Source organism: Streptomyces sp. NPDC006551, from assembly GCF_040611675.1.
Classification (GTDB): domain Bacteria; phylum Actinomycetota; class Actinomycetes; order Streptomycetales; family Streptomycetaceae; genus Streptomyces.
The window spans coordinates 453,610-508,162 of record NZ_JBEXOT010000001.1; the positions used below are offsets into that span (position 1 = coordinate 453,610).

63 protein-coding genes and 2 pseudogenes (1 of these 65 cut by a window edge) are annotated in these 54,553 nt (G+C 68.4%); 25 read left to right on the forward strand and 40 right to left on the reverse strand.

All coding sequences use genetic code 11. The annotated features are described in order from the left end of the window. The 28 genes from rpsK to rpsJ all read right to left on the reverse strand — a co-directional run. Positions 1-59: the 5' portion of a 30S ribosomal protein S11 gene (rpsK, locus tag ABZY12_RS01965; RefSeq protein ID WP_003956432.1), read on the reverse strand. It extends 346 nt beyond the left edge of the window; the window shows 59 of its 405 coding nt (coding positions 1-59); the start codon lies at positions 57-59; the stop codon falls past the left edge of the window. A gap of 66 nt (positions 60-125) precedes the next feature. After that, entirely contained in the window at positions 126-506 is a 381-nt protein-coding gene (gene rpsM / locus ABZY12_RS01970; protein WP_356886083.1) for a 30S ribosomal protein S13, read from the reverse strand. A gap of 189 nt (positions 507-695) precedes the next feature. Beyond that, a complete protein-coding gene (rpmJ, locus tag ABZY12_RS01975) occupies positions 696-809 on the reverse strand; it encodes a 50S ribosomal protein L36 (RefSeq protein ID WP_003956441.1) in 114 nt (37 codons plus the stop codon). A gap of 66 nt (positions 810-875) precedes the next feature. Then, complete coding sequence (gene infA / locus ABZY12_RS01980; RefSeq protein WP_003956442.1) at positions 876-1,097, reverse strand: translation initiation factor IF-1; 222 nt, start codon at positions 1,095-1,097, stop codon at positions 876-878. Between the two features lie 172 nt (positions 1,098-1,269). Continuing rightward, positions 1,270-2,106, reverse strand: a complete 837-nt coding sequence (map, locus tag ABZY12_RS01985) for a type I methionyl aminopeptidase (protein WP_356886085.1) — start codon at positions 2,104-2,106, stop codon at positions 1,270-1,272. 99 nt (positions 2,107-2,205) lie between these two features. After that, complete coding sequence (locus tag ABZY12_RS01990; RefSeq protein WP_356886087.1) at positions 2,206-2,856, reverse strand: adenylate kinase; 651 nt, start codon at positions 2,854-2,856, stop codon at positions 2,206-2,208. Beyond that, a complete protein-coding gene (gene secY, locus ABZY12_RS01995; protein WP_356886089.1) occupies positions 2,856-4,175 on the reverse strand; it encodes a preprotein translocase subunit SecY in 1,320 nt (439 codons plus the stop codon). The genes ABZY12_RS01990 and secY overlap by 1 nt, the downstream gene beginning before the upstream one ends. A 213-nt stretch (positions 4,176-4,388) precedes the next feature. Further along, positions 4,389-4,844 carry a 50S ribosomal protein L15 gene (gene rplO, locus ABZY12_RS02000; RefSeq protein ID WP_137993928.1) on the reverse strand — a complete coding sequence of 152 codons (456 nt, stop codon included), beginning with the start codon at positions 4,842-4,844 and terminating at the stop codon, positions 4,389-4,391. Position 4,845: 1 nt separating this feature from the next. After that, a complete protein-coding gene (gene rpmD / locus ABZY12_RS02005; RefSeq protein WP_005313525.1) occupies positions 4,846-5,028 on the reverse strand; it encodes a 50S ribosomal protein L30 in 183 nt (60 codons plus the stop codon). Beyond that, positions 5,028-5,630 carry a 30S ribosomal protein S5 gene (gene rpsE / locus ABZY12_RS02010; RefSeq protein WP_015035588.1) on the reverse strand — a complete coding sequence of 201 codons (603 nt, stop codon included), beginning with the start codon at positions 5,628-5,630 and terminating at the stop codon, positions 5,028-5,030. Before rpsE ends, rpmD begins: the two co-directional genes overlap by 1 nt. Before the next feature lie 45 nt (positions 5,631-5,675). Continuing rightward, entirely contained in the window at positions 5,676-6,059 is a 384-nt protein-coding gene (rplR, locus tag ABZY12_RS02015) for a 50S ribosomal protein L18 (protein WP_351793016.1), read from the reverse strand. A gap of 3 nt (positions 6,060-6,062) precedes the next feature. Beyond that, a complete protein-coding gene (rplF, locus tag ABZY12_RS02020; protein WP_356886092.1) occupies positions 6,063-6,602 on the reverse strand; it encodes a 50S ribosomal protein L6 in 540 nt (179 codons plus the stop codon). A 21-nt stretch (positions 6,603-6,623) separates the two neighbouring features. Then, positions 6,624-7,022: a 30S ribosomal protein S8 gene (rpsH, locus tag ABZY12_RS02025; protein ID WP_030209003.1), complete on the reverse strand. Its 399-nt coding sequence runs from the start codon at positions 7,020-7,022 to the stop codon at positions 6,624-6,626. Positions 7,023-7,231: 209 nt separating this feature from the next. Continuing rightward, a complete protein-coding gene (locus ABZY12_RS02030) occupies positions 7,232-7,417 on the reverse strand; it encodes a type Z 30S ribosomal protein S14 (RefSeq protein ID WP_003948630.1) in 186 nt (61 codons plus the stop codon). A gap of 5 nt (positions 7,418-7,422) precedes the next feature. Then, positions 7,423-7,980: a 50S ribosomal protein L5 gene (gene rplE / locus ABZY12_RS02035; protein ID WP_260229393.1), complete on the reverse strand. Its 558-nt coding sequence runs from the start codon at positions 7,978-7,980 to the stop codon at positions 7,423-7,425. Continuing rightward, complete coding sequence (gene rplX, locus ABZY12_RS02040; RefSeq protein ID WP_015035583.1) at positions 7,980-8,291, reverse strand: 50S ribosomal protein L24; 312 nt, start codon at positions 8,289-8,291, stop codon at positions 7,980-7,982. Before rplX ends, rplE begins: the two co-directional genes overlap by 1 nt. A gap of 2 nt (positions 8,292-8,293) precedes the next feature. Further along, positions 8,294-8,662, reverse strand: coding sequence for a 50S ribosomal protein L14 (gene rplN / locus ABZY12_RS02045; RefSeq protein WP_003956455.1), 369 nt, complete (start codon positions 8,660-8,662; stop codon positions 8,294-8,296). Between the two features lie 99 nt (positions 8,663-8,761). After that, positions 8,762-9,046 carry a 30S ribosomal protein S17 gene (rpsQ, locus tag ABZY12_RS02050; protein ID WP_158989424.1) on the reverse strand — a complete coding sequence of 95 codons (285 nt, stop codon included), beginning with the start codon at positions 9,044-9,046 and terminating at the stop codon, positions 8,762-8,764. Continuing rightward, complete coding sequence (gene rpmC, locus ABZY12_RS02055) at positions 9,046-9,270, reverse strand: 50S ribosomal protein L29 (protein WP_017239580.1); 225 nt, start codon at positions 9,268-9,270, stop codon at positions 9,046-9,048. The genes rpsQ and rpmC overlap by 1 nt, the downstream gene beginning before the upstream one ends. Beyond that, entirely contained in the window at positions 9,270-9,689 is a 420-nt protein-coding gene (gene rplP / locus ABZY12_RS02060) for a 50S ribosomal protein L16 (protein WP_015035580.1), read from the reverse strand. The genes rpmC and rplP overlap by 1 nt, the downstream gene beginning before the upstream one ends. 5 nt (positions 9,690-9,694) lie before the next feature. Beyond that, entirely contained in the window at positions 9,695-10,528 is an 834-nt protein-coding gene (gene rpsC, locus ABZY12_RS02065; protein WP_356886096.1) for a 30S ribosomal protein S3, read from the reverse strand. Continuing rightward, positions 10,528-10,875 (reverse strand): 50S ribosomal protein L22, encoded by a 348-nt coding sequence (rplV, locus tag ABZY12_RS02070; protein ID WP_030208989.1) that lies wholly within the window; start codon positions 10,873-10,875, stop codon positions 10,528-10,530. The genes rpsC and rplV overlap by 1 nt, the downstream gene beginning before the upstream one ends. A gap of 42 nt (positions 10,876-10,917) precedes the next feature. After that, positions 10,918-11,199 (reverse strand): 30S ribosomal protein S19, encoded by a 282-nt coding sequence (rpsS, locus tag ABZY12_RS02075; RefSeq protein ID WP_015035577.1) that lies wholly within the window; start codon positions 11,197-11,199, stop codon positions 10,918-10,920. A 12-nt stretch (positions 11,200-11,211) separates the two neighbouring features. After that, positions 11,212-12,048, reverse strand: a complete 837-nt coding sequence (gene rplB / locus ABZY12_RS02080; RefSeq protein ID WP_356886098.1) for a 50S ribosomal protein L2 — start codon at positions 12,046-12,048, stop codon at positions 11,212-11,214. A 39-nt stretch (positions 12,049-12,087) separates the two neighbouring features. Next, complete coding sequence (rplW, locus tag ABZY12_RS02085) at positions 12,088-12,411, reverse strand: 50S ribosomal protein L23 (RefSeq protein ID WP_327374685.1); 324 nt, start codon at positions 12,409-12,411, stop codon at positions 12,088-12,090. Further along, positions 12,411-13,070 (reverse strand): 50S ribosomal protein L4, encoded by a 660-nt coding sequence (rplD, locus tag ABZY12_RS02090; protein ID WP_356886101.1) that lies wholly within the window; start codon positions 13,068-13,070, stop codon positions 12,411-12,413. The genes rplW and rplD overlap by 1 nt, the downstream gene beginning before the upstream one ends. Before the next feature lie 7 nt (positions 13,071-13,077). After that, positions 13,078-13,722 carry a 50S ribosomal protein L3 gene (rplC, locus tag ABZY12_RS02095; protein WP_041664123.1) on the reverse strand — a complete coding sequence of 215 codons (645 nt, stop codon included), beginning with the start codon at positions 13,720-13,722 and terminating at the stop codon, positions 13,078-13,080. Between the two features lie 13 nt (positions 13,723-13,735). Beyond that, positions 13,736-14,044, reverse strand: a complete 309-nt coding sequence (rpsJ, locus tag ABZY12_RS02100) for a 30S ribosomal protein S10 (RefSeq protein WP_003948644.1) — start codon at positions 14,042-14,044, stop codon at positions 13,736-13,738. Between the two features lie 635 nt (positions 14,045-14,679). Here rpsJ and ABZY12_RS02105 point away from each other — a divergent pair. The 4 genes and pseudogenes from ABZY12_RS02105 to ABZY12_RS02120 form a co-directional block, all read left to right on the forward strand. Further along, positions 14,680-15,597, forward strand: a pseudogene (locus ABZY12_RS02105) (ADP-ribosylglycohydrolase family protein); the annotation flags it as partial. 5 nt (positions 15,598-15,602) lie between these two features. Continuing rightward, positions 15,603-15,740, forward strand: coding sequence for a hypothetical protein (locus tag ABZY12_RS02110; RefSeq protein ID WP_356886103.1), 138 nt, complete (start codon positions 15,603-15,605; stop codon positions 15,738-15,740). A gap of 275 nt (positions 15,741-16,015) precedes the next feature. After that, positions 16,016-16,891, forward strand: a pseudogene (locus ABZY12_RS02115) (RNA repair domain-containing protein); the annotation flags it as partial. 165 nt (positions 16,892-17,056) lie between these two features. After that, positions 17,057-19,027, forward strand: coding sequence for a PIG-L family deacetylase (locus ABZY12_RS02120; RefSeq protein WP_356886288.1), 1,971 nt, complete (start codon positions 17,057-17,059; stop codon positions 19,025-19,027). A gap of 55 nt (positions 19,028-19,082) precedes the next feature. On the opposite strand, the gene ABZY12_RS02125 is transcribed toward ABZY12_RS02120, so the two are convergent. From ABZY12_RS02125 to ABZY12_RS02150, 6 genes are all read right to left on the reverse strand, one after another. After that, positions 19,083-21,680, reverse strand: a complete 2,598-nt coding sequence (locus ABZY12_RS02125; protein ID WP_356886105.1) for an N-acetylmuramoyl-L-alanine amidase — start codon at positions 21,678-21,680, stop codon at positions 19,083-19,085. Positions 21,681-21,897: 217 nt separating this feature from the next. Further along, complete coding sequence (tuf, locus tag ABZY12_RS02130) at positions 21,898-23,091, reverse strand: elongation factor Tu (protein WP_137993946.1); 1,194 nt, start codon at positions 23,089-23,091, stop codon at positions 21,898-21,900. A 148-nt stretch (positions 23,092-23,239) separates the two neighbouring features. Next, entirely contained in the window at positions 23,240-25,369 is a 2,130-nt protein-coding gene (fusA, locus tag ABZY12_RS02135) for an elongation factor G (protein ID WP_356886108.1), read from the reverse strand. Between the two features lie 39 nt (positions 25,370-25,408). After that, complete coding sequence (gene rpsG / locus ABZY12_RS02140; RefSeq protein ID WP_003966970.1) at positions 25,409-25,879, reverse strand: 30S ribosomal protein S7; 471 nt, start codon at positions 25,877-25,879, stop codon at positions 25,409-25,411. 2 nt (positions 25,880-25,881) lie between these two features. Continuing rightward, positions 25,882-26,253 carry a 30S ribosomal protein S12 gene (gene rpsL, locus ABZY12_RS02145; protein WP_003948652.1) on the reverse strand — a complete coding sequence of 124 codons (372 nt, stop codon included), beginning with the start codon at positions 26,251-26,253 and terminating at the stop codon, positions 25,882-25,884. A 367-nt stretch (positions 26,254-26,620) separates the two neighbouring features. After that, the gene (locus ABZY12_RS02150) at positions 26,621-27,070 is read right to left on the reverse strand and encodes a helix-turn-helix transcriptional regulator (protein WP_356886110.1); all 450 of its coding nucleotides are present in this window, start codon (positions 27,068-27,070) and stop codon (positions 26,621-26,623) included. Between the two features lie 240 nt (positions 27,071-27,310). Between ABZY12_RS02150 and ABZY12_RS02155 the strand changes: the two genes are divergently transcribed. From ABZY12_RS02155 to ABZY12_RS02185, 7 genes are all read left to right on the forward strand, one after another. Continuing rightward, a complete protein-coding gene (locus tag ABZY12_RS02155) occupies positions 27,311-27,949 on the forward strand; it encodes a WhiB family transcriptional regulator (protein WP_356886112.1) in 639 nt (212 codons plus the stop codon). After that, complete coding sequence (locus ABZY12_RS02160) at positions 27,942-28,661, forward strand: hypothetical protein (protein WP_356886114.1); 720 nt, start codon at positions 27,942-27,944, stop codon at positions 28,659-28,661. The genes ABZY12_RS02155 and ABZY12_RS02160 overlap by 8 nt, the downstream gene beginning before the upstream one ends. Beyond that, positions 28,655-28,858: a hypothetical protein gene (locus ABZY12_RS02165; RefSeq protein WP_356886116.1), complete on the forward strand. Its 204-nt coding sequence runs from the start codon at positions 28,655-28,657 to the stop codon at positions 28,856-28,858. Before ABZY12_RS02160 ends, ABZY12_RS02165 begins: the two co-directional genes overlap by 7 nt. Before the next feature lie 318 nt (positions 28,859-29,176). Further along, the gene (locus ABZY12_RS02170) at positions 29,177-29,584 is read left to right on the forward strand and encodes a hypothetical protein (RefSeq protein WP_356886118.1); all 408 of its coding nucleotides are present in this window, start codon (positions 29,177-29,179) and stop codon (positions 29,582-29,584) included. 128 nt (positions 29,585-29,712) lie between these two features. Beyond that, positions 29,713-30,312 carry a phage tail protein gene (locus tag ABZY12_RS02175; protein WP_356886120.1) on the forward strand — a complete coding sequence of 200 codons (600 nt, stop codon included), beginning with the start codon at positions 29,713-29,715 and terminating at the stop codon, positions 30,310-30,312. A gap of 88 nt (positions 30,313-30,400) precedes the next feature. Then, positions 30,401-30,691 (forward strand): hypothetical protein, encoded by a 291-nt coding sequence (locus ABZY12_RS02180; RefSeq protein WP_356886122.1) that lies wholly within the window; start codon positions 30,401-30,403, stop codon positions 30,689-30,691. Between the two features lie 113 nt (positions 30,692-30,804). Further along, positions 30,805-31,107 (forward strand): hypothetical protein, encoded by a 303-nt coding sequence (locus ABZY12_RS02185; protein WP_356886124.1) that lies wholly within the window; start codon positions 30,805-30,807, stop codon positions 31,105-31,107. A gap of 36 nt (positions 31,108-31,143) precedes the next feature. Here the strand turns inward: ABZY12_RS02185 and ABZY12_RS02190 are convergent, their stop codons facing one another. Further along, positions 31,144-32,004 (reverse strand): hypothetical protein, encoded by an 861-nt coding sequence (locus ABZY12_RS02190; protein ID WP_356886126.1) that lies wholly within the window; start codon positions 32,002-32,004, stop codon positions 31,144-31,146. Positions 32,005-32,303: 299 nt separating this feature from the next. On the opposite strand from ABZY12_RS02190, the gene ABZY12_RS02195 reads away from it, so the two are divergent. From ABZY12_RS02195 to ABZY12_RS02260, 14 genes are all read left to right on the forward strand, one after another. Beyond that, on the forward strand, positions 32,304-32,513 hold the full coding sequence (locus tag ABZY12_RS02195; protein ID WP_356886128.1) for a hypothetical protein: 210 nt from the start codon (positions 32,304-32,306) through the stop codon (positions 32,511-32,513). A 158-nt stretch (positions 32,514-32,671) separates the two neighbouring features. After that, a complete protein-coding gene (locus ABZY12_RS02200; RefSeq protein ID WP_356886130.1) occupies positions 32,672-33,553 on the forward strand; it encodes a hypothetical protein in 882 nt (293 codons plus the stop codon). Positions 33,554-33,580: 27 nt separating this feature from the next. Continuing rightward, entirely contained in the window at positions 33,581-34,783 is a 1,203-nt protein-coding gene (locus ABZY12_RS02205) for a phage tail protein (RefSeq protein WP_356886132.1), read from the forward strand. Next, positions 34,780-36,033 (forward strand): tape-measure protein, encoded by a 1,254-nt coding sequence (locus ABZY12_RS02210; RefSeq protein ID WP_356886134.1) that lies wholly within the window; start codon positions 34,780-34,782, stop codon positions 36,031-36,033. Before ABZY12_RS02205 ends, ABZY12_RS02210 begins: the two co-directional genes overlap by 4 nt. 56 nt (positions 36,034-36,089) lie before the next feature. Further along, complete coding sequence (locus ABZY12_RS02215; protein WP_356886136.1) at positions 36,090-37,013, forward strand: phage tail protein; 924 nt, start codon at positions 36,090-36,092, stop codon at positions 37,011-37,013. A gap of 38 nt (positions 37,014-37,051) precedes the next feature. Further along, entirely contained in the window at positions 37,052-38,251 is a 1,200-nt protein-coding gene (locus tag ABZY12_RS02220) for a hypothetical protein (RefSeq protein ID WP_356886138.1), read from the forward strand. A 32-nt stretch (positions 38,252-38,283) separates the two neighbouring features. Further along, positions 38,284-39,498 carry a hypothetical protein gene (locus ABZY12_RS02225; protein ID WP_356886140.1) on the forward strand — a complete coding sequence of 405 codons (1,215 nt, stop codon included), beginning with the start codon at positions 38,284-38,286 and terminating at the stop codon, positions 39,496-39,498. Positions 39,499-39,540: 42 nt separating this feature from the next. Next, complete coding sequence (locus tag ABZY12_RS02230; RefSeq protein ID WP_356886142.1) at positions 39,541-40,677, forward strand: hypothetical protein; 1,137 nt, start codon at positions 39,541-39,543, stop codon at positions 40,675-40,677. 13 nt (positions 40,678-40,690) lie between these two features. Beyond that, positions 40,691-41,827, forward strand: a complete 1,137-nt coding sequence (locus ABZY12_RS02235; protein WP_356886144.1) for a hypothetical protein — start codon at positions 40,691-40,693, stop codon at positions 41,825-41,827. Then, positions 41,827-42,399 (forward strand): hypothetical protein, encoded by a 573-nt coding sequence (locus ABZY12_RS02240; protein WP_356886146.1) that lies wholly within the window; start codon positions 41,827-41,829, stop codon positions 42,397-42,399. Before ABZY12_RS02235 ends, ABZY12_RS02240 begins: the two co-directional genes overlap by 1 nt. Before the next feature lie 31 nt (positions 42,400-42,430). Next, complete coding sequence (locus tag ABZY12_RS02245) at positions 42,431-42,826, forward strand: ATP-binding protein (RefSeq protein ID WP_356886148.1); 396 nt, start codon at positions 42,431-42,433, stop codon at positions 42,824-42,826. Positions 42,827-42,911: 85 nt separating this feature from the next. Further along, entirely contained in the window at positions 42,912-43,823 is a 912-nt protein-coding gene (locus ABZY12_RS02250; protein ID WP_356886150.1) for a peptidoglycan-binding protein, read from the forward strand. Positions 43,824-43,879: 56 nt separating this feature from the next. After that, entirely contained in the window at positions 43,880-44,113 is a 234-nt protein-coding gene (locus ABZY12_RS02255) for a hypothetical protein (protein WP_356886152.1), read from the forward strand. Next, entirely contained in the window at positions 44,100-44,363 is a 264-nt protein-coding gene (locus ABZY12_RS02260) for a hypothetical protein (RefSeq protein WP_356886154.1), read from the forward strand. The genes ABZY12_RS02255 and ABZY12_RS02260 overlap by 14 nt, the downstream gene beginning before the upstream one ends. Before the next feature lie 66 nt (positions 44,364-44,429). Here ABZY12_RS02260 and ABZY12_RS02265 read toward each other — a convergent pair whose 3' ends face one another. The 5 genes from ABZY12_RS02265 to rplA form a co-directional block, all read right to left on the reverse strand. Next, complete coding sequence (locus ABZY12_RS02265; RefSeq protein ID WP_356886156.1) at positions 44,430-48,329, reverse strand: DNA-directed RNA polymerase subunit beta'; 3,900 nt, start codon at positions 48,327-48,329, stop codon at positions 44,430-44,432. Between the two features lie 108 nt (positions 48,330-48,437). After that, a complete protein-coding gene (rpoB, locus tag ABZY12_RS02270; RefSeq protein ID WP_356886158.1) occupies positions 48,438-51,920 on the reverse strand; it encodes a DNA-directed RNA polymerase subunit beta in 3,483 nt (1,160 codons plus the stop codon). A gap of 543 nt (positions 51,921-52,463) precedes the next feature. Then, on the reverse strand, positions 52,464-52,847 hold the full coding sequence (gene rplL, locus ABZY12_RS02275) for a 50S ribosomal protein L7/L12 (RefSeq protein WP_356886160.1): 384 nt from the start codon (positions 52,845-52,847) through the stop codon (positions 52,464-52,466). A gap of 111 nt (positions 52,848-52,958) precedes the next feature. Next, positions 52,959-53,489 (reverse strand): 50S ribosomal protein L10, encoded by a 531-nt coding sequence (gene rplJ / locus ABZY12_RS02280; RefSeq protein WP_356886162.1) that lies wholly within the window; start codon positions 53,487-53,489, stop codon positions 52,959-52,961. Between the two features lie 335 nt (positions 53,490-53,824). Then, positions 53,825-54,553, reverse strand: coding sequence for a 50S ribosomal protein L1 (gene rplA, locus ABZY12_RS02285; RefSeq protein ID WP_331912610.1), 729 nt, complete (start codon positions 54,551-54,553; stop codon positions 53,825-53,827).

Below are 54,553 nucleotides of genomic sequence, written 5' to 3' on the forward strand. Positions count from 1 at the left end.
TTCTTCTTTTCCTTGCGGCGCACCTTCTTGGCAGCGCCCTGACGACCCTTGGGGGGCATCTATATCTCCTACGGGAGGTGGTCGGTCCTACAGCGAAGACCGTGTGGTCAAGCGTCCGCTGAGGACTACTTCTTGCCCGGCTTCTTCTTGCCGGCGATGGCGCGACGCGGGCCCTTGCGGGTACGGGCGTTCGTGCTGGTGCGCTGGCCGTGGACCGGAAGGCCACGACGGTGACGCAGACCCTGGTAGCAGCCGATCTCGACCTTGCGGCGGATGTCGGCCTGGATCTCGCGGCGGAGGTCACCCTCGGTCCGGAGGTTGGCGTCCACGTACTCGCGGATCTTGACCAGGTCCTCTTCGGCCAGGTCACGAACGCGGGTGTTCGGGTTCACGCCGGTGGAGTCGAGGATCTCCTTGGACCGGGTGCGCCCGATACCGAAGACGTAGGTGAGTGCGATCTCCACACGCTTTTCGCGCGGGATGTCAACACCGGAAACGCGTGCCATTCAATGGCTCCTGTGTGTTCGGGGGTCTTCCGCAAAGCCGCTCCCGCCACGCCGTATGAGGTACGGAACGGGTCCCCGGCCCCCGCCGGAGGTGCCGTCAGCCGTGGAACACGGCCCGACGGGCTCTGCGTATGTACGTTTGCTTGCGTCGCGCGAAGAACTGCGGAGGTGCAGGTCGGTCGGCGTGCGTCAGCCCTGGCGCTGCTTGTGGCGCAGGTTGTCGCAGATGACCATGACCCGGCCGTGACGGCGGATCACCTTGCACTTGTCGCAGATCTTCTTGACGCTCGGCTTGACCTTCATGGGATGTGAGGTTCTCCGGGTCAGTGCCACCACCCGCGCACGGAAGATGCGGGGTGCGGGCAAGATCTACTTGTACCGGTAGACGATCCGGCCACGCGTCAGGTCGTACGGAGAGAGCTCCACGACGACCCGGTCGTCCGGAAGGATTCGGATGTAGTGCATCCGCATCTTGCCGGAGATGTGCGCGAGGACCTTGTGACCGTTCTGGAGCTCCACCTTGAACATGGCGTTCGGGAGGGACTCGATCACGGTGCCCTCGATTTCGATGGCACCTTGCTTCTTGGCCACGCTTCGCCTTTCGAATCGGCTACCTTGATCGACTCTCGCCCCCGTATGCGGACACACGGGTACACGAGAGCCGACGCATCAGTCTACGTCAGGCCCTTGGAAAAGACGAATCCAGGAAGTGTGCCCACCCGGGAAGATCCCTACGCAAGGAGCCACGCGGCGGTTCGGGCCGCTACGCCAGCGGATCGGGCGCCGCGGTGACGCCCAGCTCCGCCAGCTTCGCCTTACCGCCGTCAGGGGCCGTCAGGACCAGCGGTCCGTCCTCCGTGAGGGCCACGGAGTGCTCCCAGTGCGAGGACCAGGTGCCGTCGGTCGTGATGACCGTCCAGTCGTCCGCCAGGACCTCCGTGCGCGGCGTGCCCAGCGACACCATCGGCTCGATCGCCAGACAGAAGCCCGGGACCAGCTTCGGACCCTTGCCGCGCTTGCGGGAGACGTAGTTCAGCAGGTGCGGGTCCATGTGCATCTCGGTGCCGATGCCGTGGCCGCCGTAGTCCTCGACGATGCCGTACTTGCCGCCGCCCGGCTTCGGCTGACGGCGGATGTACGTCTCGATCGCGCGGGAGATGTCCACCAGCCGGTTGCCGTTCTTCATCGCGGCGATGCCGGCCCACATCGACTCCTCGGTCACCCGCGAGAGCTCGATCAGCTCCGGGGCGTGCCCCGTGCCCACGAACGCCGTGTACGCCGCGTCCCCGTGCCAGCCGTCGATGATCGCGCCGCAGTCGATCGAGATGATGTCCCCGTCCTTGAGGACCGTCTTCTCGTCCGGGATGCCGTGGACGACGACCTCGTTCACCGAGGTGCAGATCGTCGCGGGGAAGCCGCCGTACCCCAGGAAGTTCGACTTCGCCCCGTGGTCCGCGATCACCTTCCGCGCGACCTCGTCCAGGTCCTTCGTCGTGGCGCCCGGCACGGCCGCCTCACGGGTCGCCGCATGGATGGCGGCGACGACCAGGCCCGCCTCGCGCATCTTCGCGATCTGCTCGGGGGTCTTGATCTGCACCATCGTGGCCGGGGCCTTTCCATCGAGTACGGGAGACAGAACAACGATACGGCCGCGGCGCCCCTGAGGGGCACCGCGGCCGTATCGCACGAACCGTGGGGGTCAGCTCTTCTTCAGCGCCGCCATCGCGCGTCCGGTGACCTCGTCCACCTTGCCGAGCGCCGAGATCGTCACGACCAGGTTCTGCGCCCGGTAGTAGTCGATGATCGGCTCGGTCTGGGTGTGGTAGACCTCCAGGCGCCGGCGGACGGTCTCCTCGGAGTCGTCGTCGCGCTGGTAGAGCTCGCCGCCGCACACGTCACACACGCCCTCGGCCTTCGGCGGGGTGTACGTCACGTGGAAGACGTGCGCGCTGTCGTTGCGGCAGATGCGGCGGCCCGCGATCCGCTTCACGACCTCGTCCTCGGGGACCTCCAGGTCCAGGACCGCGTCCAGCTGCATGTCCTCGGCCTTGAGGACCACGTCCAGCGCCTCGGCCTGGGCCACGTTGCGCGGGAAGCCGTCGAGCAGGAAGCCGTTCGCGGCGTCCGACTGCTCCATGCGGTCCTTGGCCATGCCGATGGTCACCTCGTCGGGTACCAGGTCACCGGCGTCCATGAACGCCTTGGCCTTCAGACCCAGCTCCGTGCCCTGACTGATGTTGGCGCGGAACAGGTCACCCGTGGAGATGTGCGGGATGTCCAGGTTCTTGGCAAGGAACGCGGCCTGCGTACCCTTGCCGGCCCCGGGCGGTCCGACGAGGACGATTCGCATCAGCGGAGGAACCCTTCGTAATTGCGCTGCTGGAGCTGGCTCTCGATCTGCTTCACGGTCTCCAGCCCCACACCCACGATGATGAGGATGCTCGTCCCGCCGAAGGGGAAGTTGGCATTGGCACCGCCGAAGCCTGCCAACGCCATCGTCGGCACAAGAGCGATCAGACCCAGATACAGCGAGCCCGGCCAAGTGATCCGGTTGAGCACGAAGCTCAGATACTCGGCAGTAGGTCGACCAGCCCGGATACCCGGGATGAAGCCACCATACTTCTTCATGTTGTCCGCGACTTCCTCGGGGTTGAACGAGATCGCCACGTAGAAGAAGGCGAAGAACACGATCAGGAGGAAGTACGTAGCGATGTAGTAGGGGTGGTCACCCTTGACGAAGTGGGCTTCGATCCAGGTCTTCCAGCCCGCGGTGGAGCTGGAGAACTGAGCGATCAAGGCCGGGATGTAGAGCAGCGACGAGGCGAAGATGACGGGAATCACACCCGCCTGGTTCACCTTGAGCGGGATATAAGTGGACGTTCCGCCGTAGGACCTGCGGCCGATCATCCGCTTCGCGTACTGCACCGGGATCCGGCGCTGGGCCTGCTCGACGAAGACGACGAGGGCCACCATCACGAATCCGATCAGGATGACGGTGCCGAACTCGATCCAGCCCTTGGCGAGCTTGCCGCTCTCCTTGATGGCCCACAGGGCGCCCGGGAAGCCGGCGGCGATCGAGATGAACATCAGGATCGACATGCCGTTGCCGATGCCGCGGTCGGTGATGAGCTCACCGAGCCACATGACGACGGCGGTACCGGCGGTCATCGTGATGACCATGGTCACGGTCACGAAGATGGACTGGTCGGGAACGACCTGGTTGGCCACCGTGCAGCCGCTGAAGAGCGCACCCGTGCGGGCGGTCGCCACGAGTCCGGTGCCCTGGAGGATGGCGAGCGCGATCGTCAGGTAGCGCGTGTACTGAGTGATCTTCGCCGTGCCGGACTGCCCCTCCTTCTTCAGGGCTTCCAGACGCGGGATCACGACGGTCAGCAGCTGCAGGATGATGCTCGCCGTGATGTACGGCATGATGCCGAGCGCGAAGATGGTGATCTGCAGCAGCGCCCCGCCGCTGAACATGTTCACCAGGCCGAACAGGGAGTTGTTCCCCTGGCTCGCCTGGTCGACACACTGCTGGACGGCCTCGTAGCTGACGCCGGGCACGGGGATGTGTGCCCCGAGCCGGTACAGCACGATGATGCCGAGCGTGAAGAGCAGCTTCTTGCGCAGGTCGGGCGTCTTGAACGCCCGGGCGAACGCGGTGAGCACGGTGCCTCCTGCGACCCCCGCGCCATGCGCATGAGGTGACGGTCTTGAGGTTCGACGAATAGGTAACGGTCACGAAAACCGTGCGGGCATACCGCACGGAGCCTAGACAGTGCACGCCACCTTACCGGCGAGTGTGCCCCCCTAGGAACGACCAACCGGGGATGCCCCTTTTGAGAGGCATCCCCGGTCGGATGTTCAAGCCATCGAGTCGTCTCAGACGAGCTCGGTGACGGTGCCGCCGGCAGCGGCGATCTTCTCCTTGGCGGAGCCGGAGACGGCGTCGACCGTCACCTGCAGCGCCACGGAGACCTCGCCGGTGCCGAGCACCTTGACGAGCTGGTTCTTACGAACCGCACCCTTGGCGACCAGATCGGCCACCGTGACCTCGCCACCCTGCGGGTAGAGCGCGGCCAGCTTGTCCAGGTTCACGACCTGGTACTCGGTGCGGAACGGGTTCTTGAAGCCCTTGAGCTTCGGGAGACGCATGTGGAGGGGCATCTGCCCACCCTCGAAGCGCTCCGGAACCTGGTAACGGGCCTTGGTGCCCTTCGTACCACGACCGGCCGTCTTACCCTTCGACGCCTCACCACGACCCACACGGGTCTTGGCGGTCTTGGCGCCCGGGGCGGGACGGAGGTTGTGGACCTTCAGCGGGTTGTTCTCCGCCATGTCAGTCGACCTCCTCGACCGTCACGAGGTGGCGGACGGTGTGCACCATTCCGCGGAACTCGGGGCGGTCCTCCTTGACGACCACGTCGTTCAGGCGCTTGAGCCCGAGCGAACGCAGCGTGTCGCGGTGGTTCTGCTTGCTGCCGATGTACGACTTCGTCTGCGTGATCTTGAGGCGAGCCATTACGCACCCGCTCCCGCACGCGCACGGAGCAGAGCCGCGGGGGCGACGTCCTCGAGGGGCAGACCACGGCGAGCCGCGATCTCCTCGGGACGCTGCAGGCCCTTCAGGGCCTCCACGGTCGCGTGCACGATGTTGATCGCGTTGTCGGAGCCGAGCGACTTCGACAGGATGTCGTGAACGCCGGCGCACTCGAGCACGGCACGCACCGGGCCACCGGCGATAACACCGGTACCGGGGGAAGCCGGCTTGAGCAGGACGACGCCCGCGGCCTTCTCGCCCTGGATCGGGTGAGGGATGGTGCCCTGGATGCGCGGAACCTTGAAGAAGTTCTTCTTGGCTTCCTCGACACCCTTGGCGATGGCCGCGGGAACTTCCTTGGCCTTGCCGTAACCGACACCTACGGTGCCGTCACCGTCGCCCACCACGACCAGCGCGGTGAAGCTGAAGCGACGACCACCCTTGACAACCTTGGCGACGCGGTTGATCGCGACAACGCGCTCAACGTACGCGGTCTTCTCGGCGGCAGCGCCACCGTCGCGGCCCTTCCGGTCCCGCCGCTCGCCGCCACCGGCACCGCTTCCGCGGCGCTGGGGTCCAGCCATTGGATTACCTCTCTCTGTTACGTCCGTTAGTCCCGGAACCGGGGCTTAGAACTTCAGCCCGGCTTCGCGGGCGGCGTCAGCCAGAGCGGCAATGCGCCCGGCGTACCTGTTGCCACCACGGTCGAACACGACAGTCTCGACACCCGCGGCCTTGGCGCGCTCGGCGACGAGAGCGCCGACCTGCTTGGCCTGCGCCGACTTGTCACCCTCGCCACCGCGGATCGACGCGTCCAGGTTCGACGCGGACGCAAGGGTGTGACCCTTGAGGTCGTCGATGACCTGAGCGGTGATACCGCGGTTGGAACGCGTCACGACGAGGCGCGGACGCTCCGCCGTACCCGACACGTTCTTGCGGATGCGAATGTGACGGCGGGCCTTGGCCGCACGCTTGTAAGCGTCGCCCTTGGCGATCTTCACACCGTATGCCATGGCTTACTTACCAGCCTTTCCGACCTTGCGGCGGATGACCTCGCCGGCGTACTTGACGCCCTTGGCCTTGTACGGGTCGGGCTTCCGCAGCTTGCGGATGTTCGCCGCGACCTCGCCGACCTTCTGCTTGTCGATGCCCTCGACCGAGAACTTGGTCGGCGACTCGACCTTGAACGAGATGCCCTCGGGCGCCTCGATCAGGATCGGGTGGCTGTAGCCGAGCTGGAACTCCAGGTTGGAGCCCTTCGCGGCCACGCGGTAACCGACACCGCTGATCTCGAGCGCCTTCACGTAACCCTGGGTCACACCGGTGATCATGTTGGCCACCAGCGTGCGGGACAGGCCGTGAAGGGCCTTGTTCTGACGCTCGTCGTTCGGACGGGTGACGTTGAGAACGCCGTCCTCGCCCTTAACGATCTCGATCGGCGCGGCGACGGTGTGGCTCAGGGTGCCCTTGGAACCCTTCACCGTGACCGTGCGGCCATCGATGGTGACGTCCACGCCGGCGGGAACCTGGATAGGCAGCTTGCCAATACGCGACATTAGCTATTCCTCCGTTCCCGACTACCAGACGTAGGCGAGGACTTCCCCACCTACGCCCTTCTTGCCTGCCTGCTGGCCGGTCAGGAGACCGTGGGACGTGGAGATGATCGCCACGCCCAGGCCGCCGAGGACCTTCGGCAGGTTGGTGGACTTCGCGTAAACCCGGAGGCCCGGCTTCGAGATCCGCTTGATGCCCGCGATGGAGCGCTCACGGTTCGGACCGAACTTGAGCTCGAGGACGAGGTTCTTGCCGACCTCGGCGTCCTCGACCTTCCAGCCCGTGATGAAGCCCTCCTGCTGGAGGATTTCCGCGATGTGAGACTTGATCTTGCTGTGCGGCATCGTCACGGTGTCGTGGTATGCCGAGTTCGCGTTACGCAGACGAGTCAGCATGTCCGCGATCGGATCAGTCATGGTCATGAATTGGCCTTCGGCCTCTCTCGCCGGGGTTTCCAGTGCGCCATCCCTCTCCCCACACAGGGGCGGGACGGGTGCGGCGCGGGGACCTACGGCGTAGTAAGTCGTACGGGCGGCGGACGCCCAACCCTCCCAGCCTAAGCCATGGAGGGGTGGGCCTCCGCCAACCCTCTGCTTACCGAGAGACTCCGGTTATCCCTGAATTACGGGGATTACCAGGAGCTCTTGGTCACGCCCGGCAGCTCGCCACGGTGAGCCATCTCACGAAGGCACACGCGGCACAGGCCGAACTTGCGGTACACGGAGTGGGGACGACCACAGCGCTGGCAGCGCGTGTAGCCGCGCACGCCGAACTTGGGCTTGCGGGCAGCCTTCGCGATGAGAGCCTTCTTCGCCATCTCGCTTACGCCTCCTTGAACGGGAAGCCGAGGTGACGGAGAAGGGCACGGCCCTCAGCGTCGTTGGTCGCCGTGGTCACCACGGTGATGTCCATACCCCGGACACGGTCGATCTTGTCCTGGTCGATCTCGTGGAACATGACCTGCTCCGTGAGACCGAAGGTGTAGTTGCCACGCCCGTCGAACTGCTTGGGGGACAGACCACGGAAGTCGCGGATGCGCGGAAGCGCGAGCGACAGGGTGCGGTCCAGGAACTCCCACATGCGGTCGCCACGGAGGGTGACGTGCGCACCGATCGGCTGGCCCTCGCGCAGCTTGAACTGCGCGATGGACTTGCGAGCCTTGGTGACGGCCGGCTTCTGACCGGTGATCGTGGTGAGGTCGCGGATGGCGCCCTCGATCAGCTTGGAGTCGCGGGCGGCGTCGCCCACACCCATGTTGACCACGACCTTGACGAGACCGGGGATCTGCATGACGTTCTCGTACGAGAACTCCTCACGCAGCTTGCCCGCGATCTCCTCGCGGTACTTCGTCTTGAGACGCGGAGTGGTGGTGGTAGCCATCAGATGTCCTCACCCGTCCGCTTGGCAACGCGGATCTTGTTGCCCTCGTCGTCGAAGCGGTAACCGACGCGCGTGACGACCTTCTTGCCGTCCTTCTCAACGACCAGCTGGACGTTGGAGACGTGGACCGGCGCCTCGGTCGTGACGATGCCACCGGCCTGCGACGGGCCGGCCTTGGTGTGCTTCTTGACCCGGTTGACACCCTCGACCAGGACGCGGTTCTCGCGGGGGAAGGCCGTGATGACCTTGCCCTGCTTGCCCTTGTCCTTACCGGTGATGACCTGGACCAGGTCGCCCTTCTTGATCTTCATGCTTACAGCACCTCCGGCGCGAGCGAGATGATCTTCATGAACTTCTTCTCGCGCAGCTCACGGCCCACGGGGCCGAAGATACGGGTGCCGCGAGGGTCGCCGTCGTTCTTGAGAATGACAGCGGCGTTCTCGTCGAAGCGGATGTACGAGCCGTCCTGGCGGCGGCGCTCCTTGACGGTGCGAACGATGACCGCCTTGACGACGTCACCCTTCTTCACGTTGCCACCGGGGATCGCGTCCTTGACGGTGGCGACGATGACGTCACCGATGCCCGCGTAGCGGCGACCGGAGCCACCGAGAACACGGATGCAAAGGATCTCCTTGGCACCAGTGTTGTCGGCGACACGCAGTCGCGACTCCTGCTGGATCACGTCTATCTCCTGATTGTCTGCCGGTTCCCGGCAGGGGTTGATCGCTCAACCCCTGCCGAGCCTGGCGGAACGAACTCGAAGGGTTACCCCTTCAAGTGATTACTTGGCCTTCTCGAGGATCTCGACGACGCGCCAGTGCTTCGAGGCCGACAGCTTCCGGGTCTCCATCAGGAGGACGCGGTCGCCGACGCCGGCAGCGTTCTGCTCGTCGTGAGCCTTGAGCTTGTTCGTACGGCGGATGACCTTGCCGTACAGCGCGTGCTTGACGCGGTCCTCGACGGCGACGACGACGGTCTTGTCCATCTTGTCGCTGACGACCAGGCCCTCACGGACCTTGCGGGCGTTGCGCTCGGTCTTCTGCTCAGTCACATTGTTCTCGCTCATCAGGCGTTCTCCACCGTCTCGATGCCCAGCTCGCGCTCACGCATCAGGGTGTAGATCCGGGCGATGTCCTTACGGACGGACTTGAGCCGACCGTGGTTCTCGAGCTGGCCCGTCGCCGCCTGGAAGCGGAGGTTGAACAGCTCTTCCTTGGCCTCGCGAAGCTTGTTGAGAAGCTCCTCGTTGCCCAGCTCGCGCAGCTCGGACGCCTTGGTACCGGCCGACATCACAGCTCACCTGCCTCGCGCTTGACGATCTTGCACTTCATCGGCAGCTTGTGGGCGGCACGAGTCAGGGCCTCACGCGCGATCTTCTCGTTCGGGTAGGACAGCTCGAACATCACCCGACCGGGCTTGACGTTCGCGATCCACCACTCCGGCGAACCCTTACCGGAACCCATGCGGGTCTCGGCAGGCTTCTTGGTCAGCGGGCGGTCCGGGTAGATGTTGATCCAGACCTTGCCGCCACGCTTGATGTGGCGGGTCATCGCGATACGGGCCGCCTCGATCTGGCGGTTGGTCACGTACGCCGGAGTGAGGGCCTGAATGCCGTACTCGCCGAACGCAACCTGCGTACCACCCTTGGACATACCGCTGCGCTTCGGGTGGTGCTGCTTGCGGTGCTTGACCCTACGGGGGATCAGCATTTCGGTCAGGCCTCCGTTCCGGTGCTCTCAGCCGGAGCAGCGGCGGCAGCCTCGGCCTTGGGGGCCTCGGCGGCAGGAGCCGACTGCTGCGGCTTGCGACCGCGACCGCCACGCTCGCCACCGCGGCCACCACGGCCGGCGGGGCGCTCAGCGCCACCGCGGGCCGGACGGTTGCCGGCGCGGGCAGCGGCGTTCTCGGCGCGGACCTCGGCGATGTTCTTGACGTCGCCCTTGTAGATCCAGACCTTCACGCCGATGCGGCCGAAGGTCGTCTTGGCCTCGAAGAAGCCGTAGTCGACGTTCGCGCGGAGCGTGTGCAGGGGCACGCGGCCCTCGCGGTAGAACTCCGAGCGGGACATCTCGGCGCCGCCGAGGCGACCGCCGCACTGGATCTTGATGCCCTTGGCGCCGGCCTTCATCGTGCCCTGCATGCTCTTACGCATGGCGCGACGGAAGGAGACGCGGGAGGAGAGCTGCTCGGCAACGGCCTGCGCAACCAGCTGAGCGTCCATCTCGGGGTTCTTGACCTCGAGGATGTTCAGCTGGACCTGCTTGCCCGTGAGCTTCTCGAGGTCGCCGCGGATGCGGTCGGCCTCGGCGCCACGGCGGCCGATGACGATGCCCGGACGAGCGGTGTGGATGTCCACCCGCACGCGGTCACGGGTGCGCTCGATCTCAACCTTCGAGATACCGGCGCGCTCCATGCCGGACGTCATCATCCGGCGGATGGCGACGTCTTCCTTGACGTAGTCCTTGTACAGCTTGTCGGCGTACCAGCGGGACTTGAAGTCCGTGGTGATGCCGAGCCGGAACCCATGCGGGTTAACCTTCTGGCCCATTACCGGGTTCCTTCCTTGCTGCTGACGACCACAGTGATGTGGCTGGTCCGCTTACGGATCCGGTAGGCACGGCCCTGAGCACGCGGACGGAACCGCTTCAGGGTCGGGCCCTCATCCACGTACGCCTCGCTGATGTACAGCGAAGAGGCGTCACTGTGGTCGTAGTTGTGCGCGGCGTTGGCAATGGCGCTGTCAAGCACCTTGCCGACCGGCACGCTCGCGGCCTGCGGGGCGAAACGCAGGACCGCCTGAGCCTCCGTGGCGTCCATGCCACGGATAAGGTCCACCACGCGGCGGGCCTTCATGGGCGTGACGCGGATGTACCGCGCCTGGGCCCTGGCTTCCATGGTTGTCCTTCCAGTGTCTGTCATGGTCATTCCACCCCGCTACTAGCGGCGCTTCGACTTCCGGTCGTCCTTCACGTGACCCCGGAAGGTGCGCGTCGGCGAGAACTCGCCGAGCTTGTGGCCGACCATCGACTCGGTGACAAACACCGGAATGTGGGTCTTGCCGTTGTGCACCGCGATCGTGTGGCCGAGCATGGCCGGGATGATCATCGAGCGACGGGACCAGGTCTTGATGACGTTCTTGGTACCGGCTTCGTTCTGAGCGTCCACCTTCTTCACGAGGTGGCCGTCAACGAAGGGTCCCTTCTTGAGACTGCGCGGCATCTAAACCCGCTCCTAGCGCTTCTTGTTCGTCTTGCGGCGGCGGACGATGTACTTGCTCGAAGCCTTCTTCGGCGAGCGAGTACGACCCTCCTTCTGACCCCACGGGGAGACCGGGTGGCGACCACCGGAGGTCTTGCCCTCACCACCACCGTGCGGGTGGTCAACCGGGTTCATCGCCACACCGCGAACGGTCGGGCGAACGCCCAGCCAGCGCTTGCGGCCGGCCTTGCCCCAGTTGATGTTCGACTGCTCGGCGTTGCCGACCTCACCGATGGTGGCGCGGCAGCGGGCGTCGACGAGACGGATCTCACCGGACGGCATACGAAGGTGGGCCATCGTGCCCTCCTTCGCCAGCAGCTGCACGGAGGCACCCGCGGAACGGGCGAACTTGGCGCCACCGCCGGGACGGAGCTCGATCGCGTGGATCGTGGTACCGACCGGGATGTTGCGGAGGGCCAGGTTGTTGCCGGGCTTGATGTCGGCGCCGGGGCCGTTCTCGACCCGGTCGCCCTGCGAAAGGCCACGCGGGGCGATGATGTAGCGCTTCTCGCCGTCCGCGTAGTGGAGCAGCGCGATGCGCGCGGTGCGGTTCGGGTCGTACTCGATGTGAGCGACCTTGGCCGGCACGCCGTCCTTGTCGTGACGACGGAAGTCGATCACGCGGTAGGCACGCTTGTGGCCACCGCCCTGGTGACGGACGGTCACACGACCGGTGTTGTTACGGCCGCCCTTGCTGTGCAGGGGGCGGACCAGCGACTTCTCCGGCGTGGACCGCGTGATCTCGACGAAGTCGGCTACGGAGGAGCCACGGCGGCCCGGCGTAGTCGGCTTGTACTTGCGGATTCCCATTTCTCAGTCCTCGTCCGATTCCGGACGACTCGACCGCCGTCAGGCGGTCGGGCCGCCGAAGATGTCGATACGGTCGCCCTCAGCAAGGGTCACGATGGCGCGCTTGGTGTTGGCGCGCTTGCCGAAACCGGTGCGGGTGCGCTTGCGCTTGCCCTGGCGGTTGATCGTGTTGACCCCGGTGACCTTGACCGAGAAGACCGCCTCGACGGCCTGCTTGATCTGGGTCTTGTTGGAGCCGGGCGCGACGATGAACGTGTACTTGTTCTCGTCCAGCAGGGCGTAGCTCTTCTCGGAGACAACCGGCTTGACGAGAACGTCGCGCGGGTCCGTGAAGGTCTTGCTGGTGATCGTGGCCTCGGACATCAGGCCTCGCTCCCTTCGGTCTCAGCAGCCGACGACTTCGCAGCGCCAGACACGAAGGACTCGAGAGCGGCCTGGGTGAAGACCACGTCGTCGGATCGCATCACGTCGTACGTGTTCAGCTGGCCCGGCTCCAGGATGTGCACCTGGGGCAGGTTGCGGGCGGAGAGCCACGCAGTCTCGTCCGAGCGCTCGGCGACCAGGAGCAGGTTCTTGCGCTCCGAGATCTTGCCGAACAGCGTCTTGGCGGCCTTGGTGGAGATGTCACCCTCGACCACGCCGGTGACGACGTGGATACGGGAGTGGTTCGCCCGGTCGGAGAGGGCACCGCGCAGGGCGGCGGCCTTCATCTTCTTCGGGGTGCGCTGGGAGTAGTCACGCGGCACGGGGCCGTGGACGACGCCACCGCCGGCGAACTGCGGCGCACGGGTCGAACCCTGACGCGCGCGGCCGGTGCCCTTCTGGCGGTAAGGCTTGCGGCCACCGCCACGGACTTCGCCACGGCTCTTGGTCTTGTGCGTGCCCTGGCGGGCAGCGGCCAGCTGCGCGACGACGACCTGGTGGATCAGCGGGATGCTGATCTTGGCGCCGAAGATCTCCGTGGGGAGCTCGACGGTCCCGGCCTTGTCGCCTGCCGGCGAAAGGATGTCAATGGTGCTCATCGGTTCCTCAAACCCCCTTGGCCGCGGTGCGGACCAGGACGAGGCCACCGTTCGGGCCGGGGACGGCGCCCTTGATGAGCAGCAGACCCTTCTCGGCGTCAACGGCGTGGACGGTCAGGTTCTGGGTGGTGACCCGCTCGTTGCCCATGCGACCCGCCATGCGCATGCCCTTGAAGACACGGCCGGGGGTGGCACAACCACCGATGGAACCAGGCTTGCGGTGCACGCGGTGGGCACCGTGCGAAGCCTTGCCACCACGGAAGTTATGACGCTTCATGACACCGGCGAAGCCCTTGCCCTTGCTCTTGCCGGTGACGTCGACCTTCACGCCGGCCTCGAAGACCTCGGCGGTGATCTCCTGGCCGAGCGTGTACTCGGAGGCGTCAGCGGTGCGGAGCTCCACCAGGTGGCGGCGCGGGGTGACGTCGGCCTTGGCGAAGTGACCCTTGAGGGGCTTGTTCACCTTGCGAGGGTCGATCTCGCCGAAGGCGATCTGGACCGACTCGTAGCCGTCGATGTCGTTCGTACGCACCTGGGTCACGACATTCGGACCGGCCTTGACGACGGTCACCGGGACGACCCGGTTGTTCTCGTCCCAGACCTGCGTCATGCCGAGCTTCTCGCCCAGGATGCCCTTGATGTTCTTAGCCATCTCGCGCGTCACCTCAGAGCTTGATCTCGATGTCGACGCCGGCCGGCAGGTCGAGGCGCATGAGCGAGTCAACCGTCTTCGGCGTGGGGTCGAGGATGTCGATGAGGCGCTTGTGCGTGCGCATCTCGAAGTGCTCGCGCGAGTCCTTGTACTTGTGCGGCGACTTGATGACGCAGTACACGTTCTTCTCAGTGGGCAGCGGCACCGGGCCCGCGACCGACGCACCAGTGCGCGTCACCGTCTCGACGATCTTCTTCGCCGAGGAGTCGATGACCTCGTGGTCGTAGGCCTTGAGCCGGATGCGGATCTTCTGTCCCGCCATGGCTACTCAGTAGTCCTTTGTCTTGGTTAACGCTCTGGACTCGGGGGTTCTCGTAACTCTGCCTCCGACCCACGCGGTCGGGCGTGTCGCACTCCCTCTACGCAGAAATCCCTAAGGATCTCCCAACCAAGGGGGTGCGGTCCCAGAACCGCGAGCCGGGGGCAGAACACCCACCGAGTGCCTGGTCGGCACCCCGCTGACGCTTCCCGGAAGATTCCCGTACGTCCGCTCCTGAGAAGGAGCGACGAGTACTGTGGGACTCGCTTCCGGTCCTCCCGACGGGAGGCGCGCAGCATCGGCACTCAACCGAGCAACCCCGACAGTCTGCCATACGGGACGCGGTGGTGGCCAATCGGGCCGAAGAGAGTACCCCGGACGTGACGGAGATCAAACCTGGGGTGCGACACGCCCCCACCCCGCCGCCGGACAGCCGGGCATGGACCTCCCCGGCCGCTCCACCGGCCTCCCACGCGGCGCACGCACCGTCCTCGTGCGCGCCCGCACGACATGCCGGGAGCAAAGGGGACAGTTCCGCTTCATCAAGCGGACGGCCCCTCCGCACACCTCGGACCACGGTCCCGTGACTCAGACGGGGGGGACCTCCGGAATACGCTGCGCAAAGCAGCGAACCCGTCCGCGGCGACGCCGTGCGGGTCACCGATGACACCCCGATGACGCTGGCCGTCGGGGAAGCCCTGGCGGACATCACCACGAGTCCCCGGGAGACAGAAGGGGCCTGGGGAGCAGCACAGTCCGTCACCCCTGCCCAGGTCGAGCCTGCCCTGCGCCGGCACCTCGTCGCCTGGCTGCGCTCCCCGGACAACAACCGCGCACCTGGTCAGACCTGCCTGAACGCCTGCGCCGCCCTGGAACGTGGCCTCCCCTGGCAGGACGCCACGGTCATGTGCTCCAAGGGCTGTGGCGCGAACATGCGCGTGGCCCCGGTCGCCCTCGTACCCGGCCTGACAGCCGAGCAGCGCTCGGGCGTCGCACAGCTCCAGGCAGCCATGACGCACGGCCACCCGACCGCGCTCGCCGCGAGTGATCTGACAGCCCATGCCGTCTGGCTCATCCTCCACGGCGCCATGGACGATCTCCTTCCCCAACTGCGCGCGTACGCCCAGGAGTCGCGGCGCAACTATCACTCCGACTGGCTCGGAGACCTGTGGCGCAAGGCAGGGTCTCCGGACCCCGCGTCGTACATCGCGTTCGGGTGGGACGAATGCCTGCGCGCCCTGGACAAGGTGACCGAGGCCCTGCGCGAGCCGACCGTGGACAGGGACCCCAGCGAGGCCGTCGGACCCGGCTGGGTCGCCGAGGAAGCCCTGGCAGCGGCCCTGTACTGCTTCCTCCTCGTCAACGGCGATGCCCGCGGATCGATCATGCGAGGAGCGCACTCGTCAGGGGATTCCGACTCCATCGCCGCCCTCGCCGGCGCGTTCGCCGGGGCCGAACACGGCACCCGCTACTGGCTGCACGAGTGGACCGAGGTACTGGAATACCGCGACCGCATCCGCACCCTGAGCCAAGCCTGGGACTGCGTACCGAGGTGAAACGCATGGAGACCGAGGCGCACCCGGCCCAGGCCGGGGCGCCGCACCCCACCCACCAGGCGACCGCCTGGCTCCGCGCGGTCTACGGCGGGCTCGTCGAGCTCGCCGTGCCGCGCCCGGTGTACGAGACCGACACGGCCTGACTTGCTGTCCTGCCGGGCCCTCCCGCAGCCGGGTGGGTACGCCGTGAGGCCGACGGTCAGGAGGCGACCGGAAACCTCGTCTACGCCCACAACAACAACGGTCAGGTCGTCCTCCTGGACGGCGTCACCGCCTCCCTGGCCGAGCTGGACACCTCGCACCTCCGCGAGCTGACCCTCCTCCGGGCACTGCCGACGAGACCCTGACGGCGAACCCCTGACCACGACCCCGTCCGGTCCTGGGGACTGGGGCGCCGTGCTTCGGGCAGTCGCACGGCGTGCACACGAGTGACGAGATCTACCACCGGGTGCTGTGGGATCCCCGCCTCGATCCGGAGCGCTTCGTGATGGGGATCGCCGAGCGCGGGGCGGCGCCGAAGCGGATGGCGTTGCCCGACTTCGTACCGGGTGGGGAGATCCCCTGGCACCGGGTGGTGTTCTTCGAGGTCGACGGTGAGGTCGTCTGGGACCGGGCGACAGGGGTGGACCGGCTCGGTGAGGCGGTGGCCGCGGGGCGGGAGTGGGTGCACCGGCTCGGTGAGGCGGTGGCCGACGAGCGGGAGGGGGCGGGCGTCGGACGGGAGGGGGTGGCCGACCCCACGGAGATCCTGGCCGTCGCGCCGACGAACCGTACGGCCGTGGCCTGGATCCCGCCGTCCGAGCTGTGGCCCCCGATCCAGCACATCCGCCGCGAGCACGACCGCCAGATCCACCGCTGGCCGCCGCACGTCAACGTGCTCTTCGGGTTCGTCCCGGAGCCCGAGTTCCGGAGGGCGGCCCCGCTGGTGGCCGTGGCCGCGGCCGGGTCGCCGCCGTTCAGGGCCCGGCTGGAGGGCGTGCACTGGTTCGGCCATCGCGAGGACGCCACGGTCTGGCTCGATCCCGCGGCGGCCGGAGAGGAGCCCTGGGTCCGGCTGCGGGACGCCCTGGAGAGCCGCTTCCCCCTCTGCGGAGGCCACCGGGGCGGAGGCTTCACCCCGCACCTCTCCCTCGGCCGCACGCGGGACCCGCACCGCCTCGCGTCGAAGGCCGACGCGCTGCTCGGGGCGGTGACGGCGCGGGTCACCGAGCTGGTCCTGCTCTCGCGCCGGGGCGACGGGCCGATGCGCGTGCGGGCGAGGGTGCGGCTCGGGACGGGCGAGGTGCGGTGGTCCGCACCCGACCCTGAATGAATCCGTCGGACGTGCGACTTCCCGCACAACCTCCGGTACCGGAAATCCGTCTACCAAGGCGCTCAGGGACCGGTACGCAGCGCGGGAGAACCACCAGCAGTGGACGACAGATCCGTTTCCGTGACCTTCCGGCCCCGGCGGCGCGGCATGCTCGCGGCCGCCGTCGCGGTGGCCGCCCTCGCCGGGTGTTCCGTCCCAGCGCCCCGCCGCACCGGCCCGACCGCCGATCCCGCGCCGGGCAAGGCGATCGCCGATTCGGCGCGCGCGCAGCTCGTGCAGTTCGCCGCGCATCCGGACGACGACCTGTACTTCATGAACCCGGACACCCAGCGCATGCTCGACGCCGGTGTCCCCCTCGCCTCCGTGTACGTCACCGCGGGCGAGCACACCGGCAGGAACTGGATCAAGGGGATGCCGGAGACGGCGCCGGACAAGGCCGCCTACTCCGCCGCCCGTCACCAGGGCCTGCGGCAGGCGTACGCCGAGGCCGTCGGGCTCGACCGGTTCACGCCCTGGCAGAAGGACGTCATCACCCTGCGCGGTGGACGACGGGCCGAGATCAACACGCTCACCCACGGCGGCCGCCGGGTCGAGCTGATCTTCCTCAACCTGCCCATGCACAGCTCCCGGCGGTACATGGCCCTGCCCGCGCTGTGGCACGACCGGGCCCTCGAACTGCGGACCCACGTCTCCGCCGGCTCCCCCGTCGGCCGCTCGGACACCTACGACCACGACCAGCTGATCGACGTCCTCGTCGGCCTCCTGGAGCGGTACCGGCCGACGGTCGTCCAGACCCTCGACCCGGACCCGGACATCCAGCTCAGCGACGAGGCGACCCGCAAGCGGGACAGCGAGCAGCCCGGCTACTCCGACCACGGCGACCACACCGCCGTCGCCTGCTTCTCCTGGGCCGCGCTGATCCGCTGGGTCGCGGAGTCCACGCGGGACGGCGCGGCCGTACCGGCGTTCACGGCGAACGCCTTCCGCGGCTACTACAACCGCCACTGGCCCAAGAACCTCCCCCCGCAGGTCCTCCAGGAGAAGGCCGCGCACCTCGTCCCGTACGGCGGCGATCCCTCCTGGCAGTGCGGCGACCCCTCAGGATGCGGCGACTACGGCGTCGGCGGCGACCGCCCCCTCACCAACAAGAAGGGCTGGGTGCGGTCCACGCACTACCGCTGGCCCGGCGCCGGCCCCGCCGTCGTCGCGGAGCCCGACGGGCGGCTCGTCGCCCATGGAGTGCTCGGGCTGCGCGCGGTCCGCTGGCGGGAGACGGAGAAGGGCTCCGGCCTCTGGGGCGATCCGGAGGACCTCGGCGGCGGCCCGCTCGTGCCGGAGCTGGGCTCAGCGGTGCTCCCCGACGGCCGTGTGCTGCTCCTCGGGGTGCGCTTCGCCTCGCTCGGCGGTCACGGCGGCCCGAACAGGCGCGAGGTCGTGCTCCTGGAGCAGCGCTCCCCCGGCGGCCCCTTCCTCGCCTGGCGCGGCCTGGGCAATCCGGAGCGCGGCGACGACCGGGGGCGCCGCATCGGTGTGCCGGTGGCCGTGACCGCTCCCGACGGCCGGGTCCATCTCTTCGTACGCGACGCCGACAAGGGTGTGGCGACGCGGGTACGGGACACCGCCGGCTCCTGGAGCCCCTGGCAGTCCCTCGAAGGAGAGGTGGAGGTGCAGGACGGGCTGACCGCCCTCGTCGACGGCGCCGGGCGCGTCCACCTCCTGGCGGCGGGCCGGAAGTCCGTCCAGCACTGGATCGACGGCGCGCTCACCGACCCGCTGCCCCTCGCCGGAGATCCCGTCGCCGCCGTCCCCGGCAGCGGCGGCGTCGACGTGTACTACCGCGAACCGGCCGCCGCCGCCCTGCTGAGGGCCGGGCAGGACGTCTCCTTCGACGGGTACGGCGCCGTCGCAGCGCGGCTCGTCGACGGCGAGACGGTGTTCCTGGGCCGGGACCTGCGCGGGCGCTTCCAGCTGCGCCGCGGCGGGCGCACGCACACCCGTACGCAGGGGGTCGCCGCCGTCGGGAACGCCGCGCTCCACGGCGCGGCCGCTGTCGGTCTCGGCGCCGACGGCCGTCCGTGGCTGTGGCGGCCGACGGAAAGGGCCCGCCTCCCTCGATGAGGGAGACGGGCCCGGACCCGGCGCCGAGGCGCTCAGGTCACCGCTGTCACTCGCTTCACTTGGTGAAGTAGCCGGTGATGTCGGCGAGCAGATCCACCGAACCCGACCTGTTGTAGAAGCTGACCTTGCCGTTCACGACCGGGACGACGACCAGGTTCGGGATCGTCTGGCCCGCCACGAAGTTCAGGTTCGACGCGCTCGTACGGGTCGTGCCGTCCGGGTAGACGGACACGAAGCTCGACGCCGTCGGGTTCGTGGCCGTCACGTTCAGGACCACGGCGGTCACGCCCGTGGCCGGAACACCCTGGACGCCCGCGACCGACAGCGTCACGACACTGTCGCCGCCGACCGGGGCCTTGGCGACACCGAGGCCGGAGCGGGTGTCCATCAGCCGCTTCGGACCGAGGTTGATGTGGGACGCGCCCTCGCCACCGGAGGTGAAGTAGCCGGTGATGTCGGCGATGAGGTCGACCGTGCCCGCGTGGTTGTAGAAGCTGACCTTGCCGTCGACGACCGGGACGATCACGAGGTTCGGGATCGTCTGGCCGGCGGTGAAGTTCAGGTTCGACGCGCTCGTACGGGTCGTGCCGTTCGGGTAGACCGACACGAAGCTCGACGCCGTCGGGGCGGTCGCGGTCACGTTCAGGACCACGGCGGTCACGCCGGTCTCCGGGACGCCCTGGACTCCGCTCACCGGCAGGGTCACGACGCCGGCCGGGCCGACCTTGGCCTTGGGCACGCCCAGGCCGGAGCGCGTGTCCATGAGGCGCAACGGACCGTGGTTGACGTGGGTGGAGCCGGCGGTGTCGGTCGTGTAGTAGCCGGTGATGTCGGCGATGAGGTCGACCGTGCCCGCGTGGTTGTAGAAGCTGACCTTGCCGTTCACGACGGGGACGGTGACCAGGTTCGGAATCGTCTTGCCGGCGGTGAAGTTCAGGTTCGACGCGCTCGTACGGGTCGTGCCGTTCGGGTAGACCGACACGAAGCTCGTCGCGGTCGGGGCGGTCGCGGTCACGTTCAGGACGACGGCGCCGACACCCGTGGCCGGGATGCCGTTGGCGCCGGTGACCTGAAGGGTCACCACACCGGTCGGACCGAGCTTGGCCTTGGGCACGCCCAGACCCGCGCGCGTGTCCATCAGTCGCTTGGGCGTGACGGGCGTGAAGGTCTTCGGTCCGGGCACGGTCACCTTGACCGCGGGGGTCGTGGTGGTCCTGCCGGACGTGTGCGTGGCGCGGACGGCGACCTGGTGGTCGCCGTAGCCGGAGAGCGTCGTGGACGCGGACCGGATGTGACCCCAGCCCCACGTGGCCACCTGGCCGTCGACCAGCAGCTCGAACTTGTGGAGGAGGTTGTTCGGCGTGCTGGTGGACCAGTTGACCGTCAGCGGTCCGGGCGTCTCGTAGCCGGTGCCGGCCTGGGTCGCGCCGCCGCCCATCGAGTCGATCTTCAGGTTGGCGGCGGTGCCGGTGGCGTAGCTGCGGATGGTGGGCAGCTGCGGGTAGAGCATGTTGCCCGGGCACTGGGTGTTGAAGCCGTTGCGGTGCCCGGAGATCGCGTCGAACGTGTACGTCTGGCCCTGCGTGAACGAGGTGCCGAAGTAGTTCTTCTGCGTGGCGCCCGCCGTCAGCGTGGCCTTGCCGCCCGGGTCGACGCCGTACTGGCCGAGCTTGTACGCGGCCACGCGCGAGGCCGACGCCAGCGCGGCGCTCGACGCGGCCTGCTCGGTGTAGTCACCGATGATCGACACGCTGGTCGACTCGGAGTTCCAGCCGTAGGTGTGCGCGCCCTGCACCGGCTGGTCGATGCCGCCCTGCCGGCCTTCGAAGATCTTGCCGCACTTGTCGACGAGGAAGTTGTAGCCGAGGTCGCGCCAGCCGTTCGACTTCACGTGGTAGACGTGAATGGCCCGGACGACGGCCGCGGACTGCGCGCAGTCGTAGTCGGCGTCCGTGGTGTGGTGCACGAAGATGGCCTTGATCTTGCCGCCGGGCAGATAGACCGGCCCCTCGTTGTTCAGGCTCTCGTCCGCGCCCCACGCGGCGCGGCTGACGACCGTCGGCTGGGGCGCCGTCGAAGCGGGGCCCGGCGTCGTCGGAGGCACGTCGGTCGAGAACGCGACCGGTTCGGCGGCGAGGTCGCCGCTCTCCTGCGTGGAGCCCGGGTCGACCAGGTCCAGGCGGAGGCCGGCCGGGAGCGTGCCGTTGGCCGCCCCGTCGCTCACCCGCACCTCGGCGCCGTCGGAGGCGCCCACCCAGATGGGTTCGGTGGAGCCACGGGCTCCCGCGCGCTTGCCGTCGAGCAGCGCGGGGTACGGCTCCAGGTCCAGCCACTCGGTCCACTCGCCGGTCTCGGCGCTGCGGGTCCGGGCCTGGATCGTGCCCTTGATCTTCGCCTCGGGGTCCGCCCAGGACACGCCCAGGAGGCCGAACCGCTCGGTGTCGCGCTGCGAAAGAACGGCCTCGCCGTGGCCCTTGTCGGTCAGCGCGAGCTTGTGCACCTCGCTCTTGACCGGGCCGTCCTGCTTCCCGGCGTCGCTGTACGCCGCTGCCCCGTTGTTCTCCTCGGTCCCGAATACCGCCCCGTTCGCGGCCGCCTGGAAACCCAGTACCGCGAGGACACCTACGGCCGTCCCTATAGCCGTGCGACGCACGCGCGCCGCCGCCGTACGTCGTGCTCGACGTCCCGATCTCAAGTTGTCTCCACCCCTTGATGGACATGACACAGCCAACCGGCCGAATGCTACTGGCCGCCGCGGACATGCCCGTCACTGGGGTACGGGAATGACGAAGACCCCCGTCCCGCCGAGAACGGCGGGACGGGGGCCTCGTTTGACGCTCCGTCAGGAGCGGCTCAGGTCAAACCAACAATTACTTGTTGATCTTGGTGACCTGGCCGGCGCCCACGGTCCGGCCACCCTCACGGATGGCGAACTTCAGGCCCTCCTCCATGGCGACGGGCTGGATCAGCTCGACGGTCATGGAGGTGTTGTCGCCCGGCATGACCATCTCGGTGCCCTCGGGGAGGGTCACGACGCCGGTCACGTCCGTGGTACGGAAGTAGAACTGCGGGCGGTAGTTGTTGAAGAACGGGGTGTGACGGCCACCCTCGTCCTTCGACAGGATGTAGGCCTGGGCCTCGAACTCGGTGTGCGGCGTGACCGAACCGGGCTTGATGATGACCTGGCCGCGCTCGACGTCCTCGCGCTTGATGCCACGGAGGAGCAGACCGACGTTCTCACCGGCCTGGCCCTCGTCGAGCAGCTTGCGGAACATCTCGATGCCGGTGACCGTGGTGGTGGTCTTCTCCTGCTTGATACCGACGATGTCGACGGTCTCGTTGACCTTGAGGACACCACGCTCGATACGGCCGGTGACGACGGTGCCACGACCGGTGATCGTGAAGACGTCCTCGATCGGCATCAGGAACGGCTTGTCGACGTCACGCTCGGGCTGCGGGATCGCCTCGTCGACGGCGGCCATCAGGTTCAGGACCGACTGGCCCCACTCCTTGTCGCCCTCGAGCGCCTTGAGCGCCGAGACCTTGACGACCGGCAGGTCGTCGCCCGGGAACTCGTACTCGGAGAGGAGCTCACGCACCTCGAGCTCGACGAGCTCCAGGATCTCCTCGTCGTCCACCATGTCGGCCTTGTTCAGGGCGACGACGATGTACGGAACGCCGACCTGGCGGGCCAGGAGCACGTGCTCCTTGGTCTGCGGCATCGGGCCGTCGGTGGCGGCGACCACGAGGATGGCGCCGTCCATCTGCGCCGCACCCGTGATCATGTTCTTGATGTAGTCCGCGTGACCGGGGCAGTCGACGTGGGCGTAGTGACGCGACTCGGTCTGGTACTCGACGTGCGCGATGGAGATGGTGATACCGCGCTGGCGCTCCTCAGGAGCCTTGTCGATCTGGTCGAAGGCCGAGGCCTCGTTCAGGTCCGGGTACGCGTCGTGCAGCACCTTGGTAATGGCGGCCGTGAGGGTCGTCTTACCGTGGTCGATGTGACCGATGGTGCCGATGTTGACGTGCGGCTTAGTCCGCTCGAACTTCGCCTTCGCCACGGGGGTCCTCCTGGAGTGGTTCTGAACGCCTTGCTTCATCGGCGCCAGGTGATCTTTGCTGGGATGCCAGGCGCCGGGGCCCGATTCCTCGGGTTACGGGGATGAGCCCCGGCGACTGGGTCAAGCCTAAAGCGTGAACTTGGGAGAGTTACTCGCCCTTGGCCTTCGCGATGATCTCCTCGGCGACGTTCCGCGGAACCTCGGCGTAGGAGTCGAACTGCATCGAGTAGCTTGCGCGACCCGAGGTCTTGCTGCGGAGGTCTCCGACGTAGCCGAACATCTCCGAAAGCGGCACGAGGCCCTTCACGACGCGAGCGCCGCTGCGCTCCTCCATGGCCTGGATCTGACCACGGCGGGAGTTGATGTCACCGATGACCTCACCCATGTAGTCCTCGGGCGTGACGACCTCAACGGCCATCATCGGCTCAAGGATGACGGGGGAAGCCTTGCGCGCGGCCTCCTTGAAGGCCTGCGAACCGGCGATCTTGAAGGCGAGCTCGGAGGAGTCGACCTCGTGGTAGGCACCGTCGAGAAGGATGACGCGGACGCCAGTCATCTCGTAGCCGGCCAGGATGCCGAACTGCATGGCCTCCTGCGCACCGGCGTCGACCGAAGGGATGTACTCCTTCGGGATGCGGCCACCGGTGACCTTGTTCACGAACTCGTACGAGGCGTCGCCGCCCTCGATGGGCTCGATCGCGATCTGCACCTTGGCGAACTGACCGGTACCACCGGTCTGCTTCTTGTGGGTGAAGTCCACGCGCTCGACGGCCTTGCGGATCGTCTCGCGGTACGCGACCTGCGGCTTGCCGACGTTCGCCTCGACCTTGAACTCGCGACGCATACGGTCGACGAGGATGTCGAGGTGAAGCTCGCCCATACCACCGATGATGGTCTGGCCGGTCTCCTCGTCCGAGTGGACCTGGAAGGAGGGGTCCTCCTCCGCGAGACGCTGGATGGCGACACCCAGCTTCTCCTGGTCACCCTTGGACTTGGGCTCGATGGCGACCTGAATGACCGGCGCCGGGAAGTCCATGGACTCCAGGATGACCGGGTTCTTCTCGTCGCACAGCGTCTCACCGGTGGTGGTCTGCTTGAGGCCCATGACGGCGACGATGTCGCCGGCGCCCACCGAGTCGATCTCCTCACGCTTGTTCGCGTGCATGCGGTAGATCTTGCCGATGCGCTCCTTCTTGCCCTTGACGGAGTTCAGCACCGAGGTGCCGGCCTCCAGGCGACCGGAGTAGATCCGGACGAAGGTGAGCTTGCCGAGGTGCGGGTCGCTCGCGATCTTGAAGGCGAGCGCCGAAAGGGGCTCCTCCTCCGACGGCTTGCGCTTGACGACAACCTCGGCGTCCTTGACGTCGTGGCCCTCGATGGCCTCGACGTCCAGGGGGGAGGGGAGGTAGCGCACGACCGCGTCGAGCAGGGGCTGAACACCCTTGTTCTTGAACGCGGTGCCACAGAAGACGGGGGTGATCGTCTTCTCGCCGCCACCCTTGCCGGAGGCGATGGTGATACGACGGATCGCGGCGTACAGCTGCTCCTCGGTGGGCTCCTGGCCCTCGAGGAAGAGCTCCATGATCTCTTCGTCGTTCTCCGCGACGGTCTCGACCAGCTTGCCGCGCCACTCTTCAGCGGCCTCGGTGTGCGAGGCGGGGATGTCGACGACGTCGTACATCTCGCCCTTGGTCGCTTCCGCGGACCAGACCAGGGCCTTCATGCGGACGAGGTCCACGACACCCTGGAAGTCCATCTCGGCACCGATGGGGAGCTGCATGACGATCGGGACGGCGCCGAGGCGGTCCACGATCATGTCGACGCAGCGGTGGAACTCGGCGCCCGTACGGTCGAGCTTGTTGACGAAGCAGATACGCGGAACGCCGTAGCGGTCCGCCTGACGCCAGACAGTCTCGGACTGGGGCTCAACACCGGCGACGCCGTCGAACACCGTCACCGCACCGTCGAGCACGCGCAGCGAACGCTCCACCTCGACGGTGAAGTCGACGTGGCCCGGGGTGTCGATGATGTTGATGGTGTGGTCGACGTCCTCGAGCGGCCAGTGGCAGGTCGTCGCGGCGGACGTGATCGTGATGCCGCGCTCCTGCTCCTGCTCCATCCAGTCCATCGTGGCAGCGCCGTCGTGGACTTCACCGATCTTGTACGAGACACCGGTGTAGAACAGGATTCGCTCGGTGGTGGTCGTCTTGCCCGCGTCGATGTGGGCCATGATGCCGATGTTGCGCACCTTGGCCAGGTCAAGCGAAGTGGTAGCCATATCGGCTCAGTCTTCTCTCGGTCTCGATGTGGGTTGCGACTACCAGCGGTAGTGCGCGAAGGCCTTGTTGGACTCGGCCATCTTGTGCGTGTCCTCACGCTTCTTGACCGAAGCACCGAGGCCGTTGGAGGCGTCGAGAAGCTCGTTCATGAGGCGCTCGGTCATGGTCTTCTCGCGACGGGCGCGGGAGTAACCCACGAGCCAGCGGAGCGCGAGGGTGGAGGCGCGACCGGGCTTGACCTCGATCGGCACCTGGTAGGTGGCGCCACCGACACGGCGGGACTTGACCTCGAGGGACGGCTTCACGTTCTCGAGGGCACGCTTCAGCGTGATGACCGGGTCGTTGCCGGTCTTCTCGCGGAGGCCTTCCATGGCGCCGTAGACGATGCGCTCGGCGGTGGAGCGCTTGCCGTCCAGCAGGATCTTGTTGATCAGCGAGGTGACAAGAGGAGAGCTGTAGACCGGGTCGATGATGACCGGGCGCTTCGGGGCGGGGCCCTTACGAGGCATTCTTACTTCTCCTTCTTGGCGCCGTAGCGGCTGCGAGCCTGCTTACGGTTCTTGACGCCCTGCGTGTCGAGGGAACCGCGGATGATCTTGTAACGAACACCCGGCAGGTCCTTCACACGGCCACCGCGCACGAGCACGATGGAGTGCTCCTGCAGGTTGTGACCCTCACCCGGGATGTAGGCCGTGACCTCGATGCCGGAGGTCAGACGCACACGCGCGACCTTACGGAGGGCCGAGTTCGGCTTCTTCGGGGTGGTCGTGAACACACGCGTGCAGACGCCGCGGCGCTGAGGGGAACCCTCGAGTGCGGGCGTCTTGTTCTTCTCGACCTTGTCCTGCCGGCCCTTCCGGACCAGCTGCTGGATCGTAGGCACTACTTCTCCGGTTTCTGTGTGCCGTCGTAAAACTAACCTGGAACACTGCGCCGACCCACGCGGTCGGGTGTGTCGAATACTGCGGACCTCCGCCGAGGGCGAAAAAGCGCAGATTGCGGTGGCCGTACTCGAACTCGCGGTGCGGTTGAGGACACGCACACGAGCCCAGGCACACCCCAGGCACAAGGTCTGAGCGTACCTATCGCATGGACTCCGGTCAAAACAAATGCCCGCGCGCACCGGGGCCCGGCCGAAGCCCGGGCCGACCTCGGAGAACGCGGGCGTCCGACACACAGGGGAGCCGGGGCGTCATCACCCCGGCTCCCCCTGGCACTTCCCGGCGGCGGCCCGCTCGGCGGGCCACCGCTCACTCCCTCGCGGCACGCCCGGGATCGGTCTGTTCGTCGCCGTCCGCGTCCGCGCCGTCGGTCTCGAGGAACTCGTTCACCACCTTGGTGAAGACGCCGAGCCGCTCGTCGGGGACCCCGAGCCAGCGCGCGAAGTCCTCCATCGACGGCTGCCAGTCGTTCGGCGGGAGAAGATCCTCCGCCAGCGGCAGCTCCTCCGGGGTCACGCGCCCCGACCGGATGAGCATGTCGCGGACGGACACCCCGAGCAGCGGGGCGATCCTGCGCATGGTCTCCAGGTCGGGCATGCTCTGCCGCTGCAGCAGTCGGGTCACGGCCGCGCGATGCACGCCGGCCTCGTCCGCGATCCGGGACTTCCCGCCGCCGCGCGGGCTGTCGATGTCGTACCCGCGTTCGCGCATCAGCCGCTCGACCCAGCCCGCGAATTCGTCCAGCCCATGAGTGGTCATGTAACGCTCCTCACTCCACTCCTCCAGGCGGCCAACTCTAGCGTGCTTGCGCGCAAGGAATTACGTAGTTTCGGCAGCGCAACCGTGTCAAACCGGTGAAGGTGCTTCACGAAGGTTGTTGCGCGCTCGCACGCAACATGCGACTCTAGCTCGCCGCCGCACTCGTCGGCCTCCTGAGTCCCATGGGCCCCATCAGCCCCATGGGACGCCCTGGGTGGCCCCGGACCGTGGAGAACCACCTTGCTCCTCACCGACTCCTCCCCCTGGCAGGCCGCCGCCGCGTGCGCCGGCCTGCCCCCGTCCGTCGTCTTCGCCCGCCGCGCCCAGCACGCGGCCCCGGCGCTGCGCGCCTGCGCCGTCTGCCCCGTCCGCCGCGAGTGCGAGGCGGCGGTGGCGCCCGCCGAGAGCTATTTCGACGGCGTCTGCGCGGGCCGGCTGTGGCGCAACGGCCGCCCGGCGGACGCCGCGCGCGTGACCAGGGCGGTCGCCGCGACGCCGACGGCGACGCGGACCGTGCCGCGCGCCGTCGCGTCGGGCGGGGCACGGGTTGCCGCGGCTGCCGTCACACAGGGCGCCGCCTCCGGCATGACGCGGGCCGCCGCGCCGACCGTGCCCCGGATCGCCACGCCGACCGCCGCGCAGGCCGTGCCCCGGATCGCCACGCCGACCGCCGCGCCGACCGTGCCCCGGATCGCCCCTCCGATCGTCGCGCAGGCCGTGCCCCGCATCGCCACGCCGACCGCCGCGCAGGCCGCCTCGTCGGGCGTCACCCCGGACGCCGTGCCTGCCGTGCCTCCTGTGCCTGCCGTGCCCGCCGTGCCCGCCGTGCCCGCCGTGACGCCGATCGTCGCTTCGGCCGGGAGCGGTCGCCGTGGCTGACCGCACCGTCGAGCTCGTCCTCCGCGACATCACGCTGTGGACCGCCTCCCTCGCACGACAGCTCCCCGAGCTCACCGAGGAACTGGCGCCCGGTCGCCGCGGCCCGGCCGGGTCCGCGCCCACCGCGCCCCACTCCGGCCGCGACGAGCTGATCCGCGAGGAGCGCCGCGAGGCGCTGCTCCTCCAGCAGCGGCACGGTCTCGCCGTCCCCGGTCACGGTGCCGCGCCGATCCGCCTGCACGTGTCCGACGCCATCCGCGACATCACCGACGGCGTGGTGGAGCTGGAGGAGGCGGTACGCGCCCGGCTCGGCCTGCCCCGCCCCGGCCGGGCCCCGGTCGTCGAACGGCTGCGGCGGACGTTCGCGCTCCTCGACGACGTCGCGGCCCACCCCGACCTGGCCCGTCACATGCGCGACGAGCTGCGCCGGATGGCCCGCCGGTGCGCCCGCACGCTCGGCGACGCGGAGACGGTCGTACGGGTGTCGGGGCGCTGCCCCTGGTGCGACTCGGTGTCGCTGCGGGCCTTCCCGGACCGGCGGGCGGTGCTGTGCGTGAACCCGGCGTGCACCTGTACCGACGAGGAGTGCGGCTGCCAGGACGACCCTTCGTACCGCCACCTGTGGCCGCAGGAGCGGTGGGACGAGCTGGCGGACGCTTCGGGCGCCCTGACCGAGGAGATCGCCGCGGCGATGGAGGAGAGCCCGTGCTGACGTCCCTGCCGCCGCCCGTCCTGATCCCGGGCCCGCTCGCCGCCGAGGAGGCGGGGGTCGCTCCGGCCACGATTCGCAAGTGGGTCCAGCTGGGCCATCTGAAGGCCGTCGGCAAGGCGGGGAGGGCGCAGCTCTTCCGCCTGGAGGACGTCTTCGCCGCCGAACGCCTGGCCCGCCGCCGCCCGCGTACCGCCTGACCTTCCCGCTCGACCCTCAGCGCCCCGCGTCCGATCCGGACGCGGGGCGCTTCGTCATGTTGCGAGGAAGGGGTGGAGGGGAGCGGATCGGTCCCGTGTCGAACGGCCGGGCGGACCACTCCGCGCATCCGCCCCCCGAACTAGTTGCGTGCGCGCACGCTCTCTGTCACAGTTGGTGCAGCGGCGGAGCTGTGCCCGAACAACGGGACACGGCTTCGCCGTTCGTCGTCCGGGTGCGCTCCGCGCCCCCTCCCCCCTTCCCCGCGTCGAGCGCCCCGGACGGCACCCTGTCCCGCACCCCCTCCGAGGAGAACCGTCATGACCACTCCCCCGAGTGCTTTCCCAGACGTCGAGAAGCTGGTCGTCGACGTCCTCAAGGCCGACCCGGCCCTGGCCGGCGCCATCGTCGCCGTCAATCCGCCGAGCGGCTTCGACGGCACCCAGAGCGCGGTCCTCGTGAACCGGCGCGGCGGTGCCTGGATCGGCGATCTGCACGTCGACATGCCGCTGATCGAGTTCGAGGTGTACGGGCCGAGCAAGACCGCCGCCCACACCCTCGCCAACGCGGCCCGGCGCGCACTGCTCGCCACCATCGGCAAGCAGATCGGCAGCAACCTCGTCCAGGACGCGGAGGAGCAGGACGGGCCGCGCTGGCTGCCCGACTACCTCTACCGGGGCGCCAACCGCTACCTGTGCGTGATCCGCCTCTCCCTGACCGTCTTCTGAGCCCACTTCGGAGTCTCTGACGGACGCTCACCCCACAGACCAGGCCTCGCCGTTCGGCGGGGCCTTTGCCGTACCCGGGCCCGACGCCCGGGGCGGCGCCCTCACCCCATCACAAGGAGAAACCCACCATGGCAGGAAACAACTCCGCCGAGATCCGCGTCGCCGGCGTAGGCAAGCTCTACGTCGCCAAGGCCGACACCAACGTCCCGGCCTTCGGTGCCGACGCCACCACCGACTGGAAGGACTGGACCGACCTCGGCTACACCACCGGTGACGGCGTCACCTTCTCCAAGAAGGACAAGCTGGAGGCCATCGACTCGTGGCAGTCGGTCTCCCCGGTCCACTACATCTACTCGGCCCGTGACCTCTCGCTGAAGTTCTCCATGCTGCAGTTCAACGAGGACACGCTGCCGTTCTTCATGGGCGGCGGCAAGGTCGAGGCCGATCCGGCCACGTCGACGGAGATCTTCAAGTACGAGATCGCCGAGCGTCCGTACGCGGACGTGCGCGCCCTCGGCCTGGAGTTCACCGACGCCAAGGCCGGTGGCACCGCGGTCACGTACCGCTTCGTCATCCCGCGCGGCCAGGTCACCGCCTCCGACGACATCAAGCTGGCCCGTAAGGCGGCGTCCACGCTGGGCATCACCTTCTCCGCCATGTCGAACGGCGCCGGCAAGCCGCTGGCCACCTTCCTCATGAAGGACAACCAGTACGGCACGGGTGCCTGATCCACCCCCGCCCGGGGCGGGACGGCCGACGCCGTCCCGCCCCGGCCCCTCTCCTCTTCTCTCACTCGAACAAGGAGTACGCATCACCATGGCCCGTTTCGACGTCAACGCCGCCCGCGCCCAGCGACAGGAGGCCCACGGCCGCAAGTGGTCCTTCGAGCTGGACGGCGAGACCTACACCCTTCCGACCGAGCTCAGCCGCGCCACCGCCAAGGGGCTGCGCAAGCTCGACGACAACGACGTGGACGGCCTGCTCGCACTCCTGATGGGTGAGGAGCAGTTCGCCCGCTTCGAGCAGCACGAGATCACCATGCAGGACATCGCCGCCATCCTGGAGGCCTACGGCAAGGAGACCGGGCTCGGCCTGGGGGAAGACTGAGCCTCGTCGAGTTCGTCGATGAACACGCCGAGGCCCTTGAGGCGGACTTCCTCCGCTACTACGGCACCGATCTCCTCGACTGGCACCGCGGCGAGCTCTCCAGCCGGCGGGTCATGCTGCTGATCAAACATCTGCCGCGGGACAGCGCGGTCCAGCGCGAGCTCCACGGCGAGGCCGCCGAGTGGTCGGTCAACGACCATCTGCTGGCGGCCGCGGTGGACCATCTGGCCGTCGCCAACTGGATGTTCGCCTGTGTCAACACGGGCGAGGACGACGACCCGCCGGAAGCGCCGAAACCCGTGCCGCGGCCGGGTGGCGCCGACGAGGAGGGGGAGGAGGAGCGGGGCGAGGACTCCGGGGAGGAGGCCGTCGACGAGACGGTTTCCCCCCATGCGCTCGCCCGGTTCTTCGGCTGATGCCACTTCCCCCATGGCCCCCGGAGCCCGTTCCCGTCAGGGAGCGGGCTCCGGGGGCGGTTCCTGTGCTCCCCGTTCGACCATCTCCTCCTCCAGAGCCCTGGCCCGCTCCGACAGGCGTCGCCCCCCGCGCCCGCGCGTCTCCCGTTCGCCGGGTTCGGGGGTACGGCGCTCGGAAGCGGGCCCGGCCTGTCCGGGAACCCCGGCGAGCGGGGGCACGACGGGGCGTCCGCCCTTGCCGCGTACCACCTTCCGTACCGGCTGGGCGCTCCTGCGGTTCCGCAACTCCTGGGCGGTCAGGAGGACGTCCGGTTCGAGTTCGGACTCCTCGGCGCGCGGGCGGGGCGGCTCCTCGTCGCCCCCCGGCGCGGTGGCGTGTTCGAGCCCGGGGTCGCGCTCGGCGTCGGCATCGATGTCCGAGTCCGGCTCGCTCGTCTCCTCCGGCGACGGAGGCTGTGCGGGGCGCCGTTCGAACAGTTCGCGTTCCCGTCGGAGGCGCTCCTCGGCCTGGATCACGGCGGCGGGGGGTTCGAGAAGCCGGGCGAAGGGGAGCGGGATGACCCGGGCACCGTCCTCGCCCTCGCCGGCGCGGCGCTGCGGACGGCGGACTCCACGCGCGTCACGCTGGCCCTGCGCGTAGGCGTCGGCGACGCGCCTCTCGTACTCGCGGCGTATCCGGGGGAGTTCCTCCGACATGGCCTCGGCCCAGCCCCCGGTGAAGGCGGCCGTCTCACGCCGGTCGAGCTCGGCACGGGCGATCACGACGAGGTCCTCGGGTGCGTACCCGTGGACGTGGACCAGTTCGGAGATCCATGCGAACAGATGGGGCAGGTCGGGGTTCGTCTCGAACCAGTCGACAACCCGTCCGCGGCGGCCACCGCCCCGCTCGCTGTCCATACGTTCGTATGCCTTCCGCCCCCTGGGGTCCCCTCGCGCCGCTCGCGCCCCTGGCGCCCCGGGGTGGTCCGGCCCTCGAAGCGCGTATCCAGCGTACCCGGTCGTTCTCCGCGAAAGTTGCGTCATCAACCGGCCATGTTTCGCCGCAAGCAGACATGCCGTCAGGAGTTTCTCGCTCGACAAACACCGAACAGGTGTTCCACACTCTTTTCGCACAGCAGTTCGAACGTGTGGTGCCCCCGCTTCACTCCGCGGCGCCGCCACGCACGCAAGGGCAAGCAACCGGAAGGCAGGCGTCCATGACCCAGCAGGCCGAGGCATCGCGACCGCAGATCCCTCTCCAGGACCGCCTCCGCCAGCTCCTCGACGGACCCGTCGCCCTCGACAGGAGAGCGCTGCTCGGGACGCTGTACGCCGAGGTCACCCGCTGCGAGTCCCTCGCGTACGCGGCGGGCTGGAACGACGCCCTCGACTCGGTGCGGCGCGCACCTCGCCGGGACGGCGCCTAGGGCGTGTCTTCGGATCAGGCCGGATCAGCGAGCCCGGCAAGATCCGAAAGACACGCCCTAGCCGCCCGACCGCCCTCCACGCACGAGCCCCTGCCGAAGTTCCTCGCGGCAGGGGCTTTTCGGCGCTTGGCCACTACTGGCCGGAAGCGGAGCAATCCATGGCAGAAGAACCAACGCACCTGGAGATATTCACGCAGGTCGCGGACATCAAGATGAGGCTCGCCCAGGAAACGATCCGGAGCATCTCCGCCGAGAACCTCATCAGAGGTGACATTTTCGGTGTCAGCCAGCAGCTCGTCGCCATGCAGAAGGACATCAAGGACATCCACGAGGAGGTGACGAAGGCGGTCTCGACCGAGTTCCTCGAGGGCATGGGGCTCGACGGTTTCGCCGCCGCGCTCGAGAAGTTCTGGGAGGGGAAGAACATCGTTCCCTATCTCGCGTCGGCACTCCTGGGCCTTTTCGTGCCCGCGATGATGTTCTACCTGAACAACAAGTTCAACAACCTCTCCCGGACGGTCCGGGAGGCGGTGAGCAGGGACGGCACGTTCCGGGCCTACGACGAGAACGGCGACCTCACACGCCAGACCCGCCAACAGATCGAGGGGCGGGAGCGGCGGGTCGCCAACGGCGGCACCAGCGTCGCCGACCTCGACAGGAACACGGACTTCGATCCGCTGCGCCTGCAGCTCGAGCGGCTGAACCCGGCGCTGGAGAAGTTCAACGAACACGCCGGCCCGTTCACGAGGGCCTTCGGCCGGCTGCCGAAGGTCGCCGCCATGACCACGGCGGCCGAGGCCATCGACAAGGTGGGCAAGGCCGTGTCGGAGACCGACGTCCAGGAGCTCAGGTCCACCGCCGGGGCGATCAAGAGGCTCGTCAACGCCACGCAGAACTTCAACCCGCGGAAGATCCCCAAGGCCAACAGCCTGTCGTCCGCGGCCGACGCCGCCAAGAGGCTCGCCGACAACACCAACGACGCGGGGCGGGCGTTCGACTTCCTCAAGGAGAAGGCCCTGGCCGCCGCCGCGGCCATCTGACCCACCCCTCACGAAAGGAGGTAACCCATGTCTCTCACCAGCTCCACCAAGAAGGCGTCCGACGCCCTGCGCGCCATGAGGACCCAGGCGTCCGGCGCCGGCACCTCGGTCAAGAAGGTCGGCGACGCCGGCAACTCGGCCAACAGCCAGCTCAAGAACCTCAAGACCAACGCGCAGGGCTCCAGCACCCAGCTCAAGAACCTCAAGACCGCCTCGGACCAGGCCGAGCGGTCCATGAAGAAGGCCGGTCAGACCGCCGAGTCCGCCGGCAAGAAGCTGGGCAAGTACGAGTCCGGCGCCGGCAAGGCCGCCAAGGGCCAGGACAAGCTCAACAAGTCCATGAAGGGCAACATCCTCGCCCGTCTGATCGAGCTGTTCATGCCGCTCATCGAGAAGATCGTCGAGATGGCCGCCCGCTCGAAGACGATGCAGACGATCATGAAGAAGGCGTTCAACGCCATCAAGACCGTCATCAGCTCGGTCATGAAGGCCATCGGCCCGATCATGAAGAAGGCCGGCCAGCTGATCAAGACGGTCTGGAACGGCATCAAGAAGGCCATCTCCACCGTCGTCAAGGCCGTCGCGACCGTCATCAAGACCTACGTGAAGATCTGGAAGACGGTCATCACCACGGTCATGAAGGCGATCAAGACGGTCATCAGCGCCGTCTGGAAGGGCATCAAGGCCGTCATCACCCCGGTGGTGAACTGGATCAAGTCCGCGATCCCGAGCGCCTTCCGGGCCGTCAAGGACAAGATGTCGAGCATCTGGAACGGCCTCAAGGACATCGCGTCCCGGGCGTTCAACGGCATCAAGAACGGCGTCAAGGGCCCGATCAACTCCGTCATCGGCCTCATCAACCGGATGATCGGCAGCCTGAACCGGGTCAAGGTCAGCGTGCCCGGCTGGGTGCCGCTCGTCGGCGGCAAGACCTTCGGCGTCAACATCCCGACCATCCCCATGCTCGCCACCGGTGGTGTCGTCATGCCCCGCGCCGGCGGTGTCCCGGCGATCATCGCCGAGGCCGGCGAGGCCGAGGCCGTCCTCCCGCTCTCCAAGCTGGACCGGCTGCTCGCCCTCACCGCCCGCCGCGCCCGTATGTCGGCGCACAACGGCCTGAGCGGCGCCGCCGGCGCCGGGCTGCACATCGAGCACTACCACGCGGCCCGTAACAGCGACCCGCAGTCCACGGCGAACGCGCTGATGTACCTGGCGAAGGCACGCGGATGAGTGCCGTCGCAGCCATGCCGAACCCGTTCAAGGGCGCCGCTCCGGTGATGACCTCCCTGCGGCAGGGTCTCGGTCAGGCGGGCGACTCGCTGAACCGGCTCAAGCAGGGTGCCCAGCAGGCGGTGAGCGGCGTCGACAAGTTCGCCGCCGGCATCCGTAGCGCCGGCACCTCCGTACGCACCCTCGGCAGCGACGCGTCCGGCGCGTCGACGTCCATCGGCCGGATACGGCGGTCCACGGCGCCCGCCGGCGTACGGCGGATCGGCACCGCCGCCGGCAGGGCGCGGACCGCCGCCGGCCGGATCGGCACCGGCATCGGCGGCCTGGTCGCGATCCTCGCGCCCCTGCTGCCCGTCACCGATGTCATCACCAAGCTGATGGACACCTACGGCACGATCATGACCGTCGCCTCCGTCGCCATGACCGGCATCAACCTCGCCATGCGCGCCAACCCGATCGGCTTCCTCGTCGGCATCCTCGTGCCAGTCGCCGCGTACCTCATCGAGCTCGCGGTGAACTCGGAGACCGGCCAGAAGATCATCAGGCAGGTCTTCCAGCAGGCCCTGAAGGGCTTCCAGGCGGTCTGGAAGTTCATCCAGCCGATCATGAAGGTGCTCGGTCAGGCCGTCGGGACCTACTTCAAGGCGTATCTGACCCTGTTCAAGACCGCCCTGAAGCTCGTCGGCTCCGCGATCAGCGGCATCTCCAAGGTCCGCGGCGCCGTCACCTCCGCCTCCAACTCGCTGCGCGGCATCGCCTCGCGCACCATCGGCGGGATCAAGAACGCCGTCAAGCCGGTCCTGTCCTTCGTCAAGGACAAGATCCCCGGGTTCTTCCGCACCGCCAAGGACGCGGTGAGCAAGGCCCTGCGCGGTATCGGCGACCTCGTCAAGGGCGCTCTGAGCGCCGTCGTCGGCGTCGTCAAGGGGCCGGTCAACGGCCTGATCGCCTTCGCCAACTGGATCATCGACGGCCTCGACAAGCTCAGCGTCTCCATCCCCCTCACGGACAAGAAGTTCGGCGTCGACATCGACAAGATCCCGATGCTCGCCGAGGGCGGTGTCGTCTTCCCGGGCGCCGCCGACGCGCCGCGCATCGACCCGCTCACCGTGCTGGAGAACCGTCGCGTGCCGACCCTCACCGAGGCTCCCCGACCGCCGCACCGCGTACGGGAGTTCCACGAGCGGCCAGGCGCCGGCCCCCGGTCCACCGCCGAGGACCTGCTCTTCCTCGCGGCCGCGCACCGCTGACATCGCACCGCCGACCGCCCACCCCACCCGCCCCTCAGAAGTGAGGTGACGGCCCCATGGCCGAGACCACAACCACATACGCCGGAAGCGACTTCACCGCCGACCTCGCGCCCGGCTCGCTCATCACCCAGGACGGGCAGATGCAGTGGGCCGGGCTTCTCATCGGCACCGGTACGCCGTTCGCCGTCGACCGCTCCGGACTCCAGGGCTGGGAGGACCTGCCGGAGTACGACTCCTCCGACGCCGACCGGCCGACCTCGCACGGTGCCTGGCCGGGCTCGCGCTACGCCAAGCCGCGCAAGATCAGCGGCACGATCGTGCTGATGCCGGAGTGGAACCACGCCACCGAGGCCATCCGCGCCCTGCGGCAGTCGCTCGCCCTGCTCGACCGGGAGCGCTGGCTCACCGTCCGGCTGCACGGCGAACTGCTCGCCGTACGCGCCCGGATCGCCCAGCGGGTGATCCCCGCCGACCAGGGCTTCGCCACCCAGGGCAGCTCGAAGATGTCCATCCAGTGGCTGGCCTCCGACCCGCGCCGCTACGCCGTCAACGAGCAGACCGCCACCACCACCGCACCGCAACCCGAGAGCGGGCTCACCTGGCCGCTGGTCTGGCCGCTCGACTGGGGCCGGGCCCAGTCCACCGGCGACGCCGTCGCCGAGAACACCGGCTCCGCCCCGACCCACCCGGTGATCAGCTTCCGCGGCCCGTGCTCCATGCCGACCGTCACCGAGCGGAACAGCCGGCGCCGGCTGCGGTACGCGATCGACCTGGCCGTCGGCGACGAGCTGACCGTGGACACCGCCAACGGCACGGTGACGCTCAACAACACCGCCTCCCGCCGGCACACCGCGATGGCCGACTCCAGCCCGGAGGAGCTGTTCCTGCTCGAACCGGGCCGCACGGAGCTGTCCTTCCGGCCCGACGCGTCCACCCCGGAGGCCCTGATGACGGTCCGCTGGCGCAGCGCCGAGTGGTGACCGAAGCCCGCTGTTCCGTGCTCCAAGAGAGGTGAACCATGACCGTACGGGCCGCCTGGCTCCAGCCCACTGGCCAGACCCGCGAGGACACCCGTCTCACCCTGGCCGCCCTGCTCACTCCCAGCGGTCAGACCCCGGAGGAGACCCCGCTGCGCTCCCGGCCGGGCGTCGTGCCGGGCGGCTTCGTCCTGACCGGAAACGCCCCGATGCAGTGCACGATCGGCACCGGCCGCGCCGTCATCCAGGGGAAGGACACCCGCCAGGGCGCCTACCTGGTCAGCGCCGTCTCGCCGCAGATGATCACCGTCGAGGACGGTGACCCGCAGTACGACCGGATCGATCTCGTCGAACTGGCCGTCCTGGACGACGGCTACGACAGGACCGGCACCACCGACGCCGTCATACGCCTGGTCAAGGGCGCGCCGGCGGCCAACCCGGTCGTCCCGGCAAGCGGCCCCGGCAGCACCATGCCGCTCTACACGGTCCGCGTCCCGAAGACCGCCTCGGCCGGCACCGGCGGCATCGCCTGGACCGGTGGCGCGGTCACCACCCAGCACTGGCCGGTGGTGGCGCTCGGCGGCATCATGCCCACGAGCGGCTTCAAGGGCGCGTACGTCGGCCAGTACCGCGACGCGGGCGGCATGCTCCAGCGCTGGGACGGCACGACCTGGGTCTCGTACCCGAAGGCGATCGGCGGCATCGCCCCCGGCTCCTCGGTGTCGACCGGCGGCTACACCGGCCAGTACCGGGACAACGCCGGGATCCTGCAGCGCTGGGACGGCTCCAACTGGCAGTACGCCGAGGGCGCGACGAAGATCCTGCTCGCCGTCACGCAGTGGACGACCGCCCAGTCCCAGAGCGTCCAGCCCAACACCTGGACGACGCTCAACCTGCCGACCGTCGAGGGCGACGACGCCAAGGGCTGGAACGGGACCAACACCTACACCGTCCCGCGCGCCGGCTGGTGGCGGATCTCCGCGCACGTCACCTGGGCCAATGACGCCCAGACCGGCATGCGGGGCGCCCGCGTCCTGACCGGCGGCGCCGGGCAGTCCCGGATGACCTGGCTCACCCCCGCCGGCAACGGTGCCGTCTCCGTCGGCGGCCAGGGCCTGATTCATCTCACCGCCGGCACCACCGTCCAACTCGCCGGCTTCCACAACCACACCGCGGCGATCAAGACCCTCGGCGGCTCCGGCTACGCCTGCGCCCTCACCGCCGAGTGGCTCAAGTCCTGACCTCTCCCGTTCCTCCCCGATTGGAGAAACCCATGAACCTGCGCAGCAGCTGGGTCGCCGAGACCGGCCAGACCCGAGAGGACACGCGCCTCAACCAGATCGGCGCGACCACCATGGTCAACCCCGTCCAGGTCCGCTCCGGCATCCTGCCGGGCTCCTACGACGGCAAGTACCGGCTGTCCGGCTTCTGGATGACGAACGCGTCCGCCATGGCGGCGATCGTCTCCGAGGGCCGGGCCGTCATCCAGGGCGACGTCTCCCAGGGCGTCTACCCGGTGGCCCTGCCCGCCTCCGAGCAGGTCACCTTCGCAGCGGGCGACGCCCAGTACGGCCGGATCGACCTGGTCGTCCTGCGGGTCTACGACAACCTCTACGACGGCAGCAACCGCAACGAGGCGAAGGTCGAGATCATCCAGGGCGTGCCCGACCCGGCCCCCAAGGCCCCGGCCGCCCCGCCGCGCAGCCTCCCGCTGTACGAGGTGACGGTCCCGGCCGGCGTCAGCGCGGGCAACGGCGGCATCCCGTGGGAGACCTCCCTGAAGGACCTGCGCACCCCGGTCGTCTCCGTCGGCGGCATCCTCCCGGTCGAGGGCCCGGTCCTGCCGGGCGCCCACCCGGGCCAGTACCAGGACACCGCGGACGGGCAGTTCCAGCGCTGGGACGGCGGCAAGTGGGTGGCGTACCCGGCGGCGGTCGGCGGCATCATCCCGGCCTCGGTCTCCACCCAGGCCAGCTACACCGGCCAGTACCGGGCCACCGCGGGCGGCCAGCTCCAGCGCTGGAGCGGCTCGGCGTGGGCGCCGGCCTTCCCGGGGCCGTACTTCAACGACTCGCTGGACGCGGGCTACACCACCTCGACGACCTATGTGACCACGCTGGTCGAGCGGGAGAAGAACCCGCTGACGGTGAGCTTCGTCGCCCCGGAGACCCGTCAGGCCATCCTCACCTTCGGCTCGCGGATGGAGCTGGCCCTGGCCACCGGTACCACGGGGATCGCCAGCTCGGCCTTCATGGGCGTGCGCGTCACCCAGGGCAGCACGGTCCACCGCGAGGTGGAGGACGAACTGGCCGCGATCGCCTCCAAGTCCGCCGATCCGACGGACGCCTTCTCCGCCTCGACCACCCAGCGTCTGCACAGCCTGACGCCGGGCCTGACCTACACGGTCACCGCGTGCTACCGGACCTCCAACACCAACGTGCGGGCCTGGTTCGACAACACCTTCATCCAGGTCACCCCGCAGTACTGAGCCGCACGCCGTCCCGCCGCCGCCCTCTCGCAAGGAGACCCCATGCCCGTACGCACCGGCTGGCTGATGCCCACCGGGCAGACCCGCCAGAACACCCGTATCACCAACATCGGCGCCACCACCCCCGTCAACCCGCTCGGCTCCCGCTCCGGCATCCTGCCCGGCACGTACGACGGCAAGTTCCGGGTCGGCGGCCTGTGGATGAGCGGCACCGGCCCCATGACGGCCACCGTCTACCAAGGCAAGGCCGTCGTCCAGGGAGGCACCACGGACGGCGCCTACCCGGTCGCCCTCGACCAGGACCTCACCCTCACCTTCGCCGACGGCGACCCGCTCAACCCGCGCCTCGACCTCGTCGTGCTGCGCGTGTACGACAACGACGCCGACAACCCGGGGAAGTACGAGGCGGCCATCGAGATCGTCCGGGGCGAGCCGAGCGCCAACCCGGTCGCGCCGACCGCGCCCCCGCGCTCGCTCCCGCTGTTCTCGGTCCGGGTGAAGGCCGGGGCCTCCGCGGGGACGGGCGGCGTCGGCTGGGCCGACGGCATCCTCACCGACCTGCGCACCACGGTCGTGAGCACGGGCGGCATCCTGCCCACGTACAACAACGCGGGTGTCGCCGGGGCGTACCCGGGCCAGTACCAGGACAACGACGACTCCCACCTCCTCCAGCGCTGGGACGGCACCGCGTGGGTCGCCTACCCGAAGGAGATCGGCGGCATCGCGCCCACCGGGGCGCTGTCGACCGGCAGTTACGCCGGACAGTTCCGTGAGAACAACGGCGTCCTCCAGCGCTGGAACGGCACGGCATGGGTCACCTACCAGCCACCGGTCGAGATCCAGACCGCCACGTCCGGGGCGACGGCGCTCACCGGCTGGAGCGTGGTGTCGTTCTCGGCCCGCCGCACCCGCGGCATCGCCACCCTCACGGTCACCGTCACCCGCACCGGCGCGGACGTCATCGCCGCCAACGACGGCCAGATCCCCGACGAGCCCCTGTGCACCCTGCCCGTCGGCTGGCGTCCCGCGTTCGGACTCGAATCCCTGGCCTCGGACGGCTACGCCAACGGCGCCGCCGACATCAACGCGGGCGGGGTCGTCACCCTGCGGACCTGGTCCCCCAACGGCCAGCTGAAGGCCGGTCGGAACATCCGCGTCTCCGCCACCTACGTCCTGTAAGGAGGCCGCCGTCATGGCGATCGACACGCCCTACCGGGCGATCTTCTGCGACCTGATCAGCGATCAGACCCTCGACATCCTCCCCCTGCGGGACGTCTCCTTCGACGACTTCATCGGCAAGGCGGGCTCCCTCTCCGGCACCATCCCCATCCCGAACAAGGAGATCGCCGACCGCGTCAAACAGGTCCGGGAAGGCCGCACCGCGGTCTATCTGGAGCGCGGCGGCGACCTGTGGTGGGGCGGCATCGTGTGGACCACCACCCTGCAGTCCAGTGGTCGCGGGGTGCTGACCCTCGGCATCCAGGCCGCGACCTTCGACTCGTACACGAGCCGCCGCCGCATCCGGACCGACATCTCCTTCAACACCCCGACCGACCAGATGGACATCGCGCGCCGGCTCTGGGAGGAACTCGACCTCCAGGAGGACCCCAGCGTCCCGCCGGCGGATGGCGCGGAGCCGCGCCGCCTCGGGATCAGCTTCGGCACGGAGAAGTCCGAGGTCCAGCGGACCGCCTCCTGGCGCAAGGGCGACGAGACCGTCTACCAGGAGGCGCTCGACCAGCTCGCCGCCCTGGAGAACGGCTTCGAGTACCAGATCCTGGTCTACCGGGACCCGACCGACGGCAAGCGGGTCCGGCAGCTCCGGCTCGGCTGGCCCAAGATCGTCAACGGTGCGACCGACCTGGTATTCGACCGGCCCGGCACCATCCTGTCGTACTCCTTCCCGTACGACGCGACCCGCGGCGGCACCACCGCCGTGGCCCGCGGCGCCTCCACCAACGCCAACGCCGCCGCCGAGTCCCGGCCGATCTCCTCCAGCCAGCAGATCGCGAGCGACCTGCTCGCGGACGGCTGGCCGCTGATCGACCTGTCCTCGGACCACAACGAGGTCACCGACACGCTCACGCTCGACTCGCTGGCCAAGAGGTCGCTCGACGAGGCCCGCGGCGCGGTCGTGATCCCCGCGATCAGCATCCACCTCGACGGGATCGTCCCGCCGGCGCTCCTCGGCCGCGTGGCCCGCATCCGGATCACCGACGAGTGGTACTCCAAGGGCCTCGACGCCCGCTACCGCGTCATCGGTGCCAAGGTCACTCCCCCGGAGCGCGGCCGTCCCGACACCGCCGAGCTCTACCTTGAGGAGGCCTGATGCCCAAGCTGCCCGAGGACATCATCGACCGGCTCAACCAGATGGAACGCCGGATCAAGGCCCTGTCCACGGCCGTGAACACCCGCCCCGCGGTCAACGAGGTCCGCCCCGCCCCGCAGTCCGGCAGCGTCACCGTCAACCGCCCGCTGTTCCGGATCTTCGACGGCTACAACCACGAGATCTTCGCGGACGACATCCTGACCGGCGGCCTCGCGCGGCCCTGGCTTCAGCTGATGCCGCCGCTGCCGAGCGACGTGGCCAAGTGGCCCTCGACCACCAGTGCCTCCTTCACCACCATCGCCCGCTGCTCCAACCCCATCTGGCAGCCCAAGATGCGCCTGGCCGTCACCACGGCGGTGTCCTCGGGCGCCACCGGCCAGGTGCGGGTCCTCGTCGACAACGTCCAGTTCGGGCCCACGGTCACCGCGGGCAGCACGTACGACCACCTCGGGCTGCTGCCCGGCGACATGAAGACGCGGTTCGGCCAGACGATGAACATCGAGATCCAGGCGCTGGCGAGCGGCGGCACGGTCTACGCCCAGACCGTGCTCATCCACGGCGCCCAGACCTGACCGGCACCCCGACGAGCACGAGGAGCACCCCATGAACACCGACCCCACCCAGCCCTGGGGCGCGGCCATCGACTACGCGGGCCGCGCCACCGTCACCGAGAGCGGCCACACTCTCTCCATCCGCGTCTACGACAACACCCTCGGCTACGCCCTGGAGCGCGACCCGGTCACGGGCCAGTACCCGTCGGTGTACGTCACCGCCGATTTCGCCGAGAAGGGCGAGGGCGACTCCGTCCTGCGCGGCTCCGGCCAGGTCGTCGTCCACTCGCGGAACGGCGAGCCGGCCGCACCCGATCCGACCGCCGTCGAGCGGGCCGTCGAGGCCGCGCTCGCCGACTTCGAGACCCGCCGGGTCGCCTATGCCGCGCTCTGCGCCGCCTGGGCCCCGGCTCCCGCCCCGGAGCCGGCACCCGAGCCCGCCGCATAGCGGCGAACCCCGCGCCCCCACCCCGCCCGTACGCCCGCCCCGTGCCGATCCGGCCGGGGCTTCTCGCTTGCCCGGAGGACACCAGATGGCCACTCCCCTGTCCGCGGACCGGCTCGTCGCCGCGCTCCGCGCCGAAGGCGTCAAGGTCGTCGAGCACGACGGCTGGCGCACCCACCACCGCAACCGGGCCGGCGCCTGGGGCCCCGTGAGCGGTGTGATGATCCACCACACCGTCTCCAGCGGCACCGCCTCGTCCGTCGAGCTCTGCTACAACGGCTACGCCGGCCTGCAGGGCCCTCTCTGCCACGGCGTCATCGCCAAGGACGGCACGGTCCACCTGGTCGGCAACGGCCGCGCCAACCACGCCGGAGGCGGTGACCCCTCGGTCCTCCAAGCCGTGATCACCGAGACCTACGGCGACCGGCCGCCCGCCCCGCGCGAGCACCAGGGAAGCGCGGGCGCCGTCGACGGCAACTCCCGCTTCTACGGCTTCGAGTGCGTCAACCTCGGCAACGGCTCCGACCCCTGGCCGGCCGCCCAGCTCGACGCCATCGAGCGGGCCTCCGCGGCACTGTGCCGGGCGCACGGCTGGGGCGCCAAGTCCGTGATCGGGCACCTGGAGTGGTCGGACTGGAAGAGCGACCCGCGCGGCTTCGGCATGCCCGGCATGCGCGAGCGGGTCCAGAAGCGGCTCGCCTCGCCGCCCGCCACGCAGCCCCCGGCCGCCCAGAAGCCGGCCGCCCCGCGCCACCAGCCGTTCCCCGGCACCTCGTTCTTCAAGACCGACCCCAGCTCGCCGATCATCACCGCGATGGGCCGCCGCCTGATGGCCGAGGGCTGCGGCCGCTACCAGGTCGGGCCCGGCCCGCGCTGGTCCGAGGCCGACCGCCGGTCGTACGCCGCGTGGCAGCGCAAGCTCGGCTTCCGCGGCGCCGACGCCGACGGCTGGCCGGGCGCCGCCTCCTGGAACGCGCTCAAGGTCCCGTACACGAAGTAGCGCCCGCGTACCCGTACGCGACCCCTTATCCGTACCCGAGACAAGGAGTTCCACCGATGTCCGATGCCGCCAAGCGCACGGCCCGTACCGTCCTCCAGTCCGCCGTCGGCATCGCCGTCGTGCTCCCCGCGATCGTCGACGCCTCCGGCCTGCCCGAGACCCTCCCCTGGGTCGCCGGCGCCCTGGCCGTCGCGGGCGCCCTGGCCCGGATCATGGCCGTTCCGGGCGTCCAGAACCTGCTGCCGACCTGGCTGCGCAGTTCCGCGGGAGGCGCCGATGACCGAGTCTGACCAGCACGATCCGGTCACCGTGGCCGTCGAGCTGGAACGGCTCCGCGGCACCCTGGAGGCCGGCTTCGCCCGCGTCGACGGCTCGCTGGCGCTGCTCGTCCAGCGCAGCGACCAGACCGACAAGCAGCTCGCCGACATGGAGACCCGGCTCGACGCCCTGGAGCGCGCCCGCTGGCCGCTGGCCAGCATCGCCGCCCTGACGGCGAGCGCGGGACTGATGCTCGCCGTCTGGGAGCTGGCGGGACGGTGAAACGCCGCAGGGCGGCCACCCCGTACGAAACGGGGTGACCGCCCTGCGGTCCTTCAAGCGACTCGCTTACTGGTTGTACGGACCGTAGTCGTAGTCCTCCAGCGGAACGGCCTGGCCGGAGCCGGTGCCGAACGGCGAGTAGTCGATGTCGTCGTAGCCGACGGCCGAGTACATCGCGGCCTTGGCCTCCTCGGTCGGCTCGACCCGGATGTTGCGGTAGCGGGACAGACCCGTACCGGCCGGGATGAGCTTACCGATGATGACGTTCTCCTTGAGGCCGATCAGGGAGTCCGACTTGGCGTTGATCGCCGCGTCGGTCAGAACCCGGGTCGTCTCCTGGAAGGACGCCGCCGACAGCCACGACTCGGTGGCGAGCGAGGCCTTGGTGATACCCATCAGCTGCGGACGGCCGGAGGCGGGGTGACCGCCCTCGGTGACCACACGACGGTTCTCGGTCTCGAACTTCGACCGTTCGACGAGCTCGCCCGGCAGCAGCTCCGCGTCGCCGGACTCGATGATCGTCACGCGGCGCAGCATCTGCCGGATGATGATCTCGATGTGCTTGTCGTGGATCGACACGCCCTGCGAGTTGTAGACCTTCTGGACTTCGCCGACCAGGTGGACCTGGACCGCGCGCTGACCGAGGATCCGCAGCACGTCGTGCGGGTTGGTGGCACCCACGGTGAGCTTCTGGCCCACCTCGACGTGGTCGCCCTCGCCCACCAGCAGACGGGCACGCTTCGAGATCGGGTACGCCGTCTCGTCGCTGCCGTCGTCCGGGGTGACGACGATCTTCTTGGTCTTCTCGGTCTCCTCGATACGGACGCGGCCGGCCGCCTCCGAGATCGGGGCGACACCCTTGGGCTGCCGCGCCTCGAAGAGCTCGACGACACGGGGCAGACCCTGGGTGATGTCGTCACCGGCCACACCACCGGTGTGGAAGGTACGCATCGTCAGCTGGGTACCGGGCTCACCGATGGACTGGGCGGCGATGATGCCGACGGCCTCACCGATGTCGACCAGCTTGCCGGTGGCCAGCGAACGGCCGTAGCAGAAGGCACAGGTGCCGACCGCGGACTCACAGGTCAGGACCGAACGGGTCTTGACCTCCTCGACGCCCGCGTTGACCAGGGCGTCGATGAGCACGTCACCCAGGTCGACGTTGGCCGGCGCGATGACCTTGCCGTCCACGACGACGTCCTCGGCGAGCATCCGCGCGTACACGGAGGTCTCGACGTCGTCCGTCTTCCGCAGGATGCCGTCGGCACCCTTCTCGGCGATCCGCAGCTTCAGACCGCGCTCGGTGCCACAGTCCTCCTCGCGGATGATCACGTCCTGCGAGACGTCCACCAGACGACGGGTCAGGTAACCCGAGTCGGCGGTACGCAGGGCGGTGTCGGCCAGACCCTTACGGGCACCGTGCGTCGAGATGAAGTACTCGAGGACGGAGAGACCCTCACGGAAGGACGCCTTGATGGGACGCGGGATCGTCTCGTTCTTGGCGTTCGACACCAGACCACGCATACCGGCGATCTGCCGCATCTGCATCATGTTTCCTCGGGCACCCGAGTCAACCATCATGAAGATGGGGTTCGTCTTGGGGAAGTTCTCGTTCATGGCCTCGGCGACCTCGTTGGTCGCCTTGGTCCAGATCGCGATGAGCTCCTGAGTGCGCTCTTCCTTGGTGATGAGACCGCGCTCGTACTGCTTCTGGACCTTCTCGTCCTGCGCCTCGTAGCCCTTGACGATCTCCTTCTTCGCCTCGGGAACGACGACGTCGGAGATGGCCACGGTGACACCGGAACGGGTCGCCCAGTAGAAGCCCGCCGCCTTCAGGTTGTCGAGCGTCGCCGCCACGATGACCTTGGGGTAGCGCTCGGCGAGGTCGTTGACGATCTCGGAGAGCTGCTTCTTGCCGACGGAGTAGTCGACGAACGGGTAGTCCTCGGGCAGCAGCTCGTTGAAGAGCGCGCGGCCCAGCGACGTCCGCAGACGGAACGAGTCACCCTGCTGCCACTGCGGCTCGCCCTCCTCGGCGACCGGGGGAACCCAGCCGCGCGGGGGAACGGTGCCGATCGGGAAGCGGATGTCGATCTGCGACTGCAGCGCCAGCTCGCCGGCGTCGAACGCCATGATCGCCTCGGCCGTGGAGCCGAACGCGCGGCCCTCGCCCTTGGTGTCACGGAGCTCACCGTCGGTGGTCAGGAAGAACAGACCGAGGACCATGTCCTGGGTCGGCATCGTGACCGGACGGCCGTCGGCCGGCTTGAGGATGTTGTTCGAGGACAGCATCAGGATGCGGGCCTCGGCCTGCGCCTCCGCGGAGAGCGGCAGGTGCACGGCCATCTGGTCACCGTCGAAGTCCGCGTTGAACGCGGTGCAGACGAGCGGGTGGATCTGGATGGCCTTGCCCTCGACCAGCTGCGGCTCGAAGGCCTGGATGCCGAGGCGGTGCAGCGTGGGCGCACGGTTCAGCAGAACCGGGTGCTCGGCGATGACCTCTTCGAGGACGTCGTACACGACCGTGCGGCCGCGCTCGACCATCCGCTTGGCGCTCTTGATGTTCTGCGCGTGGTTCAGGTCGACCAGGCGCTTCATCACGAACGGCTTGAAGAGCTCCAGCGCCATGGCCTTGGGCAGACCGCACTGGTGCAGCTTCAGCTGCGGACCGACGACGATGACGGAACGCGCGGAGTAGTCCACACGCTTACCGAGCAGGTTCTGACGGAATCGACCCTGCTTACCCTTCAGCATGTCGCTGAGGGACTTCAGCGGACGGTTGCCGGGGCCCGTGACCGGGCGACCACGACGGCCGTTGTCGAAGAGGGCGTCGACCGCCTCCTGGAGCATCCGCTTCTCGTTGTTCACGATGATCTCGGGGGCACCGAGGTCGAGCAGACGCTTCAGACGGTTGTTGCGGTTGATCACACGGCGGTACAGGTCGTTCAGGTCGGAGGTCGCGAAGCGGCCACCGTCCAGCTGCACCATCGGACGCAGGTCCGGCGGGATCACCGGCACGCAGTCGAGAACCATGCCCTTGGGGCTGTTCGCGGTCTGCAGGAACGCGGAGACGACCTTGAGGCGCTTGAGCGCACGGGTCTTCTTCTGGCCCTTGCCGGTACGGATGATCTCGCGGAGGCGCTCGGCCTCCTCCTCCAGGTCGAAGGACTCCAGGCGCTTCTGCAGCGCCGCGGCACCCATCGAACCGTCGAAGTACGTGCCGAAGCGGTCACGCAGCTCGCGGTAGAGGAGCTCGTCGCCCTCCAGGTCCTGGACCTTGAGGTTCTTGAAGCGGTTCCAGACCTCGTCGAGACGGTCGATCTCGCGCTGCGCACGGTCGCGCAGCTGCTTCATCTCACGCTCGGCGCCCTCGCGCACCTTGCGGCGCACATCGGCCTTGGCACCCTCGGCCTCGAGCTCGGCCAGGTCGGTCTCGAGCTTCTTGGCGCGGGCCTCCAGGTCGGAGTCGCGACGGTTCTCGATCTGCTGACGCTCGACGGAGACGTGCGCCTCCAGCGACGGGAGGTCGCGGGTGCGACGCTCGTCGTCGACGAACGTGATCATGTACGCGGCGAAGTAGATGACCTTCTCGAGGTCCTTCGGCGCGAGGTCGAGCAGGTAGCCAAGGCGCGACGGGACGCCCTTGAAGTACCAGATGTGGGTGACGGGAGCGGCGAGCTCGATGTGGCCCATCCGCTCGCGGCGCACCTTGGCACGGGTGACCTCGACGCCACACCGCTCACAGATGATGCCCTTGAAGCGGACACGCTTGTACTTGCCGCAGTAGCACTCCCAGTCCCGGGTCGGACCGAAGATCTTCTCGCAGAAGAGTCCGTCCTTCTCGGGCTTGAGCGTGCGGTAGTTGATGGTCTCCGGCTTCTTGACCTCGCCGTGGCTCCACTGACGGATGTCGTCAGCGGTGGCCAGACCGATCCGGAGCTCGTCGAAGAAGTTGACGTCGAGCACTATGCGTCAATCCCTCTCAGGGTTGTAAGTCTTGGGGTCTGATACGGGGGTCCTGGGGCCGGCCGGGGACTCAGCGATGTTTCACCGAGTCCCCGTACCGGACTCCCGTCAGACCTCTTCGACGCTGCTCGGCTCGCGCCGGGACAGGTCGATACCGAGCTCCTCCGCAGCGCGGAAGACGTCCTCGTCGGTGTCGCGCATCTCGATGGACATGCCGTCCGAGGACAGCACCTCCACGTTGAGGCACAGGGACTGCATCTCCTTGATGAGCACCTTGAAGGACTCGGGGATGCCGGGCTCAGGGATGTTCTCGCCCTTGACGATGGCCTCGTAGACCTTCACGCGGCCGGTGACGTCGTCGGACTTGATCGTCAGCAGCTCCTGGAGGGCGTACGCGGCGCCATAAGCCTCAAGCGCCCACACCTCCATCTCACCGAAGCGCTGGCCACCGAACTGGGCCTTACCACCCAGCGGCTGCTGGGTGATCATCGAGTACGGACCGGTCGACCGGGCGTGCAGCTTGTCGTCGACCAGGTGGTGCAGCTTGAGGATGTACATGTACCCGACCGAGATCGGGTCCGGGAACGGCTCGCCGGAGCGGCCGTCGAACAGACGCGCCTTGCCGGAGGGGAGCACCATGCGCTCGCCGTCGCGGTTCGGGATGGTGTGCTGCAGCAGACCCGCGAGCTCGTCCTCACGCGCACCGTCGAAGACGGGGGTGGCGACGTTGGTGCCCGGGGCGACCTGGTCGGCGCCGATGGCCTGCAGGCGCTGCGCCCACTCGTCCGCGAGGCCGGAGACGTCCCAGCCGCGGCTGGCGAGCCAGCCGAGGTGGATCTCCAGGACCTGTCCCGGGTTCATTCGGGACGGGACACCCAGCGGGTTGAGGATGATGTCGACCGGGGTGCCGTCCTCGAGGAACGGCATGTCCTCGATCGGAAGGATCTTGGAGATGACACCCTTGTTGCCGTGACGGCCGGCGAGCTTGTCACCGTCGGTGATCTTGCGCTTCTGGGCGACGTAGACGCGGACCAGCTGGTTCACGCCCGGGGGAAGCTCGTCGCCCTCCTCACGGTCGAAGACGCGAACGCCGATGACCTTGCCGGTCTCGCCGTGCGGCACCTTCAGCGAGGTGTCACGGACCTCACGCGCCTTCTCACCGAAGATCGCGCGGAGCAGGCGCTCCTCCGGGGTCAGCTCGGTCTCACCCTTGGGCGTGACCTTGCCGACGAGGATGTCGCCGGCGACGACCTCGGCACCGATACGGATGATGCCGCGCTCGTCGAGGTCGGCGAGGACCTCCTCGGAGACGTTCGGGATGTCCCGGGTGATCTCCTCCGGGCCGAGCTTGGTGTCACGGGCGTCGACCTCGTGCTCCTCGATGTGGATCGAGGAGAGGACGTCGTCCTGCACGAGGCGCTGCGACAGGATGATCGCGTCCTCGTAGTTGTGACCCTCCCACGGCATGAACGCCACGAGCAGGTTCTTGCCGAGCGCCATCTCACCGTTCTCGGTGGCCGGACCGTCGGCGAGGACCTGGCCCTCGACGACCCGGGCGCCCTCGTCCACGACAACCTTCTGGTTGACCGAGGTGCCCTGGTTCGAGCGGGAGAACTTGTGCAGGCGGTACGTGGTGTACGTGCCGTCGTCGTTGGCGGTGGTGATGTAGTCCGCGGAGACCTCCTGGACCACACCGTCCTTCTCGGCCTTCAGCACGTCGCCGGCGTCGGTGGCACAGCGGTACTCCATGCCGGTACCGACGAGCGGGGCCTCGGACTTAATCAGCGGCACCGCCTGACGCATCATGTTCGCGCCCATGAGGGCACGGTTGGCGTCGTCGTGCTCGAGGAACGGGATCATGGCGGTCGCGACCGACACCATCTGGCGCGGCGAGACGTCCATGTAGTCGACGTCGGTCGGCGGGACGTAGTCGACCTCGCCACCACGGCGGCGGACCAGAACGCGGGGCTCGGTGAACTGGAGCTCGTCGTTCAGGGTCGCGTTCGCCTGGGCGATGACGAAGCGGTCCTCCTCGTCGGCGGTCAGGTAGTCGACCTCGTCGGTGACCTGGCCTTCGGTGACCTTGCGGTACGGCGTCTCGACGAAGCCGAACGCGTTGACGCGGCCGTACGAGGCGAGCGAACCGATCAGACCGATGTTCGGGCCTTCGGGGGTCTCGATCGGGCACATGCGTCCGTAGTGGGACGGGTGCACGTCTCGGACCTCGAAGCCGGCCCGCTCACGGGACAGACCACCCGGGCCGAGCGCGGACAGACGACGCTTGTGCGTCAGCCCGGACAGCGGGTTGTTCTGGTCCATGAACTGCGACAGCTGGCTGGTGCCGAAGAACTCCTTGATGGAGGCGACGACCGGCCGGATGTTGATCAGGGTCTGCGGCGTGATCGCCTCGACGTCCTGGGTGGTCATGCGCTCACGCACGACGCGCTCCATACGAGCCAGACCCGTACGGACCTGGTTCTGGATGAGCTCGCCGACGTTACGCAGACGACGGTTGCCGAAGTGGTCGATGTCGTCGGTCTCGACGACGATCTCCGAGCCGTTCTCGCCGACCGTCTCGGTCTCGCCCGCGTGGAGCTTCACCAGGTACTTGATGGTCGCGATGATGTCGTCGGTGGTGAGGACACCCGCGTCCAGCGGCTCATCGGCGCCGAGCTTCTTGTTCACCTTGTAGCGGCCGACCTTCGCGAGGTCGTAGCGCTTGGGGTTGAAGTAGAGGTTCTCGAGCAGCGTCTGAGCGGCCTCGCGCGTCGGCGGCTCGCCCGGACGGAGCTTGCGGTAGATGTCGAGCAGCGCGTCGTCCTGGCCCTGGGTGTGGTCCTTCTCCAGAGTGGCGCGCATGGACTCGTACTCGCCGAACTCCTGCAGGATCTGCTCGGTGGTCCAGCCGAGCGCCTTGAGGAGGACGGTGACGGACTGCTTGCGCTTGCGGTCGATGCGGACACCGACCATGTCGCGCTTGTCGATCTCCATCTCCAGCCAGGCACCCCGGGACGGGATGATCTTGGCGGAGAAGATGTCCTTGTCGGACGTCTTGTCGATGGAGGAGTCGAAGTAGACACCGGGCGAACGGACGAGCTGCGACACGACGACACGCTCGGTGCCGTTGATGACGAAGGTGCCCTTGTTCGTCATGAGCGGGAAATCGCCCATGAAGACCGTCTGGGACTTGATCTCGCCGGTCTCGTTGTTGGTGAACTCGGCGGTGACGAAGAGCGGGGCGCCGTACGTGAAGTCACGGTCCTTGCACTCGTCGATCGAGTTCTTCGGCGGCTCGAAACGGTGGTCGCGGAAGGTCAGCGACATCGACCCGGAGAAGTCCTCGATCGGGGAGATCTCCTCGAAGATCTCCTCCAGACCCGACTTCCTGGGGACGTCCTGTCCCGACTCGAGAGCTGCCTCGACGCGAGCCTTCCAGGCGGCGTTGCCGAGCAGCCAGTCAAAGCTCTCGGTCTGCAGCGCGAGGAGGTTCGGAACCTCGAGGGGCTCCTTGATCTTTGCAAAGGAGATGCGCAGCGGGGCGGTGCTGGCGCCGTTGTTCGTATTGGTCGAGGCGTTGCGCGAGGCGGCCAAGAGGGGGTCCTTCCGAGGGCTCGGACTCACTACGCGCGTACCGGTCCCAAGCGGTGCACAGAGACGGACGTTCCAGACATAGGCCGAAAGGCCAGGTCAGGGCGGTCGTGTCCACGATGCTTTTGCGAGGGGATGCCCCTGGTGACGGGCAGGGGGCAGCTAACAGGCAGCGCAAAGGGTCAGTGTAGCCACTCGGCTCACTGATGTCCAGGGCGTGCTTTTCTCGACCCTCGTTGTTCTCAACTCCGCGGTACCACGCGCCATGCGGCGCACCTCGATACTGCCCGTTCCGTCGTCGATCCATGCCTCGGATACGGATCGTTGTGACGACGCGTCCTGAGAATTGCGCGCTGCGTGCGGTTCGTCAAGGCCCCCCGATGAGCGGGGGCGCACGGCGAAGATCACCATACTCCGCCACGGACGGGCTCCACGACCCCCGACGCGCCCGGTTCGGGGAACGCCGAAGGGCGACCACCCGGATGGGTGATCGCCCTCTGGAGGCGCCTGAGCGGCGCCTGAGCGAGTCGGGAGACTCGCGAGGTGTTACTTGACCTCGACGGAGGCGCCGGCGCCCTTGAGGGACTCGGCGGCCTTCTCCGCGGCGTCCTTGGCGACCTTCTCGAGGACGGGCTTCGGGGCACCGTCGACGAGGTCCTTGGCCTCCTTCAGGCCGAGGGAGGTCAGCTCACGCACGACCTTGATGACCTGGATCTTCTTGTCACCGGCGGCGGTGAGGATGACGTCGAACTCGTCCTTCTCCTCGACGGCCTCGGCAACGGCGCCCGGGCCCGCGGGGCCGGCGACGGCGACGGCCGCGGCGGCGGTGACGTCGAACTTCTCCTCGAAGGCCTTCACGAACTCGGAGAGCTCGATGAGGGTCATCTCCTCGAACTGCGCGAGCAGGTCGTCCTGGGACAGCTTCGCCATGATGGCGTCCTTCCACTAATTCGGCAGGTGCCGGATGTACATGTAGGCGGGCGTACGTTCGGCCCGCTGCGACCGTCGCCCTGGTGGGCGGCGATCATTGCGCGAGCCGAATTACTCGGCACCGCCCTGCTCGGCCTGCTTGGCGCGAAGAGCGTCCACGGTGCGGACGAGCTTCGACGGCAGCGCCTGGAAGAGCGAGGCAGTCTGGGACTGCTTGCCCTTGAAGGCACCGGCCAGCTTGCTGAGCAGAACCTCGCGGGACTCGAGGTCCGCAAGCTTCTTGATCTCGTCGGCGGACAGCGCCTTGCCGTCAAGGACACCGCCCTTGATGACGAGGTTCGGGTTGTCCTTGGCGAAGTCACGAAGACCCTTGGCCGACTCCACCGGGTCACCGGTGATGAAGGCAGCGCCCGTCGGACCGGTGAACTGGTCGTCGAGCGAGGTGATCCCGGCCTCGTTGGCCGCAATCTTGGTCAGCGTGTTCTTCACCACGGCGTACTGGGCGTTCTCACCGAGCGAACGACGCAGCGTCTTGAGCTGCGCCACGGTGAGACCCCGGTACTCGGTCAGCACGACGGCGCTCGAGCTCTGGAACTTGTCCTTGAGCTCGGCTACCGCGGCAGCCTTGTCGGGCCTTGCCATAGAGCGTCGGCCTCCTTCCGGGTGATGAGGACCGCTCAGAAGGGGCTGACAAAACAAAACGCCCCGGCGCAGGCGCACGGGGCAGAGTTCGACCGAATCGTACGATCCGGGAACTTTCCACGATCACCTGCGCGGGTCGTCCGCATATCTCAGCGAATCCTTCGGCCGCCGCACTTCTTGCGAGAGCACGGCAACGACCAGCGGTCTTTGGCTTCTGGAAGACCATACGTGAATACGTACGTGTCAAGCAAATCGGGCCCCGCGCCTCCGAAGAGGTGCGGGGCCCGAGGCGCTTCAGAGCCGGCCCAGAGGGCCTTTCACAGGGCTCTGCCCGGTCAGACAGCTGCCGGGTCCTCCTCGACGAGGAGGTTGCGGGTGCGGTTGGAGTCCAGCGGGATGCCGGGGCCCATCGTCGTCGTCAGGGTCGCCTTCTTGATGTAGCGGCCCTTGGCGGCGGACGGCTTCAGACGGAGGATCTCCTCCAGAGCCGCGGCGTAGTTCTCGACCAGCTTCGTCTCGTCGAAGGAGACCTTGCCGATGATGAAGTGCAGGTTCGAGTGCTTGTCGACGCGGAACTCGATCTTGCCGCCCTTGATGTCGTTGACAGCCTTGGCGACATCGGGGGTGACGGTGCCGGTCTTCGGGTTCGGCATGAGACCACGCGGGCCGAGGACACGGCCCAGGCGGCCGACCTTGCCCATGAGGTCCGGGGTGGCCACAACGGCGTCGAACTCGTTCAGGCGGTTGCCCTTGGAGATCTCGTCGATGAGCTCGTCGGAGCCGACGATGTCGGCGCCCGCGGCGATCGCGGCCTCGGCACGGTCACCGGTCGCGAAGACCAGGACCCGGGCGGTCTTACCGGTGCCGTGCGGAAGGTTCACGGTGCCACGGACCATCTGGTCGGCCTTGCGCGGGTCGACACCCAGGCGGAAGGCGACCTCGACGGTTCCGTCGAACTTGGTGGCGGCGGTGTCCTTGGCGAGACGGACGGCCTCGAGGGGGGCGTAGTTCCGCTCCCGGTCGATCTTGGCGTCCGCGGCGCGGAGTGCCTTGCTGCGCTTCAC

What these genes read in the sequence shown, in the direction of transcription:
- ABZY12_RS02205 (WP_356886132.1), top strand. Translation starts at nt 33,581, where the DNA reads ATGTCTCTCACCAGCTCCACCAAGAAGGCGTCCGACGCCCTGCGCGCC.
- ABZY12_RS02110 (WP_356886103.1), top strand. Translation starts at nt 15,603, where the DNA reads ATGGAGACCGAGGCGCACCCGGCCCAGGCCGGGGCGCCGCACCCCACC.
- ABZY12_RS02190 (WP_356886126.1), bottom strand. Translation starts at nt 32,004, where the DNA reads ATGGACAGCGAGCGGGGCGGTGGCCGCCGCGGACGGGTTGTCGACTGG.
- rpsC (WP_356886096.1), bottom strand. Translation starts at nt 10,528, where the DNA reads ATGGGCCAGAAGGTTAACCCGCATGGGTTCCGGCTCGGCATCACCACG.
- rplP (WP_015035580.1), bottom strand. Translation starts at nt 9,689, where the DNA reads ATGCTGATCCCCCGTAGGGTCAAGCACCGCAAGCAGCACCACCCGAAG.
- ABZY12_RS02120 (WP_356886288.1), top strand. Translation starts at nt 17,057, where the DNA reads ATGCTCGCGGCCGCCGTCGCGGTGGCCGCCCTCGCCGGGTGTTCCGTC.
- ABZY12_RS02180 (WP_356886122.1), top strand. Translation starts at nt 30,401, where the DNA reads ATGGCCCGTTTCGACGTCAACGCCGCCCGCGCCCAGCGACAGGAGGCC.
- rplE (WP_260229393.1), bottom strand. Translation starts at nt 7,980, where the DNA reads ATGGCTACCACCACCACTCCGCGTCTCAAGACGAAGTACCGCGAGGAG.
- rplO (WP_137993928.1), bottom strand. Translation starts at nt 4,844, where the DNA reads ATGGCGGAGAACAACCCGCTGAAGGTCCACAACCTCCGTCCCGCCCCG.
- ABZY12_RS02185 (WP_356886124.1), top strand. Translation starts at nt 30,805, where the DNA reads ATGCTGCTGATCAAACATCTGCCGCGGGACAGCGCGGTCCAGCGCGAG.
- rplJ (WP_356886162.1), bottom strand. Translation starts at nt 53,489, where the DNA reads ATGGCAAGGCCCGACAAGGCTGCCGCGGTAGCCGAGCTCAAGGACAAG.
- rplX (WP_015035583.1), bottom strand. Translation starts at nt 8,291, where the DNA reads ATGAAGATCAAGAAGGGCGACCTGGTCCAGGTCATCACCGGTAAGGAC.
- ABZY12_RS02230 (WP_356886142.1), top strand. Translation starts at nt 39,541, where the DNA reads ATGCCCGTACGCACCGGCTGGCTGATGCCCACCGGGCAGACCCGCCAG.
- ABZY12_RS02030 (WP_003948630.1), bottom strand. Translation starts at nt 7,417, where the DNA reads ATGGCGAAGAAGGCTCTCATCGCGAAGGCTGCCCGCAAGCCCAAGTTC.
- rpmD (WP_005313525.1), bottom strand. Translation starts at nt 5,028, where the DNA reads ATGGCTCGCCTCAAGATCACGCAGACGAAGTCGTACATCGGCAGCAAG.
- rpsE (WP_015035588.1), bottom strand. Translation starts at nt 5,630, where the DNA reads ATGGCTGGACCCCAGCGCCGCGGAAGCGGTGCCGGTGGCGGCGAGCGG.
- ABZY12_RS02235 (WP_356886144.1), top strand. Translation starts at nt 40,691, where the DNA reads ATGGCGATCGACACGCCCTACCGGGCGATCTTCTGCGACCTGATCAGC.
- rpmJ (WP_003956441.1), bottom strand. Translation starts at nt 809, where the DNA reads ATGAAGGTCAAGCCGAGCGTCAAGAAGATCTGCGACAAGTGCAAGGTG.
- rpsG (WP_003966970.1), bottom strand. Translation starts at nt 25,879, where the DNA reads ATGCCTCGTAAGGGCCCCGCCCCGAAGCGCCCGGTCATCATCGACCCG.
- rplF (WP_356886092.1), bottom strand. Translation starts at nt 6,602, where the DNA reads ATGTCGCGTATTGGCAAGCTGCCTATCCAGGTTCCCGCCGGCGTGGAC.
- ABZY12_RS02255 (WP_356886152.1), top strand. Translation starts at nt 43,880, where the DNA reads ATGTCCGATGCCGCCAAGCGCACGGCCCGTACCGTCCTCCAGTCCGCC.
- rpsS (WP_015035577.1), bottom strand. Translation starts at nt 11,199, where the DNA reads ATGCCGCGCAGTCTCAAGAAGGGACCCTTCGTTGACGGCCACCTCGTG.
- rplW (WP_327374685.1), bottom strand. Translation starts at nt 12,411, where the DNA reads ATGTCCGAGGCCACGATCACCAGCAAGACCTTCACGGACCCGCGCGAC.
- ABZY12_RS01990 (WP_356886087.1), bottom strand. Translation starts at nt 2,856, where the DNA reads ATGCGAATCGTCCTCGTCGGACCGCCCGGGGCCGGCAAGGGTACGCAG.
- rplV (WP_030208989.1), bottom strand. Translation starts at nt 10,875, where the DNA reads ATGGAAGCCAGGGCCCAGGCGCGGTACATCCGCGTCACGCCCATGAAG.
- ABZY12_RS02200 (WP_356886130.1), top strand. Translation starts at nt 32,672, where the DNA reads ATGGCAGAAGAACCAACGCACCTGGAGATATTCACGCAGGTCGCGGAC.
- ABZY12_RS02245 (WP_356886148.1), top strand. Translation starts at nt 42,431, where the DNA reads ATGAACACCGACCCCACCCAGCCCTGGGGCGCGGCCATCGACTACGCG.
- ABZY12_RS02195 (WP_356886128.1), top strand. Translation starts at nt 32,304, where the DNA reads ATGACCCAGCAGGCCGAGGCATCGCGACCGCAGATCCCTCTCCAGGAC.
- rplB (WP_356886098.1), bottom strand. Translation starts at nt 12,048, where the DNA reads ATGGGAATCCGCAAGTACAAGCCGACTACGCCGGGCCGCCGTGGCTCC.
- ABZY12_RS02250 (WP_356886150.1), top strand. Translation starts at nt 42,912, where the DNA reads ATGGCCACTCCCCTGTCCGCGGACCGGCTCGTCGCCGCGCTCCGCGCC.
- ABZY12_RS02225 (WP_356886140.1), top strand. Translation starts at nt 38,284, where the DNA reads ATGAACCTGCGCAGCAGCTGGGTCGCCGAGACCGGCCAGACCCGAGAG.
- rplL (WP_356886160.1), bottom strand. Translation starts at nt 52,847, where the DNA reads ATGGCGAAGCTGTCCCAGGACGACCTGCTCGCGCAGTTCGAGGAGATG.
- ABZY12_RS02260 (WP_356886154.1), top strand. Translation starts at nt 44,100, where the DNA reads ATGACCGAGTCTGACCAGCACGATCCGGTCACCGTGGCCGTCGAGCTG.
- fusA (WP_356886108.1), bottom strand. Translation starts at nt 25,369, where the DNA reads ATGGCTACCACTTCGCTTGACCTGGCCAAGGTGCGCAACATCGGCATC.
- ABZY12_RS02170 (WP_356886118.1), top strand. Translation starts at nt 29,177, where the DNA reads ATGACCACTCCCCCGAGTGCTTTCCCAGACGTCGAGAAGCTGGTCGTC.
- ABZY12_RS02175 (WP_356886120.1), top strand. Translation starts at nt 29,713, where the DNA reads ATGGCAGGAAACAACTCCGCCGAGATCCGCGTCGCCGGCGTAGGCAAG.
- rplD (WP_356886101.1), bottom strand. Translation starts at nt 13,070, where the DNA reads ATGAGCACCATTGACATCCTTTCGCCGGCAGGCGACAAGGCCGGGACC.
- rplC (WP_041664123.1), bottom strand. Translation starts at nt 13,722, where the DNA reads ATGGCTAAGAACATCAAGGGCATCCTGGGCGAGAAGCTCGGCATGACG.
- ABZY12_RS02150 (WP_356886110.1), bottom strand. Translation starts at nt 27,070, where the DNA reads ATGACCACTCATGGGCTGGACGAATTCGCGGGCTGGGTCGAGCGGCTG.
- ABZY12_RS02240 (WP_356886146.1), top strand. Translation starts at nt 41,827, where the DNA reads ATGCCCAAGCTGCCCGAGGACATCATCGACCGGCTCAACCAGATGGAA.
- ABZY12_RS02210 (WP_356886134.1), top strand. Translation starts at nt 34,780, where the DNA reads ATGAGTGCCGTCGCAGCCATGCCGAACCCGTTCAAGGGCGCCGCTCCG.
- rplR (WP_351793016.1), bottom strand. Translation starts at nt 6,059, where the DNA reads ATGGCATACGGTGTGAAGATCGCCAAGGGCGACGCTTACAAGCGTGCG.
- ABZY12_RS02220 (WP_356886138.1), top strand. Translation starts at nt 37,052, where the DNA reads ATGACCGTACGGGCCGCCTGGCTCCAGCCCACTGGCCAGACCCGCGAG.
- rpmC (WP_017239580.1), bottom strand. Translation starts at nt 9,270, where the DNA reads ATGTCGGCCGGTACCAAGGCGTCCGAGCTGCGCGAGCTGGGCAACGAG.
- rpsH (WP_030209003.1), bottom strand. Translation starts at nt 7,022, where the DNA reads ATGACCATGACTGATCCGATCGCGGACATGCTGACTCGTCTGCGTAAC.
- ABZY12_RS02215 (WP_356886136.1), top strand. Translation starts at nt 36,090, where the DNA reads ATGGCCGAGACCACAACCACATACGCCGGAAGCGACTTCACCGCCGAC.
- rpsJ (WP_003948644.1), bottom strand. Translation starts at nt 14,044, where the DNA reads ATGGCGGGACAGAAGATCCGCATCCGGCTCAAGGCCTACGACCACGAG.
- map (WP_356886085.1), bottom strand. Translation starts at nt 2,106, where the DNA reads ATGGTGCAGATCAAGACCCCCGAGCAGATCGCGAAGATGCGCGAGGCG.
- rpsQ (WP_158989424.1), bottom strand. Translation starts at nt 9,046, where the DNA reads ATGAGCGAGAACAATGTGACTGAGCAGAAGACCGAGCGCAACGCCCGC.
- rpsM (WP_356886083.1), bottom strand. Translation starts at nt 506, where the DNA reads ATGGCACGCGTTTCCGGTGTTGACATCCCGCGCGAAAAGCGTGTGGAG.